Source organism: Thermanaeromonas sp., from assembly GCF_021890735.1.
GTDB lineage: Bacteria > Bacillota > DSM-521 > Neomoorellales > Neomoorellaceae > Thermanaeromonas.
Genome location: NZ_JAKKUR010000006.1, coordinates 1 through 56,585 on the forward strand (window position 1 = coordinate 1; position 56,585 = coordinate 56,585).

General features: G+C 54.5%; 61 protein-coding genes, 6 tRNA genes and 1 other RNA gene (1 of these 68 running past the window's edge). 3 read left to right on the forward strand and 65 right to left on the reverse strand.

Annotation, left to right across the window (positions count from 1 at the left end; genetic code table 11):
- The 8 genes from L5656_RS02195 to yabG all read right to left on the reverse strand — a co-directional run.
- A partial coding sequence (locus L5656_RS02195; protein ID WP_297198592.1) for a winged helix-turn-helix domain-containing protein occupies positions 1–185 on the reverse strand: 185 nt, incomplete at its 3' end.
- 26 nt (positions 186–211) lie between these two features.
- Positions 212–943, reverse strand: coding sequence for an N-acetylmuramoyl-L-alanine amidase (locus L5656_RS02200; RefSeq protein WP_297198386.1), 732 nt, complete (start codon positions 941–943; stop codon positions 212–214).
- Between the two features lie 192 nt (positions 944–1,135).
- Entirely contained in the window at positions 1,136–1,414 is a 279-nt protein-coding gene (locus L5656_RS02205; RefSeq protein WP_297198389.1) for a ferredoxin family protein, read from the reverse strand.
- 122 nt (positions 1,415–1,536) lie between these two features.
- Positions 1,537–2,832, reverse strand: coding sequence for an FAD-dependent oxidoreductase (locus L5656_RS02210; RefSeq protein ID WP_297198392.1), 1,296 nt, complete (start codon positions 2,830–2,832; stop codon positions 1,537–1,539).
- Positions 2,825–3,925: an electron transfer flavoprotein subunit alpha/FixB family protein gene (locus L5656_RS02215; RefSeq protein WP_297198395.1), complete on the reverse strand. Its 1,101-nt coding sequence runs from the start codon at positions 3,923–3,925 to the stop codon at positions 2,825–2,827. The genes L5656_RS02210 and L5656_RS02215 overlap by 8 nt, the downstream gene beginning before the upstream one ends.
- Positions 3,926–3,951: 26 nt before the next feature.
- Positions 3,952–4,770, reverse strand: coding sequence for an electron transfer flavoprotein subunit beta/FixA family protein (locus tag L5656_RS02220; RefSeq protein ID WP_297198397.1), 819 nt, complete (start codon positions 4,768–4,770; stop codon positions 3,952–3,954).
- A 203-nt stretch (positions 4,771–4,973) separates the two neighbouring features.
- Positions 4,974–5,255: a Veg family protein gene (locus L5656_RS02225; RefSeq protein ID WP_157110007.1), complete on the reverse strand. Its 282-nt coding sequence runs from the start codon at positions 5,253–5,255 to the stop codon at positions 4,974–4,976.
- 148 nt (positions 5,256–5,403) lie between these two features.
- Positions 5,404–6,381: a sporulation peptidase YabG gene (gene yabG / locus L5656_RS02230; RefSeq protein ID WP_297198408.1), complete on the reverse strand. Its 978-nt coding sequence runs from the start codon at positions 6,379–6,381 to the stop codon at positions 5,404–5,406.
- A gap of 197 nt (positions 6,382–6,578) precedes the next feature.
- Between yabG and L5656_RS02235 the strand changes: the two genes are divergently transcribed.
- Positions 6,579–7,361, forward strand: a complete 783-nt coding sequence (locus L5656_RS02235) for a cell wall hydrolase (protein ID WP_297198411.1) — start codon at positions 6,579–6,581, stop codon at positions 7,359–7,361.
- Positions 7,362–7,462: 101 nt separating this feature from the next.
- Here L5656_RS02235 and L5656_RS02240 read toward each other — a convergent pair whose 3' ends face one another.
- The 6 genes from L5656_RS02240 to metG all read right to left on the reverse strand — a co-directional run bounded on the left by L5656_RS02240 (position 7,463) and on the right by metG (position 14,048).
- Positions 7,463–7,939 (reverse strand): ribonuclease H-like YkuK family protein, encoded by a 477-nt coding sequence (locus tag L5656_RS02240; protein WP_297198414.1) that lies wholly within the window; start codon positions 7,937–7,939, stop codon positions 7,463–7,465.
- A 7-nt stretch (positions 7,940–7,946) separates the two neighbouring features.
- On the reverse strand, positions 7,947–8,837 hold the full coding sequence (rsmA, locus tag L5656_RS02245) for a 16S rRNA (adenine(1518)-N(6)/adenine(1519)-N(6))-dimethyltransferase RsmA (RefSeq protein WP_297198417.1): 891 nt from the start codon (positions 8,835–8,837) through the stop codon (positions 7,947–7,949).
- Between the two features lie 71 nt (positions 8,838–8,908).
- The gene (locus tag L5656_RS02250) at positions 8,909–9,916 is read right to left on the reverse strand and encodes a ubiquitin-like domain-containing protein (protein ID WP_297198420.1); all 1,008 of its coding nucleotides are present in this window, start codon (positions 9,914–9,916) and stop codon (positions 8,909–8,911) included.
- Positions 9,917–10,115: 199 nt separating this feature from the next.
- Complete coding sequence (locus tag L5656_RS02255) at positions 10,116–11,069, reverse strand: 3D domain-containing protein (RefSeq protein WP_297198422.1); 954 nt, start codon at positions 11,067–11,069, stop codon at positions 10,116–10,118.
- A gap of 273 nt (positions 11,070–11,342) precedes the next feature.
- The gene (locus L5656_RS02260; RefSeq protein ID WP_297198425.1) at positions 11,343–12,116 is read right to left on the reverse strand and encodes a TatD family hydrolase; all 774 of its coding nucleotides are present in this window, start codon (positions 12,114–12,116) and stop codon (positions 11,343–11,345) included.
- Positions 12,117–12,131: 15 nt separating this feature from the next.
- The gene (gene metG / locus L5656_RS02265) at positions 12,132–14,048 is read right to left on the reverse strand and encodes a methionine--tRNA ligase (protein WP_297198429.1); all 1,917 of its coding nucleotides are present in this window, start codon (positions 14,046–14,048) and stop codon (positions 12,132–12,134) included.
- A gap of 186 nt (positions 14,049–14,234) precedes the next feature.
- On the opposite strand from metG, the gene L5656_RS11300 reads away from it, so the two are divergent.
- The gene (locus L5656_RS11300) at positions 14,235–14,486 is read left to right on the forward strand and encodes an AbrB/MazE/SpoVT family DNA-binding domain-containing protein (protein WP_366017795.1); all 252 of its coding nucleotides are present in this window, start codon (positions 14,235–14,237) and stop codon (positions 14,484–14,486) included.
- On the opposite strand, the gene rsmI is transcribed toward L5656_RS11300, so the two are convergent.
- From rsmI to fmt, 15 genes are all read right to left on the reverse strand, one after another.
- Positions 14,483–15,313 (reverse strand): 16S rRNA (cytidine(1402)-2'-O)-methyltransferase, encoded by an 831-nt coding sequence (gene rsmI / locus L5656_RS02275; protein ID WP_297198432.1) that lies wholly within the window; start codon positions 15,311–15,313, stop codon positions 14,483–14,485. The genes L5656_RS11300 and rsmI overlap by 4 nt on opposite strands.
- A gap of 2 nt (positions 15,314–15,315) precedes the next feature.
- Complete coding sequence (locus L5656_RS02280) at positions 15,316–15,609, reverse strand: initiation control protein YabA (protein WP_297198435.1); 294 nt, start codon at positions 15,607–15,609, stop codon at positions 15,316–15,318.
- Positions 15,602–16,402: a PSP1 domain-containing protein gene (locus tag L5656_RS02285; RefSeq protein ID WP_297198438.1), complete on the reverse strand. Its 801-nt coding sequence runs from the start codon at positions 16,400–16,402 to the stop codon at positions 15,602–15,604. The genes L5656_RS02280 and L5656_RS02285 overlap by 8 nt, the downstream gene beginning before the upstream one ends.
- 106 nt (positions 16,403–16,508) lie before the next feature.
- Positions 16,509–17,453, reverse strand: coding sequence for a hypothetical protein (locus L5656_RS02290; RefSeq protein WP_297198441.1), 945 nt, complete (start codon positions 17,451–17,453; stop codon positions 16,509–16,511).
- Positions 17,454–17,489: 36 nt separating this feature from the next.
- Positions 17,490–18,116, reverse strand: coding sequence for a dTMP kinase (gene tmk / locus L5656_RS02295; RefSeq protein WP_297198443.1), 627 nt, complete (start codon positions 18,114–18,116; stop codon positions 17,490–17,492).
- Entirely contained in the window at positions 18,113–19,519 is a 1,407-nt protein-coding gene (locus tag L5656_RS02300) for an aminotransferase class I/II-fold pyridoxal phosphate-dependent enzyme (RefSeq protein WP_297198594.1), read from the reverse strand. Before L5656_RS02300 ends, tmk begins: the two co-directional genes overlap by 4 nt.
- 353 nt (positions 19,520–19,872) lie before the next feature.
- Positions 19,873–20,649 carry a polysaccharide deacetylase family protein gene (locus L5656_RS02305; RefSeq protein WP_297198446.1) on the reverse strand — a complete coding sequence of 259 codons (777 nt, stop codon included), beginning with the start codon at positions 20,647–20,649 and terminating at the stop codon, positions 19,873–19,875.
- An 87-nt stretch (positions 20,650–20,736) separates the two neighbouring features.
- Positions 20,737–22,005: a (Fe-S)-binding protein gene (locus L5656_RS02310; protein ID WP_297198449.1), complete on the reverse strand. Its 1,269-nt coding sequence runs from the start codon at positions 22,003–22,005 to the stop codon at positions 20,737–20,739.
- Between the two features lie 41 nt (positions 22,006–22,046).
- Positions 22,047–23,408 (reverse strand): FAD-binding oxidoreductase, encoded by a 1,362-nt coding sequence (locus tag L5656_RS02315; RefSeq protein WP_297198452.1) that lies wholly within the window; start codon positions 23,406–23,408, stop codon positions 22,047–22,049.
- A gap of 105 nt (positions 23,409–23,513) precedes the next feature.
- The gene (locus tag L5656_RS02320) at positions 23,514–24,896 is read right to left on the reverse strand and encodes an FAD-binding oxidoreductase (protein ID WP_297198455.1); all 1,383 of its coding nucleotides are present in this window, start codon (positions 24,894–24,896) and stop codon (positions 23,514–23,516) included.
- Between the two features lie 429 nt (positions 24,897–25,325).
- Positions 25,326–26,267: a thiamine pyrophosphate-dependent enzyme gene (locus L5656_RS02325; RefSeq protein ID WP_297198460.1), complete on the reverse strand. Its 942-nt coding sequence runs from the start codon at positions 26,265–26,267 to the stop codon at positions 25,326–25,328.
- On the reverse strand, positions 26,267–27,454 hold the full coding sequence (locus L5656_RS02330) for a transketolase C-terminal domain-containing protein (RefSeq protein ID WP_297198463.1): 1,188 nt from the start codon (positions 27,452–27,454) through the stop codon (positions 26,267–26,269). The genes L5656_RS02325 and L5656_RS02330 overlap by 1 nt, the downstream gene beginning before the upstream one ends.
- An 18-nt stretch (positions 27,455–27,472) precedes the next feature.
- Positions 27,473–27,799 (reverse strand): 4Fe-4S binding protein, encoded by a 327-nt coding sequence (locus L5656_RS02335; protein WP_297198466.1) that lies wholly within the window; start codon positions 27,797–27,799, stop codon positions 27,473–27,475.
- The gene (locus L5656_RS02340) at positions 27,796–28,371 is read right to left on the reverse strand and encodes a 2-oxoacid:acceptor oxidoreductase family protein (protein ID WP_297198469.1); all 576 of its coding nucleotides are present in this window, start codon (positions 28,369–28,371) and stop codon (positions 27,796–27,798) included. The genes L5656_RS02335 and L5656_RS02340 overlap by 4 nt, the downstream gene beginning before the upstream one ends.
- Positions 28,372–28,541: 170 nt before the next feature.
- Positions 28,542–29,471 carry a methionyl-tRNA formyltransferase gene (gene fmt / locus L5656_RS02345; protein ID WP_297198472.1) on the reverse strand — a complete coding sequence of 310 codons (930 nt, stop codon included), beginning with the start codon at positions 29,469–29,471 and terminating at the stop codon, positions 28,542–28,544.
- Positions 29,472–29,700: 229 nt separating this feature from the next.
- Here fmt and nifJ point away from each other — a divergent pair, with 229 nt between their 5' ends.
- Complete coding sequence (gene nifJ / locus L5656_RS02350; RefSeq protein ID WP_297198474.1) at positions 29,701–33,255, forward strand: pyruvate:ferredoxin (flavodoxin) oxidoreductase; 3,555 nt, start codon at positions 29,701–29,703, stop codon at positions 33,253–33,255.
- A gap of 201 nt (positions 33,256–33,456) precedes the next feature.
- Here nifJ and L5656_RS02355 read toward each other — a convergent pair whose 3' ends face one another.
- The 36 genes from L5656_RS02355 to infA form a co-directional block, all read right to left on the reverse strand.
- Entirely contained in the window at positions 33,457–34,905 is a 1,449-nt protein-coding gene (locus L5656_RS02355; RefSeq protein ID WP_297198477.1) for a sodium:proton antiporter, read from the reverse strand.
- 189 nt (positions 34,906–35,094) lie between these two features.
- A complete protein-coding gene (locus L5656_RS02360) occupies positions 35,095–36,414 on the reverse strand; it encodes an amidohydrolase (protein ID WP_297198480.1) in 1,320 nt (439 codons plus the stop codon).
- 115 nt (positions 36,415–36,529) lie between these two features.
- A complete protein-coding gene (locus tag L5656_RS02365; protein WP_297198482.1) occupies positions 36,530–36,799 on the reverse strand; it encodes a pro-sigmaK processing inhibitor BofA family protein in 270 nt (89 codons plus the stop codon).
- A 3-nt stretch (positions 36,800–36,802) separates the two neighbouring features.
- Positions 36,803–37,018, reverse strand: coding sequence for a YaaL family protein (locus L5656_RS02370; protein WP_297198484.1), 216 nt, complete (start codon positions 37,016–37,018; stop codon positions 36,803–36,805).
- Positions 37,019–37,083: 65 nt separating this feature from the next.
- Complete coding sequence (gene recR, locus L5656_RS02375) at positions 37,084–37,686, reverse strand: recombination mediator RecR (protein WP_297198487.1); 603 nt, start codon at positions 37,684–37,686, stop codon at positions 37,084–37,086.
- Positions 37,687–37,776: 90 nt separating this feature from the next.
- Positions 37,777–38,094 (reverse strand): YbaB/EbfC family nucleoid-associated protein, encoded by a 318-nt coding sequence (locus tag L5656_RS02380; protein WP_297198490.1) that lies wholly within the window; start codon positions 38,092–38,094, stop codon positions 37,777–37,779.
- Positions 38,095–38,105: 11 nt separating this feature from the next.
- Entirely contained in the window at positions 38,106–39,734 is a 1,629-nt protein-coding gene (dnaX, locus tag L5656_RS02385) for a DNA polymerase III subunit gamma/tau (protein ID WP_297198493.1), read from the reverse strand.
- An 80-nt stretch (positions 39,735–39,814) separates the two neighbouring features.
- Positions 39,815–40,079, reverse strand: an RNA gene (ffs, locus tag L5656_RS02390) — signal recognition particle sRNA large type.
- A gap of 25 nt (positions 40,080–40,104) precedes the next feature.
- Positions 40,105–40,200 (reverse strand) — tRNA-Ser (locus L5656_RS02395).
- Between the two features lie 126 nt (positions 40,201–40,326).
- Positions 40,327–40,420: transfer RNA gene (locus L5656_RS02400), tRNA-Ser, on the reverse strand.
- A complete protein-coding gene (gene tadA, locus L5656_RS02405) occupies positions 40,374–40,922 on the reverse strand; it encodes a tRNA adenosine(34) deaminase TadA (protein WP_297198599.1) in 549 nt (182 codons plus the stop codon). The genes L5656_RS02400 and tadA overlap by 47 nt, the downstream gene beginning before the upstream one ends.
- Positions 40,922–40,998: transfer RNA gene (locus L5656_RS02410), tRNA-Arg, on the reverse strand. Before L5656_RS02410 ends, tadA begins: the two co-directional genes overlap by 1 nt.
- 23 nt (positions 40,999–41,021) lie before the next feature.
- Positions 41,022–41,098, reverse strand: a tRNA-Arg gene (locus L5656_RS02415).
- 102 nt (positions 41,099–41,200) lie between these two features.
- Positions 41,201–41,297, reverse strand: a tRNA-Ser gene (locus tag L5656_RS02420).
- A gap of 10 nt (positions 41,298–41,307) precedes the next feature.
- Positions 41,308–41,399, reverse strand: a tRNA-Ser gene (locus tag L5656_RS02425).
- A 105-nt stretch (positions 41,400–41,504) separates the two neighbouring features.
- Positions 41,505–41,984 (reverse strand): 23S rRNA (pseudouridine(1915)-N(3))-methyltransferase RlmH, encoded by a 480-nt coding sequence (rlmH, locus tag L5656_RS02430; RefSeq protein WP_297198602.1) that lies wholly within the window; start codon positions 41,982–41,984, stop codon positions 41,505–41,507.
- 92 nt (positions 41,985–42,076) lie between these two features.
- Positions 42,077–43,219, reverse strand: coding sequence for a S1C family serine protease (locus L5656_RS02435; RefSeq protein ID WP_297198497.1), 1,143 nt, complete (start codon positions 43,217–43,219; stop codon positions 42,077–42,079).
- 113 nt (positions 43,220–43,332) lie between these two features.
- Positions 43,333–44,160 carry a peptidase MA family metallohydrolase gene (locus tag L5656_RS02440; protein ID WP_297198500.1) on the reverse strand — a complete coding sequence of 276 codons (828 nt, stop codon included), beginning with the start codon at positions 44,158–44,160 and terminating at the stop codon, positions 43,333–43,335.
- A gap of 137 nt (positions 44,161–44,297) precedes the next feature.
- Positions 44,298–44,540, reverse strand: a complete 243-nt coding sequence (locus tag L5656_RS02445; protein ID WP_297198503.1) for a heavy-metal-associated domain-containing protein — start codon at positions 44,538–44,540, stop codon at positions 44,298–44,300.
- A 267-nt stretch (positions 44,541–44,807) separates the two neighbouring features.
- Positions 44,808–45,728 (reverse strand): thioredoxin-disulfide reductase, encoded by a 921-nt coding sequence (gene trxB / locus L5656_RS02450; RefSeq protein ID WP_297198506.1) that lies wholly within the window; start codon positions 45,726–45,728, stop codon positions 44,808–44,810.
- A 221-nt stretch (positions 45,729–45,949) separates the two neighbouring features.
- Entirely contained in the window at positions 45,950–47,431 is a 1,482-nt protein-coding gene (locus L5656_RS02455; RefSeq protein ID WP_297198509.1) for a peptidoglycan DD-metalloendopeptidase family protein, read from the reverse strand.
- Positions 47,432–47,485: 54 nt separating this feature from the next.
- The gene (gene scfB, locus L5656_RS02460) at positions 47,486–48,916 is read right to left on the reverse strand and encodes a thioether cross-link-forming SCIFF peptide maturase (RefSeq protein ID WP_297198512.1); all 1,431 of its coding nucleotides are present in this window, start codon (positions 48,914–48,916) and stop codon (positions 47,486–47,488) included.
- A 52-nt stretch (positions 48,917–48,968) separates the two neighbouring features.
- The gene (gene scfA / locus L5656_RS02465; protein ID WP_297198516.1) at positions 48,969–49,112 is read right to left on the reverse strand and encodes a six-cysteine ranthipeptide SCIFF; all 144 of its coding nucleotides are present in this window, start codon (positions 49,110–49,112) and stop codon (positions 48,969–48,971) included.
- Between the two features lie 18 nt (positions 49,113–49,130).
- On the reverse strand, positions 49,131–49,523 hold the full coding sequence (gene rpsI / locus L5656_RS02470) for a 30S ribosomal protein S9 (protein ID WP_297198521.1): 393 nt from the start codon (positions 49,521–49,523) through the stop codon (positions 49,131–49,133).
- Positions 49,524–49,628: 105 nt separating this feature from the next.
- Positions 49,629–50,066 carry a 50S ribosomal protein L13 gene (gene rplM / locus L5656_RS02475; RefSeq protein WP_297198524.1) on the reverse strand — a complete coding sequence of 146 codons (438 nt, stop codon included), beginning with the start codon at positions 50,064–50,066 and terminating at the stop codon, positions 49,629–49,631.
- 83 nt (positions 50,067–50,149) lie between these two features.
- Positions 50,150–50,890, reverse strand: coding sequence for a tRNA pseudouridine(38-40) synthase TruA (gene truA, locus L5656_RS02480; protein ID WP_297198528.1), 741 nt, complete (start codon positions 50,888–50,890; stop codon positions 50,150–50,152).
- Between the two features lie 14 nt (positions 50,891–50,904).
- Positions 50,905–51,618: an energy-coupling factor transporter transmembrane component T family protein gene (locus L5656_RS02485; protein WP_366017796.1), complete on the reverse strand. Its 714-nt coding sequence runs from the start codon at positions 51,616–51,618 to the stop codon at positions 50,905–50,907.
- A 34-nt stretch (positions 51,619–51,652) separates the two neighbouring features.
- On the reverse strand, positions 51,653–52,576 hold the full coding sequence (locus L5656_RS02490; protein ID WP_297198531.1) for an energy-coupling factor transporter ATPase: 924 nt from the start codon (positions 52,574–52,576) through the stop codon (positions 51,653–51,655).
- 54 nt (positions 52,577–52,630) lie between these two features.
- On the reverse strand, positions 52,631–53,464 hold the full coding sequence (locus tag L5656_RS02495; protein ID WP_297198535.1) for an energy-coupling factor transporter ATPase: 834 nt from the start codon (positions 53,462–53,464) through the stop codon (positions 52,631–52,633).
- A gap of 4 nt (positions 53,465–53,468) precedes the next feature.
- Positions 53,469–53,807: a 50S ribosomal protein L17 gene (rplQ, locus tag L5656_RS02500; RefSeq protein ID WP_297198537.1), complete on the reverse strand. Its 339-nt coding sequence runs from the start codon at positions 53,805–53,807 to the stop codon at positions 53,469–53,471.
- 38 nt (positions 53,808–53,845) lie between these two features.
- A complete protein-coding gene (locus L5656_RS02505; RefSeq protein WP_297198540.1) occupies positions 53,846–54,787 on the reverse strand; it encodes a DNA-directed RNA polymerase subunit alpha in 942 nt (313 codons plus the stop codon).
- 44 nt (positions 54,788–54,831) lie between these two features.
- Positions 54,832–55,458 carry a 30S ribosomal protein S4 gene (rpsD, locus tag L5656_RS02510; protein ID WP_297198543.1) on the reverse strand — a complete coding sequence of 209 codons (627 nt, stop codon included), beginning with the start codon at positions 55,456–55,458 and terminating at the stop codon, positions 54,832–54,834.
- A gap of 19 nt (positions 55,459–55,477) precedes the next feature.
- The gene (gene rpsK, locus L5656_RS02515; protein ID WP_297198547.1) at positions 55,478–55,867 is read right to left on the reverse strand and encodes a 30S ribosomal protein S11; all 390 of its coding nucleotides are present in this window, start codon (positions 55,865–55,867) and stop codon (positions 55,478–55,480) included.
- Between the two features lie 20 nt (positions 55,868–55,887).
- Positions 55,888–56,262: a 30S ribosomal protein S13 gene (rpsM, locus tag L5656_RS02520; RefSeq protein ID WP_297198550.1), complete on the reverse strand. Its 375-nt coding sequence runs from the start codon at positions 56,260–56,262 to the stop codon at positions 55,888–55,890.
- A gap of 24 nt (positions 56,263–56,286) precedes the next feature.
- Positions 56,287–56,400, reverse strand: a complete 114-nt coding sequence (rpmJ, locus tag L5656_RS02525) for a 50S ribosomal protein L36 (protein WP_084662996.1) — start codon at positions 56,398–56,400, stop codon at positions 56,287–56,289.
- A 46-nt stretch (positions 56,401–56,446) separates the two neighbouring features.
- Positions 56,447–56,585: the 3' portion of a translation initiation factor IF-1 gene (gene infA / locus L5656_RS02530; protein WP_297198557.1), read on the reverse strand. 80 nt of this gene lie beyond the right edge of the window; 139 of the gene's 219 nt are visible here — the last part of the coding sequence; the start codon falls outside the window, past its right edge; its stop codon occupies positions 56,447–56,449.

The following is a 56,585-nucleotide window of genomic DNA, read 5'->3' on the forward strand; positions in this document are numbered from 1 at the left end:
AAAAGGAGCTTAAAACCCAGCCGCTTTTCGGCCTTTTTAATACGGCCCCACGCCTGGCGGTAGGACATGTTTAAATTTCTAGCCGCTCTGTTTATGGACCCTTCCTGCTCAATCTCCCGGAGAAGGGCGAACAACCCTTCGCCGAAGACGTGCTCCCCCTCCTCCAGCCATACTTTATACCGCACGCGCAAAGGGGCCCACTCCCCTTTTATTATACGGTTTGACCTTGAACTTTGTCCAGAAGATTCAAAAGAGCGGCTGCTAATTCCGCACGGGTGGCCGGTTGGTCCGGTCTGAAGGTGCCATCGGGATAACCCTTTAGGAGACCGAGTTCAAGGCAGCGGCGTATAACTCCTTCCGCCCAGTGCCCGACAATATCCTGGGGATAGGAGAAGACATCAGAGTCAAGGCCGAAGTATAAAGCTATCCCCCGGGCTAAAGCCAGGGCTAAAGTTTGGCGGGTTTTTTTATCGCGGAGGGCAGCTTCCTGGTCGGGATTGCTTAAGAAACCCATCTCTACCAGTACGGCCGGGGCTTTCGTCTCCCGCAAAATATAGAAGCCGGCCTGCCTTATTCCCCCATCGGGCCATTTTAAGGCTTCCAACAGCTCCTTCTGGATAAAGCGGGCCGCCTTTTCTGCCCGCCCCCCAGGAGCAAGAATATAGGTGGCAATGTAGGAGGCCTCTTTATTAAAGGAGCTGTTTACGTGCAGGCTTACCACCAGGTCTACTTCGGCCCGGTTAAAAAGGTCCGCCCGCTCAGCTAAGGACACATAAACATCCTCGCGCCGCGAAAAGATCACCTCGCACCCCGCCCGGGATAGCTTTTCTCCGAGCATGAGGGCTACATCTAAAGTTACTCCCTTTTCCATAAGGCCACCGGCCCCCACCGCACCGGGATCAGACCCACCATGGCCGGGATCCAGTCCTATACGGCAACCCATGTTCTCCTCCCCCTTAAAGCTCCTTGTTTTAAGGCTCTTTCCTAGTTCCTTAGGGAGCTTGAATAAGATTAAAAAACCGAGGCACCTAGCCTCTTGTTTTCTTTAAGTAAATATATATCAGGCATCTCAGATCAAGGATAAAAGGGGAAAGTCTTTTTGGGCTTTACAGGCTTAAAATATTTTTATGTTTTTCTACCCGTACTTGTGCATTATCCCAAAACCGCCCCGCGGGTACCGCCAGTCTATGTTGTCATGGGCACACCCGTATCGGCAGGTCCCGCACTCAAGGCATCCCTCGTAGGCAGTCTCTATCCTTTCTTCTTTTTCATTCCAAGTATATACCCGAGCCGGGCAAATATAAGTACAGGGGCGTCCATCGCAATGGCGGCAGACTTCCCTGTCCTTGATGCGCAGGTGGGGATGTTTATCAGGCTGGTAGCGATTGAGGTAAAGCTTGTCTTCAAGCCGCATTTCCCGTCTCCCTTTTTATCAGCATAAGTCCGATAAAGCCTGCAAGCCCCCTGGTAGCAGCCCTGGGCGCAGGGCCCTTATTCATGGGTACTACTTTGGGGGCAGCCTGTAGATACCCTGCTTCAACCCAAAACCCGCCACAGGCGGAAAAGATCCTGAGCTAACTTCCATCTGCTCCGGTGCGAGGTTATAATCTGCCATATCTTCCTTTGCTTCTCCCTCTTGGGTACACTGTCTACAGTTAAGAATTCCCGCGCTGCCAGGCTTAAAAGGCGGGGATACAGGGTAAAAAACTGGGGATTTTCGTTAAAGAAGAGGGATGTATTTTGATACTTCCTTAGGTCCTGGAGGACGAAGCTTTTTTCGAGCTTTTCCCGGTAGCGGGAAAGGTTTTTCTCATGATACCCACCCCGGGTACGCACTTCCAAAAGGGTTTCGGCCGCCAATTTCCCGGATATAAGGGCGAGGTTGGAGCCTTCGCGGTGTATTCCGTTGACCAGCATGGCCGCATCTCCTGCTACCAGAAGGCCGGGTCCGTATAATTTCGGGATGGACCGGAAACCGCCTTCGGGTATGAGGTGGGCCAGGTATTCTTTGGGTTGGGCCCCGGCTAAAAATTTGCGTACGGAAGGGTGGTTTTTCAGGTGTTCTAAAACATCGTTAGGGTTCAGCCGCCTGCGGACAAGGTGGGACAGCAGTACCCCCACTCCTACGGAAAGGGTATCCTTGTTGGTATAGATAAATCCTACACCCATCATGCCTAAAGTGGCCTCGCCCAAAAGCTCGATGGTGCATCCCTGGCCCTCCTCTAGGCCAAACCGGTCTTCTATCTTTTCTTTAGGTAAGGCCAGCACTTCTTTTACCGCCACGGCCAACTCGTGGGTCTGAAGGCCGCCTTTCTTAAGTCCTGCCTTTTGGGTAAGAAGAGAGTTAACGCCCTCGGCCAGGATAACTGCCTCTGCCCGCACGTCCCCCTGAGGGCGGCCCGTCCGTACCCCCACGACCCGGCCGTTCTCCCAGAGGAGATCCTCTACCACCGTCTCGGTTATGAGCAGGGCTCCGGCCTCTACCACCTTCTGGCCGAACCAGCGGTCAAAGCGGGAACGAAAAACGGTAAAAGCATTGTACGGTTCGCCGGCAAAGGCCCGGGAGCGGTATCCCAAAGTTAGGGCATCATCTTCCGTAAGAATCCACAAGCGCTGCTCGACCACCGGCCGCTCCAGGGGTGCCTCCCGGTAAAACCCGGGTAATACCTCTTCGGTGGGCTGGCGGTAGAGAACCCCGCCCATGAGGTTTTTGGCACCCGGGTGGTCTCCCCTTTCGAAAACGGCTACTTCTACGCCGGCTTTAGCCAGGGTATAGGCAGCGGCAAGACCGGCCGGGCCGGCCCCTACGATCACTACTTCGAATTTAAGCATTTGAGATACCCTCGCTTGTACTGCGGCTCAAGCGCCGCCTGAACTCGGACGTTAGGGCAGGTACGATTTCTAAGAGGTCCCCCACTATTCCGTAGGTGGCTATCCGGAAAATGGGCGCTTCGGGATCCTTGTTTATGGCCACAATTATATCCGAGTTCTGCATACCCACTAGGTGCTGGATGGCCCCGGATATACCGATGGCAAAATAAACCTTAGGCCTCACTATCGTGCCCGTCTGGCCTACCTGATATTCTGGTGGGACCCACCCCGCCTCCACCGCGGCCCGGGAAGCTCCCAGGGTTCCCCCTATGGTTTCGGCCAGCTCCTTCAGTAACTCAAAATTTTCTTTGGACCCCACGCCCCTTCCCCCGGCCACTATAACCTCAGCCTGATCCAAGTAAAGGGAACGGCCCTTCTCTTTTATAGTTTCCAAAATACGTACCCGCGCTTCTTCTTCCTTCAGTTCAAAGCTTTCTGCGATAAGGCGCCCTTTACGGCCGCTACGCCGGGGAGGCAGGGGAAATACCCGGGGCCGGACTGTGGCCATCTGGGGTCTGCGTTTAGGGCAGAGGATGGTGGCCATAACGTTTCCCCCAAAGGCGGGGCGCGTCTGCTCCAAAAGCCTTTTTTCCGTGTCTATCTTTAATTCAGTACAGTCGGCTGTAAGGCCCGTCTCCAAACTCGTAGCCACAACGCCGGCCAAGTCCCGGCCGAGGCTTGTAGCCCCCATAAGCAATACTTCAGGCCGGTATTTGCGGACCAGGTTTATTAAAACTTTGGCATAAAGCAGGGTGCGGTAATCCCGCAGGAGAGGGTGGTCCGCTAAATAAACGACATCTGCGCCGTAGGCGAAGGCTTCGTCGCTTAAGTTTTCTACGCCCGAACCTAAAATGACGCCGGCCAGTTCTACTTCTAAACTATCCGCCAGCTCCCGGCCGGCGCCCAAAAGTTCCCAGGACACCGGTGCGGCCCTTCCCTCCACCTGTTCGATGAAGACCCATACCCCGCGGTAGCCGTCGTCCCCCGAAGGGGAGCCCTTAAGTTTCTGGGCCGCCCGCCCCCCGCCCTGAAGGGTATAAGTCTCTTCGGACATCCTTGCCGTCCTCCTTCTTAAGGGAGCTACAGGTCGGCGATGAGTTTGGTCTTAAGGAGTTTGTCTACCAATAAAGAGGCCGCTCGGGCAGGATCCTCCGTCCCTCCCGGTATCATCTCTCCACCGGGACGCTGCGGTGGAGCAAAGATACGCCGGACGGAAGTAGGGGAACCTTTTAGCCCGGTACGTCCCGGATCCACCTCCAGGTCCGCGGCCGTCCAGCGCTCAGGCCTGGTACGGGCGGCCCGGACGAGGTCGGGTAAGGCGGCATAACGGAGCTCATTTATCTCTTTCACCACGGTAAGAAGGGCGGGCAGCTTCCCGCACACTACCTGGCGGGCATCCTCCAGCTTGCGCTGCACCTTTATTTCCCCCGCCTCTATATCTATTTCCTCTACAGCCAGTACATAGGTTAAGGGAGTAAATCCTAAACGGGTAGCAATTCCCGGTCCCACCTGGCCTGTATCGCCGTCTATGGCTTGCTTACCGCATAAAACTAAAGTTACGGGTTCCTCCCGGTCCAGCCGGCGTATGGCCTGGGCTAAAATATAGCTCGTGGCCAGAGTATCCGAACCCGCAAAAGTACGGTCAGTCAGGAGTATAGCCCGGTCAGCACCGATGGCCAAGGCCCGGCGCAGGACCTCCTCTGCCTGGGGTGGACCCATGCTTATAGCGGTAACTTTTCCCCCGTAGCGCTCCTTTAGCCGTACTGCCTCCTCTACGGCGTGGGCGTCATAGGGATTGATTATGGAGGGTACCCCTTCCCGTACCAGGGTTTTGGTGACCGGGTCCACCCGGACTTCAGTAGTATCCGGTACCTGTTTAACACAGACTACAAAATGCAAAAGGCCCCACCCCTTCTTAGTATGGGGTAGGGCCCCGCATAATTATGTGAGTATCTCCTGCCTCTACCACATCGGTAGGCCAGCCTTCTAGGCAAGGCGGTACGCGCTCCTCAGGCGGAAGGCTCCGGTCCACCGTACCACCTTCTTCCCAGGGGCCAAAACAAGGCGAACTATCAAAAAGGAGCCAGGGCTTTAAAAATCCCTTAGCTCCTCGCCTTAGCTCCTATGCGTATATCTCCTTCTTCTCCTTCTACCATGAGCTCTACGGTATCGGTCAGTACGTCGGCATAGCTAAAGGAGATGCGCCGCTCCGGGCTCCTCTGCTCTTCCAGGCGTATGACGAAGATGTTGGGATAGGTTTTCTCCAGAATCCCTACTTTTTCGATGATCTTTTTCCGGCCCCGGTTAGCCCTCAGTTTTATCTTCTGGCCTACACGGGCCTCTAAATCCTGTCTGATGAGAGCAAGCACTTCTTTACCAGCCAACTATACCACCCTCTTTCCCGGCATACATACTTTATTATAGTACGCCGGCCGGAGGATGTCAAGGCTGGCAAATTATTTTACTAAAACTGCACCCCTATGTCAAGGACCGCAGAGCCTATATTAAGCCAATATTATGGATTTGTTAGGATTATTTTAAGGGTTTTTCCCCGAAAGAAAAACTTTCTTGTGAGGTTTCTCCTGCAAAGGCCGGGAACGATCTCCAGCGGGGAGAGTCAGGGTACCCCAGGCGCAATTTCCCTTTCACCTCTACCCCGCCGATGCTTCCCTCTCCGGTAATGGTATCTTTAATTATTTCCCGGGGCACCACTGTCTCCCGGATGGGGGTGTAAGCCACCCTCTCCACCACCAGAAGGGGATCAAAGGCATGAATGAGTATCCGGGCCGGGGAGCTGGCAAAGGTAGCCCCCGCCTCGAGTAAGGCCTCATAATGGGATTGGCAGGCTCCAGCAAAAATCACCAGGTCGTCATGGCTGGGCCTTAACCTCCGGGCGGCCTTTATAGCGGCCACAAAATATTTAGAATGCCGGTAACTGTCCAAGCTGGACAGGTCTGCCTTACGCTTAGTCAGCCCGTCGTGACCCGTGAGCACTAGAATATCGGGAGTATACCGGGAAAGCAACTCAGGAATCTTATAGGCCTGCTCCTCCTCGGCCACAAAAAAGCCCGTAGCCGGCAGACGGAGCTGCTGGTAGGCCTGGAGACAGCGGTCCAAGTATTCAGCGTCCCCATCTACATGCAGCACCCTGCCGGGAAGCTCAAAAAAACCTTCCCCCTCCCCTAAAGCTCCCCGCCCGCCCTCTTCGGAACCCGCTGCCACGTCCATCCAGGCCCAAAGGGCCGCCCGCCTCGTTTCCTGCCGTTCCCGGACCCGGCGGAAGTAGGCTGTACAGCGGTGAATATCTTGGTGCCGGTAAAGTAAAATTTGTTCGGCGGGCTGAAGTTCTAGGTCTTCTACGGGAGCATCCGCGCTAAGCCGCACATCCAGTCCCTTAAGCAGGGCCGTTTTCTTACCCTGCTCAGTGATGGTCACGGCTTTGACCTTAAATAATATATCCTTTCCGTAAGACCGGCGCGCAACTATATCCCCCGGCTTTATCTCGGCCATTTTCTTTCCTTCCCTTCTGTCCTCCAAGGTAGCCTAAAATTTGGGGCTTCCCTGTTACCAGTTTATGCCGGAAAACAAGCGGGGGATATTAGTTAACATAAAATACCGGAGCTGCCAACTATTTTGTAATGACGCGGGGCCGCCTGTCCCTGTATAATGATGAATGGGCTGGCAGGCGGTAGCCAGAAAAGGAGTTGATGGCCATTAGGTACAGAGAAAGAAAAATTTTACTTTTTTTGGCTTGCGCCTTAGCCGTCTGTGTATTTTTATTTATCCGCCCCGCCACCGGATATGCTGCCACCTATACCGTGCAGCCTGGTGATACCCTCTACCTCATAGGCCTTCGCTACAATGTTACGCCGGAAGAAATACAGCAAGCCAACGGTCTATGGGATACCTGGATATATCCCGGCCAAGTGCTGTGGATCCCCACCAAGTCAGGTACTACTTATACAGTTCAACCGGGAGATACCTTGTTCCTCATCGGACTGCGCTTTGGAGTAAGCTACCAGGAAATAATGGCCGCTAACAACCTTAAAAGCGAGTACATCTACCCCGGACAAGTCCTTTGGATACCGGATAGGGGCAGCTCAAGCCTTGCTTCCCGGGGCGGAAGGATATCCTACACGCCGGAAGAATTCGAGCTTTTGGCCCGCCTCGTCTACGCCGAAGCCCGCGGGGAGCCTTACGCCGGACAAGTTGCCGTAGCTGCGGTGGTCTTAAACCGTGTCCGGGACGGTCGTTTTCCCAATACCATCGCCGGGGTGATTTATGAGCCCTATGCTTTCGAATCGGTCTATAACGGGCAGATATGGTTACAACCTAACGCTACCGCCTACCAGGCCGCCCGCGAAGCCCTGGCAGGAAAAGACCCCAGCGGTGGAGCCCTCTTCTTCTGGAACCCGGCTACGGCCACCAGCCCCTGGGTATGGACCCGCAAGATAATAACCGTCATCGGAAACCACGTCTTCGCCATTTAGCCCTTTAAAAAAGGAAGGCGGCGCTACCTACTTTGGTAGTGCCGCCTTCCTTTTGGGGTTACTCGTTACGCTCCTGGGAGCGGATTCCGCCCGGTTTTCTCTCAGCCGCTCTTAGTATACTTGTCGGCCACCTTGGTGGCGCCGCAGGAATAAGGCTTTATCTTGGCGGCAAAGCCGCTCCCCACCACCATCCCTACAACTTCCCGGATGAGTTCCTTGGTGTCTCCGTTAGGACCTATATCCAGGTGTATCTCCACATTGAGGTCCGCATGACCGTTTTCGGCGAGCTTTTGGGCCAGGAAGCTGGCCACCTCCAAACTTAAGGCTGCCTCAATGAAGATCCGCTGGCGCAAAGAGTTAAGCTTTCGCTGATATCTCTTGCGATAATAGTAGCGAGCACCCTTACCCACCTGGTGGATGATAACTGCCGTTACAAAGCAGGTCCTCACCCGGGCCTGGGAATCTGTCCCGATGATGACCTTGTACTGGGCATCAGGCGTCCCTTCTATAAACTCCATTATATCCCGGAACATTTCCTCGGCCGTAAGCCGACCCTTGGTAGGACTGATGAAGTACACTGCCGGTTCACCCTCTTCCTAACTCCTTCTTCAGGCACCGGCTTAGCCTGGCAAACTCTTCCAAACTCAAGGTCTCGCCGCGGCGTATGGGCATAATACCGGCCGTATCCAAAGCTTTAAATACTTTTTCCCGGTCTCCGACCAATTCCTTAAGAGCATTGGGTAAAATCTTGCGCCTTTTAGAAAAGCTTGCCCTTACCACCCGGAAGAAAAATTCTTCATCGTCTCCAACATCTACCGGAGGACGCGGCCGCTTATACAGCCGCACCACCGCCGAATCTACTTCTGGCCGCGGGAAGAAAACCGTGCGCGGTACCCGCATCACCCACTGGATGTCCGCAAAATACTGGGCAAACACGGTCAAAGCGCCGTAATCCTTGGTACCCGGCCCGGCTGTCAAGCGCTGGGCCACTTCCAGTTGCACCATAAGGACGAGGCGCTCTATGTTAAAGCCGCTGCCTAAAAGGTGAACTAAAAGCGGGGAAGTAATATAATAGGGAAGGTTAGCCACTACTTTGTAGGCTGGCAACCTCCCCCTGCCCTGCATCCCAAGGGTTTCACCCACAAGCTCGTCGAAATTTATCTTAAGGGCGTCTCCCTCTACCAAAACCACATTAGGCTGCCCTTCCAGGATCTCGCGGAGCACCTGGACGAGATTTCTGTCTATTTCTATACCTATGACCCTTCCGGCCCGCTGGGCCAGCTCCCGCGTCAAAGCCCCCAGGCCGGGGCCTATCTCTACTACTACGTCATCCGCGGCTAAAGCCGCCTCTTCGGCTATCTTCCTGGCAATATTGGCGTCTAGGAGAAAATTTTGCCCCCTGGCCTTGCTAGGCCTTAAACCCTTAGCTTTAAGCAGTGAAACTATCTGGCCGGGGCTGGTCACAGCAGGGTACAACTTTATTTCCCTCCGGTGCCTCTTTTATTATACTACAAAAACCCCGGCCTAACAAAGGAAATACGAGCCGCCTATTCTAGTATATAAACTTTTACGCGCCTTACACCCCACCGGCGTGTAGCTTCCAAGGACTCAAAAAACACATCTATACGTTCGCCCCTGATACTGCTTCCTACATCCTCCGCCCGTCCAAAGCCGTAACCCTCGATGTACAAACGGCTACCCAAAGGGATTACTTGTGGGTCCACAGCTACGGTACCGAGCCGCGGCACAGTACCCGTAGCCGTACGGTTACCAGTATGAGTATAGGCGGTGGCCGTAACCCACAGGGCCTGCCTAAATCTTAAGGTATAGCCGCCCCGGGAGACTTCCCTCAATGTGCCTACAACTATCACCTGGGGCACGGGCTCCCGGACGATTTCTTCTTTTACTACCTCCCGCTTTACCTCTGCTCCGTCCTCGTAGGTCACGCGGTACTCGATCCGCTTAAGCCCTTTCCTGCCCTGCTGGAGGACCCGGGTCGTCCCTATCTCCAATCCGGGATCCTGCCGCCTTATTACTTGATAGCCCACCTCTTCCTCTACCATCTCAGTCTTAACTTCCACCCTGATAACCTTTATGGTCTCCCCCGGTTCTACAAGCTTCTCTGTATCCGCTGGCTCCACCCGGTCCAGGGGACCCAAATGTACCCCGGCACGCTCCAGGGCCTGGCCCACCGTCCCGGGCACAAGCCTTATCTCCCGCTCCCCGCCGTCCACAAGGATCCGTACGGGAACAGCTCTTTTTACTTGTATGCGGAGGCCCCTCGTTACAGGGGTAAGAAGGGGGGGATTTACTTCATCCTCCGGGGCCAGGGTCACCCCCTCTTCCGCCAGCACTTGTTCCACAGTCTTGGCCCGGGTACGCAGCAGTTTTTCTTGCCCGTCCACCTCTAAAGCTACTTTTTTCCAGGGCAGGCTAAACATCCCCCAGCCTGCTCCTACAAAAAGTAATAACAAGGCCGCACAAAATAAAAAGAAGGAGCGGCGACGGGACCGCAACCTCTTTTCTTCGCGCCAGGCGGTTATCCAGCCGTCCACTAAGACTGCCTCCTAGGATCTTTTTGTGCCGACCTATATATTCTACGCCCGGCTAATGTTTCCCTGCTTTGGGGCCTGTAGTTTTACCTTGGAATTGGATCCATGCCACGTTCGGTGAAAAAGGGTTGCCTGGGTGCCGGATATGAACCCCTTAACAGTTATGTTCCGCAGAGCGAAAGCGGGCTTTTTCTGGGCGTCTTTATTCTAATATATAAACCTTAACCCGTCGCCGTCCCCAAAGGATGGCTTCCTTTTCCGTCTCCATGAAGAGGTCTATGCGCTGGCCCTTTATAAGCCCTCCCGTATCCTGGGCCCAGGCATACCCGTAGCCTTCTACATACAGCCTGGTACCCAGGGGTATAACCTTGGGGTCCACGGCCACAATACCCCGGTAAGGATAGATACCGGTGGCCGTAGGGTTCCCGGTATGGGTATAAGCCGTGGCTTCCATTTCTAAAACTTTGCCGGCCTTGGCCAGGGCAGCCACCGCCTCAGGGGTACGGGTGCCGTAGGCTATGATTTTGGACTGGGGTTGCACTTCTACCCAGGTATCTAGAAGCTCCCGCTTAACCTCTTTTCCATCCTCCTTGGTCACCCGGTACTTCAGATAACGCAGTCCCGGCTTGCCTTCCCGGACGACCTTCTCCACCCCTCTCTCCAAGCTAAAATCTGCTCGCCTTTCGATTTTAAAGGGTATGGCTTCCGATCGCACCTCTATCTCCTGGGTCACCCGGAAAATTTTAAGATAAAGTTTGTCGCCCGTCCCCAGGTTGGTCTCCACCCTGTCCATGGGGCCTAAAGTGAGCCCCGCCGCGGCAAGGACCTGAGCTACGGTAGGAACGGGAACCTTTACCACGGTCTTTTTGCCGTCGGCTTCAACGCTGACGGGTACGGCGCGGGTTACCGAAATGACCAGTCCCGGCGTTACGGGTGAATGCGGATCCGGTACCACCAGGTCTCCCGGCTCTAACTTGACTCCTGCCTCCTCCAAAGCCCCGGCTACCGTCCAGCTTCTGGTAACCAGCTCCACGGCCTGCCCGTCAGCTTCAACCCTTACCTGCCGTTCGGCCCATCCTATGCTTACCAGGGCCCAAAGGCTTAAGACCAGCCCCATAACAGCCCGTAAGGCCCGGTAACCCCAAATTTCCGCCAAATACTTTCACTCCTCGTTAAAGTGTGATTTTTCTCTTGTACCGGCGCCTACTATTATTGCCGTATAATTCGCAATTTAAACCTCCGGTGGAGAGGTAAAGGGCGGGGTCGTATGAAGCCGGGGATAATAACAAAAAATTTTAGCCCGGTGTTAAACCGGGCTTTACTGGACCGCCGCTGACCACTATAGCTGGGGACAGACGAAAGAGTCACAAGCTGAATAGGCTGCGGGTATTACCCTCGTTCCTGCCCAAAGCTTTTTGGTGGAACCCCATCACAGCCTGAACAGAGTGCGGGCGTTATGTGCGGTAGCCTCTATCACTTCCTCTACGGGTATGCCCCGGGCGCCAGCCACCGCCTCCGCTACAAAGCGCAGGTTGGCCGGTTCGTTGCGCTGGCCCCGGTAAGGTACGGGCGTAAGGTAAGGAGCATCGGTCTCGATGAGTAACTTTTCCAAAGGTATTTTGGCCGCCACCTCCCGCAGGTTTTCCGCGTTTTTAAAGGTTACGGGGCCGGCCAAGGAAATATAAAATCCTAAATCCAGAAACGGGCGGGCCATCTCCCAGGTGCCAGAAAAGCAATGCATCACCCCTCCGGGGAGCCCGTCCGCTTCCTGGCGCAAGATCCTTAAAACATCTTTATGGGCCTCCCGGTCGTGGACGATAACTGGAAGGTTTAGCTGCCGGGCTAAATTGAGGTGCCAGCGAAAAACTTCCTCCTGCTTGCGCCGGGGAGAAAGATTCCGGTAATAATCGAGACCCGTCTCCCCTACGGCCACCACCACCCGGTCTAAAGCCAGGGCCCTTATAACCCGGGCGCCCTCCTCATCAAAGGAGGCAGCTTCATGGGGGTGGACAGCCACCGCCGCTTTCAGGAAAGGCCAGTTGTGGGCCTGGACCACGGCCTCCCTGGAAGATCTCAAATCATATCCCACGTTTATTACCGTTTGCACCCCTGCTTCTTTAAGCCGGCTGAGAACCTCCGGGAGGTCGGGGCTGAAGGCAGGATCGTTTAAATGGGCGTGGGAATCTATAAGTTCCCGGGTCATAACCGAAAGCCCCCTTTACCGGACCTGGGCACCGGGGCTCACGTCCCCTTCCGGTACGATAAGAGTAAGTTTATCCCCCTCTACGGCCGCAAGGACCATACCTTGGGATACGATGCCCCGCAATTTGGCCGGTTTCAGGTTGGCCACCATTACCACTTTTTTGCCCACAAGATCTTCGGGACGGTAATGTTGGGCCACGCCGGCCACTACGGTCCGCCTTTCTGTGCCTAAGTTTACCTCCAGCTTCAAAAGCTTATCAGTCTGGGGCACCCTTTCTGCCGCTATCACTTCGGCTACTTTAAGCTCCAGGCGGGAAAATTCTTCGATGGTGATCTCCTCTTTTCTCTGTCCAGCATCTACTTGTACGGTTTCTGCCACGTTATCTTCCTCCTTGCCTGCTTCTATCCGCGGGAAAAGGGGGGCTCCTCTTTTTACCCGCCTGCCCGGTGGGATCCCTCCCCAGGTTTTAAGGCTATCCCAGGTATGGATGTGGGCGTCATCCTGAATGCCCAACTGCTCCCACACCCGGGGCGGTACGCCGGGCATGAAGGGTGAGCATAAAACGGTGGCTTGGCGTATGGATTCGGCCAGGTTGTAAAGGACCGTATTAAGCCGCGGCCTCTTCTCCGGCTCTCTGGCTAACGCCCAAGGTGCCGTCTCCTCAATATATTTGTTGGCCCTACCGATAAGCTGCCAGATGGAGCTTAAGGCCCGCGCAAACTCAAAATTCTCCAGGGCCTGCTCTACTTCCTCCGGTACCCTCTCCGCAACCCCTTTAAGCTCCCTGTCCAGCTCATTTTCTTCCGAAGGCTCAGGTATAACCCCGTCGCAGAATTTTTCTATCATGGCTACCGTGCGGTTTAACAGATTTCCGTAGTCGTTGGCCAAGTCGCTATTGTAGCGCTGGATCAGGGCTTCCTCGGAATAGTAGCCGTCAGCACCGTAAGGCATCTCCCTTAAAAGGAAATACCGGATGGCATCCGACCCGTAGCGGTCTATGAGAAGCATGGGATCCACTACGTTACCCTTGGATTTGGACATCTTTCCCCCTTCTACCAGGAGCCATCCGTGGCCAAAGACCTTTTTGGGCAGCTCTATACCGGCCGACATGAGTATAGTGGGCCAAATAACAGTGTGAAAGCGGACGATATCCTTACCCACCAAGTGCACGGCCGCAGGCCAGAATTTCTTAAAAAGGCTTTCATCGTCCGTACCGTAACCTAAGGCCGAAATATAATTGGTTAGAGCGTCAAACCACACGTAGATCACGTGTTTAGGATCTATGGGAACCGGGATACCCCAATCAAAGGTGGTCCTGGATATGCAAAGATCCTCCAGCCCTCCCTTTATAAAGTTTATCATCTCGTTGCGCCGGGAGGGGGGCTGGATGAATTCCGGGTGTTCTTCGATGTACTTAAGGAGCCGGTCCGCATATTTGCTCATGCGGAAGAAATAGCTCTCCTCTTTTACCAGCTCTACCGGCCGGCCGCAGTCCGGGCAGTTGCCGTCTTTTAGTTGTCGCTCCGTAAAGAAGGTCTCGCAAGGCGTGCAGTACCAGCCCTCGTACTGGGATTTATAAATATCCCCTTTTTCATATATCCGGCGGAAAAGCTCCTGTACCACCTTCTTGTGCCGTTCCTCAGTAGTGCGTATGAAATCGTCATAGGAGATATCCAGCCTGCGCCAGAGTTCTTTGAAGGTGGCTACAATACGGTCTACGTAAGCTTGGGGCTCCAGGCCCGCTTCCCGGGCCTTGCGCTGTATTTTCTGACCGTGTTCATCGGAGCCTGTAAGGAAAAATACATCGTACCCGCGCATCCTTTTGTACCTGGCCAGGGTATCGGCCATGGTAGTGGTGAGCGCGTGGCCTATGTGCAGGCGGTCGCTGGGATAATAGATCGGGGTGGTGACGTAAAAAACTTTCTGCCCCATATAAGGCGTCCCCTTTCTGCGAATTCACGAGTTATTATAAATTTGAGGCCGCAATCTGTCAAGTTTTGGCTATAAAGGCTTAAAATAGCCGTTTTTCCCCTTTTCTTCGAGTTTACTAGAAATGGAAAAGGTGGTACTCTGTAGATAGAATGTCGAAACATGTAGAAAGAAAGGGGGAGGAGAGCCATGTTAAAATCCACCGGGGTTGTGCGTAAAGTGGACGAGCTAGGCCGGATCGTCATCCCTATAGAGCTGCGGCGTACCCTGGGTATTGAGGAAAAGGACGCCCTGGAAATTTATGTGGACCAGGAAAAGATAATCCTTAAGAAATACGAGCCGGCCTGCGTGTTCTGCGGAAATGCGGAGAATGTAACTAACTTCCGGGGTAAAAACGTGTGCCGGGATTGTGCCCGGGCCATGAGCTCTATAGCTGTTTAGGTCTTCCGGGAAAGACAAGCTTTGTATATTTCCCGCCGGGGGCGGCCGTAAAACTTGGCTACCATAGTCAAGGCTTCTTTGTGCGGCCGTCCTGCCTTTTCTAGGGCCTCTACCAGCAAAGCCGCCTCCTCCGGGACGAAGGCGGGAACTTCTCTTGAGGCACCCGCTACCACCAAAGTACATTCTCCCCGTGGGGGGGTCTCTTCAAAATACTTTAAGGCCTCCTGCAAAGTCCCCCGGAAGACGGTTTCAAACTTTTTGGTGAGCTCCCTTCCCACCGCCACGGGCCGGTCCCCCCAGGCCTCTAAAAGCTCCTTAAGAGTCCGCGTCAGGCGGTGGGGGGCCTCAAACAGTATCAGGGTCCTCTCCTCATAAGCCAGGTCCGCGAGCCTCTCCTTGCGTTCCTTACCCGCACGGGGGAGGAAGCCCTCAAAGGCGAATCTTCCGGCGGGCAGCCCGGACACCACTAAAGCGGTAATGACCGCGCTGGGGCCGGGTACGGCAATCACTTCTATACCGGCGCCCAAGGCCTCCCGCACCAGGTCCTCCCCGGGATCGGAAATGCCCGGCATGCCTGCATCGGTAACTAAGGCGATGTCCTGCCCTTCTTGAAGTCGCCGGATGAGGACCGGGCCCTTTTCTTTGCGGTTGTGATGGTGAAAGCTGGTAAGGGGTTTGTGGATGTTATAGTAAGAAAGAAGCGCCCGGGTCCTGCGGGTGTCCTCGGCAGCAATAAGGTCTACTTCTTTTAATACCCTTAGGGCTCTCAGGGTAATATCTTCCAAATTCCCCAAGGGAGTGCCTACTAAGAAGAGGCGACCTGCCAACTCTATCCCCTCTTCTCCAGGAAACTATGGCAAAAAAGGCACCCTTCGGTACTCCTCACCCGTCCGAACTGGGCAGGACAGATATGGTAGCCCTGCTCGTAGAGAAGACGGAGCTTATCCTCTCCTTTGATTTCAGAGGCGGCTTCTGTCAGCCAGGCCCTAAGCCTAGTATTCTCCTCCTCCAGGTTCCGGGCCAGCGCTTTAAGCCTCCTTAGTTCTCGCTGTATTTCGGCCACCTTCACCTCTAGGCCGGCCAGCACAGCTATTAGGGTGTCTTCCGGGTTAAATTCACTCAATTTCCTCGACTTCCTCCCTGCGGAATTCCACTACACCTCGTTCGGGAAGTTCTACTACCACCGTACCCTTAAGGATGTTAAGGGCGGTCACCTCCCCCTCACCGTAAGGGGTTCTGACCTTGTCCCCCACCTCGGGATAAAAGGGTTTGGCTTCCTGGTAAATATCATCCTCAAACCGCAAACAGCACATAAGGCGTCCGCACAGCCCGGATATCTTGCTGGGATTTAGCGAAAGGCATTGATCTTTGGCCATGCGGATGGAAACGGGTTGGAACTCACCTAGGAAAGTCGCGCAGCAGATCTCCCGGCCGCAGCAACCTAAACCTCCTATGATTTTTGCTTCATCCCTTACACCGATCTGGCGTAGCTCTATGCGCGTGCGGAAGACGGCAGCCAAATCCCGTACCAGCTCCCGGAAGTCTACCCGACCCTCGGCAGTAAAATAAAAAATTATCTTGCTCCCGTCAAAGGTGAACTCCACGTCAACCAGTTTCATGGGAAGCCCGTGTTTCTCTATTTTCTCCTGGCAGATGGCCCAGGCTTCCCGTTCCCGTTCCCTGTTCCTTTTTACTTGTTCTTCGTCGGCAGGGGTTGCCTTCCGGAGTACGGGCTTAAGAGGCGGCACTATCTCCTCTTCCGGAACCTCCCGGGGGCCTACCACTACTTCGCCGTACTCCAGCCCCCGTGCCGTCTCCACGATTACCTTATCTCCCACTTTTAATTCCAGGCTCCCAGGGCTAAAATAGTATATTTTACCTGCCTTTTTGAACCTCACCCCTACTACAACAGCCAATACTTTCCCCTTCTTTCCTTCTAGCCACCTATCTCCTTTCGTTTAATCCCGTTTCTCCCCATCCCGCCCCAAATTTCTCTCCCTAGCGCTTTTTTATTCTTAAAGCTTATATTGATCCCGATTTAAGCTCCCGATACAAGTTAAGGAGGCTAACTTCTAAAAGTAGGCGGCGGTTGGCGTTCTGCTCAAGATAAATCCGGGCCTTGTTTAAGTGCTTGTAGCACCTCCACAGGACTTCCGGGGGTATCCACCTGCTATCTAATCGGGTCACATCCTCCCCACTTGAAACCGGGCGGTCACCGGCAATATTGTCGGGACCCGGCGGACACTCCGAGCCGCTCAAGCCGTCCCCGCCCTGCCCAAAACCGTGGGAAAAAAGTAGCCCCTCTTCGCCCGTAAGTTCCCATACCAGGTGCTCCCGGCAGGCCAGAATCAAGCCCTCTATTACGGCTCGAAGATCTTCCTCCCTTTCTAAGCGGGGCAGAAGTTCTACCATAAGCCGCCGGAGATCGGAGCTTAAAATTTCCTGCCAATAAAGCCACCCTACGGAGGGAAGCCCCCGGGAAGGAAGATAAACGACCTGACAGCGGGACCGGATGGTAGGCAATACAGCATCGGGCTGGGCTGCAAGAAGAAAAAAGTATACACCGGGAGGGGGCTCTTCCAGTATTTTTAGGAGGCAGTTAGCGGCTTCTAAAGTCAAATCTTCCACCCTGCTTAAGACCGCCACCTTTGCCCGTCCCTGGAAGGCCTTAAGCCTTAGCTCCAGCTCCAGCTTTCGCACTTGGTCTATTTTAAGGCTGGCCCCGCGCGGTTCAAGGTAGTGAAAATCCGGGTGGTTTCCGCCGAGCATCTGACGGCAGGAAGGGCAAAGTCCACACGCCTGTCCGCCTTTCCCGGCCAGGCAATTGAGGGCGGCCGCCACCCGGCGGGCCACCTCTAGCCTTTCTTCAAGGCTGCCGCCCACCAAAAGGTAAGCGTGGCTTAGACGGTCCGCGGCCAGGGCTTGTTCCAACTGTTCGGCTGGAGAAAACTTTAACCTTTCAGCCAAGGTTAGCCCCCCGGAAAGGCTGTTTTAGGTCTTATTTTAAAGCCAGGGTGCAATATAAGCCAGCACCTCAGCGAAAACTTTCTCCACGGGCTGGCGGGCATCTATAACCCGTATGCGTTCGGGTTCCTGCCGGGCAAGTTCCAAAAACCCTTCCCTCACTCTACGGTGGAAATCCAGGTCTTGCAGTTCCAGCCTGTCCCGTGCCGTACCCTCTTTACCCTTTTTGCCACGGCATAGGCCCTCTTCAGGAGGTAGGTCGAGGAGTAAAGTAAGTGCGGGCTTTAAGCCTCCCGTGGCCAGGTAGTTGAGTTTCCGGAGAAAATCAAGTTCGATCCCCCGGCCGTACCCCTGGTAGGCCAGCGTAGAATCGGTAAAGCGGTCGCAGAGCACGATCTTCCCTTCGGCCAGGGCAGGTAAAATCTTTTCCCTTACATGCTGGACACGGCTGGCCGCATAAAGAAAGACCTCCGTAAGCCCGTGTATTTCTTCTACCCACGGAGAAAGAAGTAATCCCCGGATTTCTTCGGCCAGCGGGGTTCCCCCGGGCTCCCGGGTGCTCAATACCCTGTGTCCTGCCTTCCGGAGGTAGTCGGCCAAGAGGTTAAGCTGGGTGGTTTTACCGGCTCCGTCGGGCCCCTCGAAAGTAATAAAAATTCCTTTCATACGTCCACTACCCGTATAAGGGAATCTTTACCCCGGATTAAAGTGAGCCTGTCTACAATCTCCGGTGTTAAAACCTCACCCGGAGCCACCACTACATATCCCGGAGGGCAGGGGGCCACCAGTTCGGCTGCGATTTTCCCCTGGGCTTCCCGGACAGGTACTGACCGGTGCCGGGCAAAAAAAGCCTCCCTCGGAGTCATGGCCAAGGGAGGTAGGCTTTCCCCTGCGGGTAGCTCCTCTAACGGCTTGCTCCCCCGCCCTGCTCCTTCCTTTCTGAGCGTTCTCAGGGCCCGGAGGAATGACCCGGTACTCCTCTCGTCGTCCCCGGGAGTAAGGATAGCCACCACATAGCGGGTCCTCGCCAGCTCCATCTCGTGCCCGAGCCTCCTTAGGGCTGCCGCTGCTTCCTCGCCTGAAAGGCCCAGGGGTCCCGTAGGGATAACGAGCCTGGTCACATCAAGGCCCGCCGCAGCCTCCCCTACTACATCTCCCTCCTCCAGGCACGGAAGCCCGAGCTCCCGCAGCCTCTGCCTAAGCTTAAGGGCCCTATCTACCGCCTTGGCCCACAATTTATATCCTTTAAGCTCCGCTACGTATCTGGCCATATCCAAAGAAGCCAGAAGAAGATAAGAGGGGCTGGAGGTTTGTAGCAGCCGGAGGGCCTCGGCCACGCCATCCCCGTCCAGACCGGCCCGTAGGTGGAGCATGGCAGCTTGGGTAAAGGCCCCCAGTGTCTTATGGGTGCCGTGTACCACGTAATCGGCCCCTAGCTTTAAGGGCGAGGGGGGAAGCCGGTCGTCCAGACCGAAATGGGAACCGTGGGCCGCATCTACCAATACCTGCACTTTGTACCGGTGGGCCAGTTTTACAAGACGTCCGGTCGGGGGAACGAGCCCCTCATAAGTGGGGTGCACCAAAACCAGCAGTTTAACTCCCTTATGAAGGGCTAAAGCCTCCTCTACCTCCCCTGGCGTAACGCCCAAGGGCAATCCCAGGGTGCTAAGCCAGCATCCCTTGAGGTAAACCGGGCGGCTCCCGCTCAAGATTAAGCCGGACCATACGGAGCGGTGGGCGTACCGGGGGACTAGCACCTTATCCCCGGGCCGGCAGGTGGCCAGGATAACGGAAGCTATACCACTGGTAGCTCCGTTGACCAGAAAAAAGGTGCGGCCTGCCCCGAAAAAAGCGGCAGCCCTCTCTTGAGCCTCCCTAATGGGTCCCTCAGGATAATACAAGTTGTCCAGTTCCGGTAGCTCCGTTAAGTCCGCCTGAAATACGCCCCGGCCCAACCGGGTACGGAACTCCGCTGCGGCCCCCGCTCCCCCTTTATGCCCCGGGGTATGCCAGGAGAAGATCTTACGCTTAGTATATGCTTTAACCGCCTCCCATAAAGGCGCCTTAATATCCTCCTTCTCCCCTCTTACCTTGCTTTTCGGGTTTCGGTTTACCCTATCATACTATATCTTTCCGCGGCCGGATTTGGCTCTTTGGAAGCCATACCTGTTCTTCTAGTTTCGGTTTACCCTATTATAACATCTTCCGCGGCCTCTTTCCAGCATACTGGGTATCTGAATATCCCCAGTTTTGCTCCCGGGTTTGCTTGACTTTACGCCCGCTCCGGGAACCCGCGCGCTAAACTAGCCCTCGAGTTTAGTTGCTTACTTTCATGCCAAGGTAGCCCTCCCCACAAAAGCTGGGGATGCTAAGCCAAGCGTCAGTTGCGCCCGCGGCGTTTTCGGACCAGATGCCTAAGCCTTCAGCGTGCAGGGCGCTGCACGCCGTTATGGTCTACATAGTAATCACCTTTTATAAGAAGCTCCGATACCGGTACTATCTGGTATCCCTCGGCTTTAAGCTTTTCCAGCAAGGGTCCCAGAACTGTAGCCGTATGTTTCCCGTTATTGTGGAACAAAACTATGGACCCGGGTTTTATCCCTTTGAGAACCCGCTGATAGATTTCCTCGGCAGAAAGGTGCTCCTGCCAGTCCAAGGAATCTACATCCCACTGGATGGCCTTATAGCCTAGCCGCTGCACTACCCTGATAACCGTATCGTTATAATCTCCGAAAGGAGGCCGGAATAGTTCGGGTTTATATCCGGTGACCTCCTCTACTAGGCGGTGGTTTTCCCGCAGTTCCTGTTCCATCTGCTCTTCACTCAAGGAGGTAAAATGAGGGTGGGTGGCCGAATGGAGGCCTATTTCGTGCCCTTCTGCCGCAATTTTTTTCGCCATGTCGGGATATTTTTCAAGCCAGATATTTGTAAGAAAAAAAGTAGTCCTTACGTTATGCTGGCGCAGGACCTCCAAAAGCTTAGGTGTGTGTTCCGCCCCCCAGGTGGCATCAAAGGAGAAAGCCACCTTTTTCTCGGAGGTTGCTACACTATAGATGGGCAGTAGTTTCTTGGTTCTTCCAACCAAAATAGCCAGAGGTGTTTTATCGGCCAGGTAAGCGCCGGCCAGCATTCCCAAAAAAAATATTAAAACCCACCTTAACCCTCTGACAATATCCTTGCGCCGCGCCAAAATAAACATCCCCCGCACCTCCAGGATGATTCCTATTCGGCCGGGGGATGGGATATGTCTACTTTTCCGGGAAGCTCGACCCCAGTTGCGATATGTCTACTTTTTCTGGTAGGCTTGATCCAAAAGTTGCATAATATGCACTGCCTTTCCGGGTAAACCGTGTACGTTGAGCCCGTGGGCGAGCTGCAGGAGGCAGGCCGGGCAAGAGGTAACAAGATACTGGGCGCCCGTGAGCTGGAAATTCTTCATCTTGCGCTCCAAAATACGCATGGACAGCTCGTAATGCGTTACATTATAGGAGCCCGCACCGCCGCAGCACCAGTCGGCCTCGTTCATCTCCACAAAATTTACGCCTGGGATGGCCTTCAAAATCTCCCGGGGTTCCTTCTTTACTTTAAGTCCCCGGACGGCATGGCAGGGATCGTGGTAGGTGGCGGTTATGTTAAGGGAGCCCATATCCTTCTTTATACCCAGCGAGGCTAAAAAGGCTACCGCATCCTGGACTTTACCCGCCACCTCCCGGGCCAGATCCTTATAGTGCGGGTCGTCTTCTAGAAGTTGTGCGTAATTATGGAGCCCGTGGGCACAGGAAGCACAGTCGGTTATAATAGCATCCACTTTGTGTTGCTTAAAGGCCTCCAGATTTTGTTTGGCTAGATCAAGGAGTATTTCTACGTCTCCGTAGGCCTCATGGGGGATACCGCAACAATTGGTAGAAGGGACGACCACTTCGCAATCGTTATGTTGCAGAACCCGTAGGGTGGCTTCTCCGATGGCCGGGAAGAAATTGTTTATGACACACCCGGCAAAATAAGCCACCCGGTAGCGGGGCCGGACCGGAGGTTTGAGGATGTGAGGCAGGCGGTCACGCAAAGTATAGCCCGGGATGTCGGGCAAAAGCCCTTCCGCCTTGCCCAGGGCTCCCAGCAATTTTAAGAATCCCGTATGCCGCGCCAGCCAGCGCGCACCGCTACGCTGGTAAAAGCGCAGGGCCTTGGCTCCTAAAGTAAGCCTCCGCTGTTTTGCCAGCACCCCGCGCAAGGCTAGCCTGATGGGGAAGGGCTGCCCCTTGGCCCGGGTGATCTCGGCCCGTGCCGCTTTAACTAAGGTATCCGTAATTACCGAGGAGGGGCAGGCATTGACACAGGCGCCGCACAGGAGGCAGGAGTAAATATGGTGGTTTATCTCAGGGTTGTGGATCAGGTCGAAAGTTCCCTCCAGGGAAAGGCGGATGAGGCGGTTGCGGCCCCGGGCCAGAGAAAATTCCTCGCCAGTAGCCTTATAAGTAGGGCATACTTCCTGGCAAAACCCGCATTTATTGCAACGCACCACGTCCTCCAACATATCCTTTAACGCCTTGACCATTGTAGCCTTCTCCTTTCCGCCCAGGCACTTTTTATTTCCTTTTAGCCTTGGGGAGACAAAGCGTAGGCTATGGCTTTGCTGTTGGGAGCCAGGATCCCCTTGGGATCTAAAGCCTCTTTTATGCGCTTGAGGAGGGGCAGAAGGGCAGGACCCCGGTTTTCTACCTTCTCCCGTATGGCCTTAAGATCCCAGACGTTATCTAGCAGGAAAAGGCCCCCTTCCTTTACGGCTAGCTCCTCTATGCCGGTCAGGAAATCCCGCAGCTCCGAATAAGCCAGAGGCGGATGTTTTATAAAAATGTGCACGTGGCCGTTGCCAAAATGGGCCACGATACCCGCCTTGGCTTCTTTTGAAGATATAAATTCATCCACTGCGGTGATGAATTTACCCGTACTGGTAAAAGGAAGGGAAACCTGCCCCAAGAGGCCTCCTTTGTCGCCCGAGAAGGCCGCAAAGGCTTTACGTCTGGCTTCCCAGATAGCTTGAGCCTCGGAATTCGCATAGACATTGATCCGGGCTTTGCGGCCGAAGCGCGCCGCTACCTGTTCTACCTGCCAGTCTACCGCCTCGGTAAAACCGGCAAAGGCTACCACCAATCTCTCCTTACCTTCTCCCGCAACGGGGCTCCCTATGTTTTTCAAAGCTTCCAAGGTACGGCTATCCAAGAGTTCTAGGGCCACCGGCCCCCATTCTTTGCGCAGGGTATAAGCCGCTTCACAGGCCTCACCTAGTGTAGAAAAACCTAAGACCACGGTAACCTCTTTTTCCGGTAAAGGCTTAAGCTTCAGCATGGCCTTGGTTATGATGCCTAGAGCACCCCACGAGCCTGCTAGAAAGCGTGTGTTATCATAATCCTGAACGTTTTTAACTGTCTTTCCTCCGGTGCGTACAATTTCGCCGGTAGGTAAAACAACCTCTAATCCCAATAGGTAATCCTTAATGGTACCGTAGCCCAGTTTTCGCGGGCCAGAAGCATGGCTGGCTATGCACCCACCTAAAGTACAGTCTTCACCCTCTACCGGGTCCAAAGGAAGAAAGAGCCGGCCGCCACCGAAGATCTCTTTAAGCTGGGCAAGGGATAACCCTGTTTCCACGTAGGCCGTCTGGTTATCTTGGTCAAACTCAAGAACCCTTTGTAGGCCCGTCAAATTTATGACTATTCCCCCCCGCAAGGGCAAAAGGCCTCTAAAGGCATGCCTTCCGGCCCCCCAGGGGATAACGGGAATACCTTCTTTAGCTGCCAACAAGACAACCCTGGCCACCTGTTCGCCATCTTGGGGAAAAACTACTGCATCGGGTAGGGAATTCGGGTCCACAGTTGCCGCCCGGCGGGCTTCTTCGTCATCCCGAACCTGGCCGGATCCAAGGACATCCTGCAGCTCCTTCACGAAGGTTGACTTCATCTCTAAACCTCCCCTTGAGAATGTTAACCCTGCGGCCTTAAGTCTGTTGACAGGAGGTGTGGAGGCGAGTGCTCTCTAGCGAGAACGTATCTCTAAGTAAGCAGCCTAGGACTCCGGTATAAACTTTCCGGGGTTTAATATCCCCCGGGGGTCGAAGGCGCGGCGTTCCCGGCGCATGAAGTCAAGTTCCGCAGGGGTAAAGGCTAAAGGCATAAAGTCGAGCTTGCCTAAGCCTATACCGTGCTCGCCCGAGAGGGTCCCTTCTAGTTCTAAGGCAGCCCGGAAGATCTCCTCTCGCGTTTTGTGTACCCGCTCCATCTCTTCCCGGTCCCGTTCGTCGAATAAAACCAAGGGATGAAGATTCCCGTCGCCGGCATGGGCTAGCATCCCTATGGGGACGCTATATTTTTGGGCTATGGCCTCCACCCGCCGGAGCATCTCAGGAAGCCGTGAGCGCGGGACGGTAGCGTCCTCTAGGTCGTAAGAAGGTCTTAATCTGGCCATGGCGCCGATGGCTGCGCGGCGGGCAAGCCACAAATTGTCCCTTTCTGCAGCATCCCTGGCCAATTGAACCTGGATGGCTCCATTAGCCCGGCATATCTCTATTATCTTCTCTGCCTGCCGCTCAAGCTCCGGTCCCCAGCCATCAACTTCGATAAGAAGCACAGCACCGGCCTCCAGGGGAAGCCCTATGTGCAGCCACTCCTCCACCGCCTGGATGACTTTGTTATCCATGAGTTCTAAGGTAGTAGGAATTATGCCGTGGGCAACAATTTGGGAGACGGAATTACCGGCCTCTTCCAGGGTGTTGTAGATAGCCAGCAGCGTCTTGACTGCCCGTGGCAAGGGGAGTAGGCGGACCGTGATCTTGGTAGCTATCCCTAGGGTCCCCTCCGACCCTATAAGTAGTGACAGCAGGTTCAGCTCCGGTAAGATGGGTTCCCATTTACCTCCTATGTTCACTATGTCCCCGGTAGGTAGAACGAGCTCTACGCCCAGAATATGGTCCTTGGTAACCCCGTACTTTATCCCCCGCATACCACCGGCGTTTTCCCCGAAGTTGCCCCCCATGGTGGACACCTTCTGGCTTGCCGGGTCGGGAGCATACATCAGCCCGTAGGCCGCTGCCGCCTTCTGCAACTCCATGTTGGTGACCCCGGGTTCCACTACAGCCACCCGGTTTTCCGCATCTATCTCTAAAATGCGGTTCATCCGGGTCATTACGATCACAATACCGCCCCGGTTAGGTACGGTGCCGCCACTTAAGCCCATACCCGCTCCCCGGGGAGTAACCGGTATACCCTTAGAGTTGGCCAGCTTCAGTATAGAGGCTATTTGTTTAGCATTTTCCACAAAGACGACCACATCGGGTTTACCGTAAAGCAAAGTGGCGTCGTACATGTAAGTAGCCAAGGAAACTTCCGAGGTCAGTACGTTTTCCCGGCCGACTATTTGGATGAGTTCCTTTAAAGTATCCCTATCCACCATAGTGTTTTGCCCCCCGCCCTTGACAAAAAATTACTAAGCTTGCTGAAACTTTACTTCCACTACGCCCCCGCCGGGGAAGGTTTTTTAAATATCTCCTGCCCGTTGTCACTTATACCACCCGTGGTCCCTTCTATCGTCCACCCACTCCTTAAGAGACTATTTCCGCTCTACTTTTCCTTGTTGCCATTTTATCAATCTTTAGGCAAAATAGTCAAAGCCATCATCCTTTTATATTGCTTTCTCTGCAGGCGTCAGCGCCCTTAATTCCAGTCCTTGCTTCCTTTTTCGTCCTATCTGGCCCTCTTATGGTCTAACCAGTAGGCCAAGATAAGTCGAGATAACCTCCTATAAAGCGTTTTTCCCCTGCTCCCCGAGGGGTCTCCCTTATACTTCCTCGGGGAGCAGGGGAAAGGGATTTTTCTTGTACCCTTACAGGTCCTCGCTCATTTTAGCCAGCCGCTGGAGGTGTTCCCAGCGCCGGTCCACTTCGGCTTGGAACTCCTCAATGAGGTATTCGTTGCCTTTCTGGAAGAAGTGGGCGAAGCGTCCCTGGGGCTTAAGATATTCCGTTACGGGTATCTTGTTCCTGGGCACATAGTTTATAACCCACTTCCGCCCCCTATCTTCTACTTCGTACAGGGGGTAGAAGCAGCACTCGGTACCGAGCCGCGCGATCTCCACGGTCTTATCCTCCGGGAAGCGCCAGCCGCGAGGGCAGGGAGCCTGTACGTTAATGAAGGAGGGCCCGTCGTAGTTTAAGGCCTTCTCCACTTTACGCATGAGGTCCCGCCAGTTATGCAGGGAAGCGTTGGCCACATAGGCTCCGTGGGCTGCGGCAATCCAGGCCAGGTCTTTCCTGTGCTGCTGCTTACCCTTCTGGGCATCGCCCACATGGCTCGTAGTAGTCCAAGCCCCATAGGGTGTTGCTCCTGAACGCTGGATACCCGTATTCATGTAGGCTCCGTTATCATAACAGACGTATAGGACCCGGTGGCCGCGCTCGAGCATGCCCGATAGGGCCTGGAACCCGATATCGTAGGTTCCTCCGTCACCGCCGATAGCTATAACGCTAAACTTCTTGTTCTCATCCAGCTTCCCCCGGCGGCGGAGCGCGGTAATGGCCGCATCGATACCGGACGCTACGGCAGCAGCATTTTCAAAGGCGTTATGGTAGTACGGTACCTTCCAGGCGGTGTAGGGGAAAACCGCCGAGGAAATCTCCAAGCAGCAAGTAGGGTTCACTACTATCGGAGCGTGGGGAGCGGCCAGCAGTACCTGTTTGACTACAATGGGTGCGGGGCAACCCGCGCACAAGCGGTGACCTCCGGTGAAGAGGATTTCCCTCTGGCTAAGCTCCTTAAGGCTTGCCATTATTGCCACCCCCTTAGATCGAGGTAGTTGAGGATGCGGTCCACCTTGCCGGATGCGGCAATCTTTTGCAGATGTTCGTATACTCTGCGGATGCTCTTCGCCGGTACGTCGCGCCCGCCGAGGCCAGCCACATAGCTTATAAGGTTTACATGCACGCCTTTATGGTACAGGGCGCCTAATACATCGCTAAACACGGCGGGTCCGGGAGCACCAGGCGAAAGGGCCTTCTCCATCACGGCAGCCGCCTTGACTCCTTTCAGAGCTTCGGCTACTTCGTCAATGGGGAAGGGACGGTAGCAGCGGATCTTTAAAACCCCGGCTTTTATACCCTGCTGCCGGAGGTCGTCGGCCACTACCCGGGCAGTGCCTACCATGGAGCCAAGAGTCACAATGGCGATCTCGGCATCGTCCATACGGTAGGCTTCGATGATGCCGTAGCTGCGGCCGAACTTTTCCCCGAACTCCTTATCCACCTTCGCGATGACCGGCTTGGATTGTTCTAAGGCATAAGCCTGGGCATACTTGTGCTCGAAGAAGTACTCCGGCAGGGTAAGGTTGCCCATAGAAATGGGGTTTTCCGTATCGAGAAGGTTGATCACCGGCCGGAATTCACCCACGAAGTCCTTGACTTCCTGGTCATCCAGCACGTTAATGGGCTCCACATTGTGGCTCACTACAAAGCCGTCCAGGCACACCATCACGGGCAGCATGACCGAACGGTCCTCGGCGATGCGGACGGCCTGGATAACGGTATCGTAAACCTCCTGGGCGCCTTCGCAATACAACTGGATCCATCCGGCATCCCGGGAGCCCAGGCTGTCGCTCTGGTCATTATGGATGTTGATGGGAGCAGACAGGGTACGGTTTACGTTTATGAGCACGATGGGGAGCCGGTTTCCGGCCGCGATGTAAAGCATCTCGTGCATCAGGGCTAAACCCTGGGAAGAGGTACAGGTAATGGTGCGCGCTCCTGCAGCGGACGAACCGCAGCAAGCGCTCATGGCACTGTGCTCGCTTTCTACCGTAACTAATTCCGTATGCACAGAACCCTCAGCCACAAACTCGGCAAAGCGTTCTACGATCTCTGTCTGCGGTGTAATGGGATAGGCCGCCACCACATCAGGATCGATCTGGCGCATGGCCTCGGCCGCCGCGCCATCACCGGTCAACCCGATGGTTTTCCTCATACTCCTTCCCCCTCCCTTTTAATACTCGCCGCCCGGGGCCATGGTCATGGCCTTCTCCCGCGGGCATTCGTTGGCACATATACCGCAACCTTTACACAGGTTGGTGTCAATCCCTACAACTTTTCCGTTCTCCACCTTAATGGCGGTCTCGGGACAGTACATCCAGCATATCATGCAATGAGAGCATTCTTCAGCGTTCCATATAGGCCGCTTGGTCCGCCAGCTACCGGTGTGGTAATCCGTAGAACCTTCCGCAACCAAGGTTCCTCCCAAGGGAATCTCGTACCAGGCAGGGAAGGATTTTTTGTCTAATTTGCGGATGGCATCGTTTATCTGGACGGTCATACTCCTTGCACCTCCTCATAGGCCCTCCGCACAGCCTTAAGGTTCTTCTCGACTATTTCCGGCTTAAACCGGTGGCTAAATTGCTCCTCAAACTCGGCCAGGACGTTATCCAAGGAGATAATCCCTAAAACTCTGGCCAGGGCCCCTACCATCGGGGTATTGGGAATGGGCCGCCCTATCTCCTCGGTGGAAATCTTATATGCGTCCAGAGTATAGACCTTAAACTTCCCGTCAATATTCAGCTCTTTGGCCAGTTCTTCCGGCGTACCGGGGTAGTTGGCAATTATGCTTCCGCCTTCCTTCAGGTTGGCGGTGACGTTCACCGACTTAAGAAGGGTGGGATCCAGCACTACCACCACATCCGGCTCTTCGATCGCGCAGCGCAGGTTTATAGGGGCATCGCTTATACGGGTGTAGGCTACAATGGGCGCCCCCATCCTCTCAGTTCCGAACTGGGGAAAGGCTTGGAAATAAAGGTTCTGCCGGATGGCTGAGGCAGCCAGGTAACGGGAGGCTATAACCGCCCCCTGCCCGCCGCGGGCATGCCAGCGTATTTCTACCATCTTAGGCATAGGAATTTTATCCCCCTCTCTATCTTTGTGTAGTAAATGCACATTATTTCACAAGTCTTCAGAACTGCCAAACGCTGCCCCACCACCTCCTATTTATGCTGTTTAAGTTAAATTTTATTGCAAGTTAATTAAAGTGAATTAAACTAGGCTATACGATTACCAGGCAGCGGCTACTCCGCCCGCCCGCTCTCCAAGACATCGCCCACCTTCAGGCCCTGCTCCTTGGCCCAGTCGGCCGCAGGTACTTTGCCCCCGCCGGTATACTGCACGCGCTTGGCAAGTATAGCCCCGTCACCTGTAGCCACCGTAAAGCCGTCATCGCTTAAAGCGAGAACTTCACCGGGAGTCCCCTTCCCGGAAGTGGGCCTCGCTTCCCAGATTTTCAATTTCTCCCCGCGAAATACGCACCACGCACCCGGTGTGGGATCAGAGCCCCTAATGAGGTTATAAATAACCTGGGTAGGTTTAGTCCAGTCTATCCCTACGTCCTTTTCTTTTATCACGGGCTGGAAGGTGGCCTGGCTTTCGTCCTGAGGCACGGGTTTCGCTTTCCCCTCACGAATCAGCCGTACCGCCTCGGCTACCATTTTAACGCCCAGGGGATAAATCTTGCCGAAGTAGAGGGTTTTTACGCTGTCGTCGGGATCGATGGGAACCTTCTCCTGAAGGATTATAGGGCCAGAATCTACGCCTTCGTCGATCTGGTGGATGGTAATGCCGGTCTCTGTCTCACCGTTGATGATGGCCCAGTTCATAGCGCTTCCGCCGCGGTATTTGGGAAGCAAGGAAGGATGGAAGTTTATACCGCCGTAGGTGGCCAAGTCTATCATGGCCTTGGGAACGAACTGTGTAACATAGGCTAGGACGAGGAGGTCAGGTTTTAGCGAGGCTACCCAATCGATAACGGCCTGGTCCTTAAGCTTGGGAGGCTGGAGCAGCGGCAAGCCCAGCTCCAAAGCCAGCTCCTTTACCGGGTTAGGAGCCTTTTGTCCGGGTTGCTCAGGGATTGTTAATACTCCGACAATTTTTTCACCTTGGTCAACCAATGCTTTTAGGCAGTCACGCCCGAACGGGGCCTGCCCTAGGAAGACGATGCGCACTTCGTCCCCTCCCCCGATTTCAAGCTCAACTCGTATATGAGTATACCATCAGGCCAGAAGTCTGTCAACAATTTTTAGGTGTGCTCATCAGAAGGTCAGACCATCGAGCAATCTGACTTTTGTATAATGTATACAAATAATTGACGAATAGCGTGTATAGTGATAAAGTATTTAGGGATTTAGGTTGAGATTCGAAGATTAAATTCAAAGATTAAGGGGAGGATGGCTCATGCTAAAAAGAACCCTTGATGGCAACACAGCTGCTGCTCACGTAGCTTACGGTATGTCCGAAGTAGCAGCTATCTACCCTATTACACCTTCATCACCCATGGCTGAAGTATGCGATGAGTGGGCGGCCCAAGGCCGCAAAAACATTTTCGGCCGCCCCTTAAAGGTGATAGAGATGCAGTCGGAAGCCGGTGCCGCCGGCGCCGTCCACGGTTCGCTGGCCGGGGGCGCCCTGACTACTACCTTTACTGCTTCTCAGGGCCTGCTCCTGATGATTCCTAACATGTACAAAATTGCCGGAGAACTGTGGCCCTGCGTATTTCACGTAGCGGCCCGGGCCGTGGCCACCCACGCCCTCTCCATCTTTGGAGATCATTCAGATGTCATGGCCACCCGGCAGACCGGCTTTGCTCTGCTGGCTTCGGCCTCGGTGCAGGAAGTGATGGACCTGGCCTTGGTGGCTCACCTGGCTACCCTAAAAGCTAGCGTGCCTTTCTTGCACTTTTTCGACGGGTTCCGCACCTCCCATGAGGTGCAAAAGATAGAGGTCATACCTTATGAGGATATGGCCAAGCTTGTGGACTGGGAGGCTATAGAACGCTTCCGCAAGCGAGCCCTTAACCCGGAGCATCCCCACCAAGCCGGTACCTCCCAGAGCCCCGATATTTTCTTCCAGGGACGGGAGGCGGCTAACCCCTATTACCTGGCCGTCCCGGGTATAGTGGAAGAGGTTATGGAGCAGGTGGCCGGGCTTACCGGAAGGAGGTACCACCTGTTCGATTACGCCGGTGCGCCGGATGCGGAGCGCGTGATTGTTTGTATGGGTTCCTCTTGTGACGTGGTGGAGGAGACCGTGGATTATCTGGTAGAGCGGGGCGAAAAGGTCGGTCTCATAAAGGTGCGGCTGTACCGCCCGTTCTCTGCCGAGCATTTCTTGAAGGTCCTGCCTCCCACTGTCCAGCGCATAGCAGTGCTGGACCGCACTAAGGAGCCCGGCGCTCTGGGCGAACCTCTGTACCAGGATGTTGCTACGGTGCTGGCCGAAAATGGTAAAAGCCACATCTTGGTGGTGGGGGGCCGTTACGGCCTTGGGTCCAAGGAATTTTCGCCTTCTATGGTGAAGGCTGTCTTCGACAACCTGGCCGAGGAGAAGCCCAAGAACCACTTTACGGTAGGTATTACAGACGATGTGACCTTCACTTCCCTGGAGGTTAAGGAATATATTGATACCACACCTAAAGGGGTTTACAGATGCAAGTTCTTCGGATTCGGCTCCGACGGGACGGTAGGGGCAAATAAGAATTCCATCAAGATAATCGGGGATCACACCGATCTTTACGCCCAGGGCTACTTTGAGTACGATGCCAAGAAATCGGGTGGGGTAACTATATCCCATCTCCGGTTCGGCCCTGCGCCTATAAAGTCAGCCTACCTCATAGACCGGGCTGACCTCATCGCTTGCCACCACCCGGCCTACGTGGGCCGCTACGACGTGCTTAAAGGTATAAAAGAAGGCGGGATTTTCCTCCTCAATTCGCCGTGGACCTTAGAAGAGATGGAAAGGAAGCTCCCCGCTGCGGTAAAGCGAACCATAGCCCAGAAGAAGCTAAAGTTCTACAACATCGATGCAGTGAAGATTGCCCATGAAGTAGGTCTGGGTGGGCGCATCAATGTTATCATGCAGGCTGCGTTCTTTAAGATAGCGAATATCATACCGGCTGAGGAGGCCCTAAAGTATATTAAGGAGTCCATCCAAAAAACCTACGGAAGAAAGGGCGAAGACATCGTAAAGAAGAACTGGGCGGCGGTGGACCGCGCGGTGGAAGCCCTGGAAGAGATCCCCTACCCGGCATCCTGGGCCGAAGCCGGGGATGAAATGGAAGAGGCACCAAGAACGCCGGTCGAAAAAGCTAACGCGCGCGGAGATAAGGGCGAGCCGGAATTCGTAAGTAAGGTTATGCGGCCCATGCTGGCCCTTAAAGGGGACGAGCTTCCGGTAAGTGCCTTCACCCCCGGCGGTTTCTTCCCCGTAGGGACTACCAGGTATGAAAAGCGCGGTATAGCTATAGAAATACCCCGCTGGATACCGGAAAACTGTATCCAGTGTAACCAGTGCTCCCTGGTCTGTCCCCACGCGGCCATCAGGCCGTACCTGGCCAAGCCTGAGGATTTGAAGGACGCGCCGGCGACCTTTACCACCATAAAGGCTTCCGGCAAGGAGCTTTCCGGGCTCCGCTTCCGCATCCAGGTATCCCCCTTGGACTGTACGGGCTGCGGCAATTGCGTAGACGTGTGCCCGGCTAAAGCCAAGGCTTTAACCATGGTGCCGCTGGAGGAGGACGTAGAGGTAGAAAAGGCAAACTATGCCTTTGCTGAAAGCTTGCCGGAAGTGAAGGTGAATGTCAACCCGGCCACAGTTAGGGGTAGCCAGTTCCGCAAGCCCTTGCTGGAGTTTTCCGGCGCTTGCGCCGGGTGTGGAGAAACACCTTATGTGAAGCTTCTCACCCAGCTCTTCGGCGACCGGATGATCATCGCCAACGCTACTGGCTGTTCCTCCATCTGGGGCGGAAGCGCACCCAGTTGCCCGTACACCGTAAACAATGAGGGTTTCGGCCCGGCTTGGCACAACTCCCTCTTTGAGGACAATGCCGAATTCGGCTACGGCATAGCCCTGGCCGTACAGGAGCGGCGGGAAGATTTGGCCACCTTGATAAAAAAGGCTCTAAACTTTGAACTTACACCTGAGTTTAAGGCCGCTTGCCAGGAGTGGCTCGCCAACATGGATGATGCTTCCCTTTCCCGGCAGGCCGGCGACCGTATCAAGGCGCTCCTCGAGCAGGAGACTGCCGCGGCGTCCGGTGAACTACAGAGTATCCTTAAGGCCATCTATGACCTCCGGGATTACCTCACCAAGAAATCCATCTGGATCATAGGTGGCGACGGCTGGGCTTACGACATCGGCTACGGAGGATTAGACCACGTCTTGGCCAGCGGTGCTGATGTAAATATCCTTGTGCTGGACACCGAGGTCTACTCCAATACCGGCGGCCAGTCATCCAAGGCTACTCCTACCGGAGCTACAGCCCGTTTTGCCGCCGCAGGTAAAAAGACCCGGAAGAAGGACCTGGGCCTTATGGCCATGTCCTATGGCTATGTCTACGTGGCCTCGGTATGCATGGGGGCAAACCCCAACCAGCTTATAAAGGCTCTGATAGAGGCGGAAAGCTATAAGGGCCCCTCCCTTATCATCGCCTACGCTCCCTGCATAAACCACGGCATCGATATGAGCAAGAGCCAGCGGGAAGCCAAGCGGGCGGTAGAGGCCGGCTACTGGCCCCTGTACCGGTACAACCCGGAGCTAGCCAGCCAAGGTCAGAATCCGTTTATCCTGGATTCCAAGGCGCCTACGCTGGACTTCCAGGACTTCCTCCGGGGTGAAATAAGGTTTGCGGCCCTAAAGAACATGTTCCCGGACCGGGCCGAGGAGCTTTTCAGGAAGGCCGAAGAAGAAGCTAAGGCAAGGCTTGCCTTGTACCAGAGGCTTGCTTCAGCTTAAAGCTATAATAGCAAGAATTAACAGTGAGGCGGCGGAAATTTCCGCCGCCTCCTTTTTATTTTAACTGACCCGATCGAGGGTCCTCCACAGCCGCCCACTCTCTCCCCGTTTCTACTCCGCTTTTTGGACGATTAAAAGCCAGAAACCTGCTATTTCTAAGCCCTCACTACAAACCTATAGCGGCCTTAAAGTTATATGCTGTTACCGGAAAAAGATAAGGGTATTTAAGATGAACAGCGGTATCAGGATGGCCAGGGACCATCCCATGTAACCGAAAAAGCTCGGCATGCGGATATTATTTTCTTCGGCAATGGAGCGGACCATGAAGTTGGGAGCATTACCGATGTAGGTGTTGGCCCCCATAAAAACGGCCCCACAGGATATGGCCAAAAGCATCTTGGGATCCACTACCCCTAGGCTTGTCGGGACACCGGTGGTAGCACCCAGGCTTGCAGCCGTAGTTAGGAACACCAAATATGTGGGTGCGTTATCCAGGAAGCTGGACAAAAGCCCCGTAGCCCAGAAGAAGTGGGCGGGTTTGGTGAGCCCCAGCTCTGCCCCCCGGGCATGCAGGATGGCCAAAGCGGGTATCATGGTCATAAATATCCCTGCAAAAAGGGTGGCCACTTCCTTTATGGGCCCCCAGCTAAAGCGGTTATCCCGGCGGATAACTTGAGGCGTGGTCTTAAGGGAAAGATAAGCCGCCAAAAGAATAGCGAGGTCCCTGATAAGATTGACGTAAGGGAGCACTACGGTTTCCTCTCCTATTTTAAGCAAAGCCAGGCCGTAAAGCTCTCCTGTCTTTTGATCGGCAAAAGCCGGGTGCTTGGCCAGAAGGCCGCTTAGAATGACAGACCCCACAATGATACCCAAATAGATGAAATTTTGTAGGCCCTCCAGCCGGAGGGATGTATTCTTATCTGGGGTTCCTGCTGGGATATTTTCTTTACGGTAGTAATAGGTATCGAGAAGGTAGTACAGGGTTAGAAGGATAACGACGTTAAGGCCCATGGGTAAAATAAGCCTCATGGTCCAAAAGAAAGGGACACCCCTCAAAAAGCCCAAGAACAACGGCGGATCACCCACGGGGGTAAGGCTTCCGCCGATATTGGAAACGAGGAAAATAAAGAAAATAATAATATGGGCCTTATACCGGCGCCACTCGTTGGCGCGGATGACCGGCCTTATAAGGAGCATGGAAGCCCCGGTTGTCCCGACCCAGCTAGCTAAAAGGGTCCCTATAAGTAGGAGCACCGTATTAACCTTGGGTGTACCCCTTAAGGTGCCCCGTAAAATAAGACCACCGGATACCACAAACAGCCCGAAAAGAAGGATGATAAAGGGCAAGTAGTCGAGGAGATACACCTCTAAAGCATTAAGAAAAGCAGTCTCCGGCCCGAAGGCGACTAAGAAGGGTATGAAAAACACCAGCGCCCAAAAAGCGCTCACCTTCCCCATATTATGTTCCCACCAGTGGGCGTTAACCAAAGGACAAATGGCTATGGAAAGAAGCATTCCCACGAAGGGAAGCACGCTCCAGAGGGGAAGAGAATGACCTAACTCCGCTGCCCCTGAGGCCCATGCTGTTTTCTCTCCCCCAAAAAAGGCTAAAATGAATGCTCCTATAAGTACAGCTACCCGGCGATGCACGTAAATTTTCCCCTCCTTAAAGCTTCTTGAAAACCCTTCTTCCTCGGGCTACGGACTGCCGACATATACCTTAGGAAACGGTGCCCTCCTCTTCTCTAAACTCTGTTCCTAGTTGCACATTTAAATTAACTTCTTTATAATCCCGAAAAATCCTTCCTTACTGCCTAAAGTTTTAACTATTTTCTAGGCTTACACATCCTTTACTAGGGCATCGTATAAGGCGGCAAAAAACTCGGCTCCGTTCTGGACCACCTTTTCGTCCAGGTCAAAGGTAGAACTATGGTGCCCCCCGTAAACCGGGGTGCCGAAAAGCACGTATAAGGCCTTGCCACCTCTTTCCTGGACGCGCTTCATCATGACTGTAAAGTCTTCGGAGGCGTTAAAAGGGCTCTCCTCAACGATCTCCTCGACCGACGGCAAAGTCCGGGCCACCTCGGTAGCCAGCCTCACCATATCAGGAGAATTTCTGGCGCATACAGCTGTGCCGGCAGGTTTGACTTCCAGGGCAAGATCATGCATTCTAGCCGCACCCTCCAATATTTGACGGACCCTTTGGACCATATACTCATTTATCTCATCACTTACACCCCGGGTTTCTACGCGGAGGTAGGCCCTGGCGGGAATTACGTTCCAGGCGATGCCGGACTGCAGGATACCGACGTTGATCCGTGAGGCCCCCAGCCCGTGCCTGGCGATGGCATAAAGGTTGGTAACAGCGGTACAGGCCCCCAGCATAGCGTTCCTGCCCTCATCAGGGCGTAGAGCAGCATGGGCCGGCCGCCCCGTGTATATCACTTCAAAACGGGAGAGGGCCATAAAGCTGTGCACATTCAACGCTATCTGCCCTATCTTCTTTAAGTTAATCCCGACGTGGCACCCTAGAAGGTAGTCCACATCATCCACCACACCCCTCTCCACCATGGCGACCGCCCCACCTAGGGTCTCCTCGGCGGGCTGAAAAAGAAACTTTACGGTACCCCTGATTTTATCCCTGTTTTCGGCAAAATACAGGGCCAGCAGGAGGCCTATAGCCGTATGCGCATCATGCCCGCACATATGGGCATAACCCGGATTTCGAGAGGCAAATCCTTCCCGGGCTGGCCGGTGAAAATCTTCACTTGCCTCCGTAACCTCATTGGCATCAATATCAAAGCGAAAACCGACAACAGGTCCCGGCTGGGCGCCCCGCAGTATTCCCACTACCCCGGTCAACCCGCCTTTAGCCGGTGCCAAAAACTTTTCTTTAACCCCGGCCTTAAGGGCCCGCTCATATTCCGCTGCGAGTTTTTCAGGAGGCGGCAGCAGCAACCTCTCCCCCGGGGTGATAATGTCCCGACCCAGGAGAACCTCGTAGCCCCACTCCGACAATTTCTCTGCCACCAGCCCGGTAGCATAAAACTCCAGCCAAGAGGGTTGCGGAAAGCGATGCAGGGCGCGCCGCCACTCCACAGCCTCGGGATAATGATAAGCGATTGCCTCTTCCGGTCTATGAACTGTGCAAGGCTTCATGGTAATCTCCCTTCCGCCGAAGGCGAATTGTGCATAAGTGCTTGTCCGCTAGTCAACTTATGTGACACCACGGGTCGGCTTGGGGCGGAGAAGCCTGCGGAAAACCTTATGCATTTTAAAGTACAAGGCGGAAAAAGATGAGAAGCAAAAGCCCCGGAATGCCTAAGAAGCCGGCTATAAGAACCGTCAACCAGTTTAAAGGGATGGTAAAGCTAAAATAGCTCCCCATGAAATTAAAAACCCATAACAGAAGGAGCCCTAAAAAGGAATTTACCGCAATTTTAAAGGCCAGCCTTAAAGGCTTAAGAAGAAGCCCCCCCACAAGGTAAAGAAGAAAGCCCAGAAACAGCAGGGCCAGAATAAGCTGAAGTGTGTCGGCGGCCATCCCTTAGCCACTCCTTGCCCATTTCTGTTGCAGTTTCTTCCATAGATACATATACTTGCGCTCCGCCGCCTGAAGGCGATAGATGACTTGGTCTACCAGGTCCGGATCGCTAACTTCAGCAAAAAGGCTCTGGGCAGCTTCCCATTCTTCCTGAGCCTCCTTCAGAGCGGCGACCAGGGCTTCTACTTCTGGCTGCCGGGCCTTAAGGGGCGCAGGCATAAAAGCCACCTCCCTGGTATGTCTCTGGAAATAGCTTATGCAGGAGGTGGCCGATTCTTGCCTTTTTAATCCATTTCGCGCCGGCCGCTTAAAGCCCTGGCCAGGGTGACCTCATCGGCATACTCCAGGTCTCCTCCTACAGGAAGGCCGTAAGCCAGCCTGGTTACTTTAATTCCCAGAGGCTTAAGAATCTTAGCCAAATATAAAGCGGTAGCCTCTCCCTCTACATCGGCGTTGGTGGCCAAGATCACTTCCCGCACACTCCTGTCTTCCAGGCGCCTGAGAAGTTCTTTGATGCGCAATTTTTCGGGTCCGATACCTTCAGTAGGCGAAAGGGCTCCGTGGAGTACATGGTAACGCCCGCGAAATTGCCTAGTCCTCTCTAGGGCTACCAGGTCCCTCTCCTCTTCCACTACGCAGATTACGGAAGGGTCCCTGTTCGTATCCTGGCAGAGCTCGCAGGGGTCTTCCTGTGTGAGATGGCCGCAGATAGAGCAGTACCGGACCTTTTCCCTCGCCTCTAAAATGGCCGTGGCCAGCGCTCTTACTTCCTCTAAAGGGCTGTGCAAAATATGAAAAGCAAGGCGCTGGGCGGTTTTGGGGCCTACACCCGGTAGCTTGTTTAATTCCTGAATGAGTCTAGCTACAGGCTCCGTATAATAAAGCACAAGGTTATCACTCCCTGGAAGGATAAACCTCCTTTATAACACTCGGCTACCTAAAGGGGGGTTAACAAAATAGCCCAGAAGTACGGGGAATTAAAATAACCCCGGAAGCTTAAATTGTCCGGTTATTTTCGCCATTTCATTGGCAGCCATCTCCTGGGACCGACGCAATGCCTCGTTAACCGCGGCCACTATTAAGTCCTGCAGCATCTCTATATCGTCGGGATCTACGGCCTCCGGACTTATATAAAGGCTTACTACCTCCTGCTTACCGTTTACCACTGCCCGGACAACTCCACCTCCCGAGGAGGCCTCCACCGTACGTTGGGCCAGTTCCTCCTGGATCTTGGCCAGCTGGCTCTGCATTTTTTGTACCTGCTTCATAACCTTTCCCATGTTACCTATGCCCATCTTCCCCACTCCTAATCTTTAATTTCAACCTTGTCTCGCCCAAAGTAATCGATAAGTTTCTTCAGGGTGGCCTCCGGAACTTTAACCTCTTGGGGTTCTTCCTGGCCCGTTCCGTCCACCAGGACTACCTCCAGAGGATACCCAAAGACCTGTTCCAGAATCTCCTGTAGCGCCTGACGGTGGCCCGGCTGCTCCAGCATGCTCCGGTGAAACGCGGCACTGAAAGAAAGGATAAGCCGGGAGCCTTCTAGTGCCTGAGGTCTACCCCCCTTCAAATAAGCTTGTAATTGGACGCTCCTCTGACGGGCCGCTTGCAAAACTTGAGGCCAAAGACGTTTGACCTCTTCTATAGAAAGAGAAGGCTTATCCTTTGCCGTTTCAGAGGTTACCGCGATCTCCGTCTCGCTCCTTGAAGGCTTTGCCCCAGATGTCTTAAGTTGGGGTTTCAGAGGAGCCGCCTGTACCCCGGACTCGTAGCCCTTCTCCAACCGTTCCAGGCGTGCCTCCAATTTCTCAATTCTTTTTTCAAGATCCTCAAGACCCTCAGGGGACCTGTCCATTATCACCCCCAGGAGGGCCATCTCTAAAGATATCCGCGGCTGAAAACTGTACCTCAATTCTCCCGCTGCCGCTTGAAGCTTTTCTATAACCCGGAAAAGCCGCCTGCTATCTAGGGCAGGGCCTAGTTCTTTGACTAACTCCCCTGCCTCGCCGGGTAAATTAGTCAATTCTTTCAAGGCAGGGTCCAGGGCTAATAAAAGGAGGTTGCGGCACCAATCTAGCAGTTCCTCTAAAAGACTTCGCGGCTCTATCCCCTCCCGCAAGACTCGGTCAACCACCTGTAAGATGCCGCCGGCATCCTCCTCAAGCAGGGCCTTTACCAGCTCCTTTAAGGCATCCTCCCGAGGCACTCCCAGGAGGCCGGCTACCTGTTCGGCGGTGATCCTCCCCTGGGTCGAAGATAGGATCTGGTCCAGGAGGCTTAAGGCATCACGCAATCCGCCTCCTGCCTTGCGGGCCAGAAGTTCTAAGGCCCGTGGCTCTACCTCCACCCCGCTCGCCTCAACTACTTCCTCTAACCTTTTAAGTATAGTATCTACCTTTAAGGGTTGGAAATCGAAGCGCTGACAGCGTGAAATAATAGTGGGTAGGACTTTACGCGGCTCGGTAGTAGCCAGAATAAAAATGACATGAGGGGGCGGTTCTTCTAAGGTTTTTAAGAGGGCATTAAACGCCTCGGTAGTAAGCATGTGAACCTCGTCTATTATGTAGACCTTATATCTTCCTTCCACAGGGCCCAATTGGACCCCTTCTTTTAGCTGCCTGATCTCGTCTATGCCGCGGTTGGATGCGGCATCAATCTCGAGGACATCTAAAGATAACCCCTCGGTTATACGCCGGCAGTTGGGACAAAGATTGCAGGGTTCACCGTCCTGGGGTTGCAGGCAGTTCGCGGCTTTGGCCAAAATTTTTGCCGTACTCGTTTTTCCGGTTCCCCGCGGGCCGCAAAACAGGTAGGCATGTACCAAGCGGCCGGTACGCACGGCATTGCGGAGAGTGGAGGTAATGTGTTCTTGACCCGCTACCTCCCCGAACTTCTGGGGTCGCCACTTGCGGTATAAAGCCACATACTGGGGCATCCCCTTATCCACCGCCTTACATACAGAAAAAGGGCCCCACACCTTCCGGAAGCCCTTATTTGCTACATCAATAAGATAGACCGTGCACCCACTGTTGAACCTGGCCTCCGGGCGTTACCGGTGCCGGTAACTCCGGCCAGGCTCTCCTGCGGCACCCGAGATGGCTCACTTACCGCTGCTTCCTTCCGGACCTGACGGGGTTCATGAGTTCTCGCCGCGCAGGACCCGGCCTTCCTCATCCCTAACACCGGGCAGGCCCCACAGGCGAGGCCCGCCAGTGGGAATTCGACCCCGCTATAGCGGATTGCGGGTTACAGGGCACCGCTACCTCCCCGTCTAGCACGGTCCATCTGGCGAAAATATATAAAAATGGCGGAGAGAGCGGGATTCGAACCCGCGAGACAGGCTTTCAACCCGTCTACTCGCTTTCCAGGCGAGTGCCTTCAGCCAGCTCAGCCATCTCTCCGCGCTGGTAACTGCCCTTACGCAGAGTTACAAACCGTATAGAAATACAAATCTGTTGTCTACTGTTTACCACAATCACAATGACAACATCATGCCCGCTACGCTGAAACAGACTAAGGAAAATAGTTGGCGGAGAGAGTGGGATTCGAACCCACGAGGCGGCCTTTAAACCGCCTACTCGATTTCGAGTCGAGCGCCTTTATCCACTCGGCCATCTCTCCGTGAAACAGCCTCTCTCCGCAATCCCCGGAAAAACTCTTGGAGGAGCAACCGGCACTCCTCTTCCCGTACCCCGGATATCACCTCTACCCGGTGGTCCAGGCTGGGATGCTCCACCAGATGAAAAACCGAATCAACAGCTCCTGCCCGTACATCTGCCGCCCCGTACACCAGGCGCTTCACCCTTGCCTGCGCCAGCGCCCCCGCACACATGGGACAGGGTTCCAAGGTAACATACAGAATGGATTTATCCAGGCGCCACGTGTTTAGCTTTTTTGCCGCCTGCCGCAACGCTAAAATTTCAGCATGAGCTGTGGGATCCTTCTCTGTCTCCCGCCGGTTATGGGCGCTGGCCAGTACTTCGCCGTCCTCTTGTACAACCACGGCACCTACCGGTACTTCTCCACGATCCAGCGCCTTTCTCGCCTCGGCTAGGGCCAATCCCATGTAGTAGTTATGATCCACCGGGCCCGGACTTACTCCTCCCTGCCCGTGTATAGCCATGGTGCGCCCGGGGGGACTCGAACCCCCGGCTCGCGGTTTAGGAAACCGCTGCTCTATCCTTCTGAGCTACGGACGCACTCGCGTAATCATGGGGTGGAGTGGCGCGCCCGGGAGGACTCGAACCTCCAACCTCCTGGTTCGTAGCCAGTTACTCTATCCTATTGAGCTACGGGCGCACGTGTTTTCTGGCTGGCAGGTATAATTGTAACAAATAAACCTATCATCGTCAAGGACAGAAGAGCTGAAAGCATCCCCTCTTTCGGGATGCTTTCAGCTTATGGCGGAGAGAGCGGGATTCGAACCCGCGGTACAGGCCTTGAAGCCTGTACAATCGCTTAGCAGGCGACCGCCTTCGACCTACTCGGCCATCTCTCCACGTATCCCCTGGCGGAGGGAGTGGGATTTGAACCCACGGTGCCCTGCTCGGGCATCACCGGATTTCAAGTCCGGCTCCTTAAGCCGCTCGGACACCCCTCCGCGTAAGCTGCAATATCAATATACCACAGTATGCCCTGTAAGTCAAATCTATGTAGGTGAAAAATGACGCCTGTTTAACCCTTTGAGGCCTCTAAAACTATTTTCCTACCAGTGATAAGGTTCGCCTCGCTGGATTTTGCAGGCCCTGTAGAGCTGTTCCAGAAGGAGTACCCGCATGAGCTGGTGGGGGAAGGTGAGGCGAGAAAAGGACAGCCTAAAGTGCGAGCGGGCCAGGACTTCGGGACTTAAACCCAGCGTACCACCGATTATAAAGGCGATCTGGCTGTGTCCCCGGAAGGCCAAATCTTCCAGCCACTTGGCCAGCTCCTCCGAGGAAAGCATCTCGCCCTCTTTGTCCATGGCTACCACGTACGAGGATGGGGGCAAAAGTTCAAGGATGGAGCGCCCTTCTTTAGCCAAAATCCGTTCTACCTGGCCGGGCGAAGGATGATGGGGTATCTTTTCCTCTAAAGCTTCCCTTATTTTGAGCTTCAAATATGGCTTTAGACGCCGGCTGTACTCCTCGATACCGGCCGCTATGAATTTTTCCCGCACTTTACCTACGGCTATAAGGTATACCTCCATCACACGCACCCGTCCTTGCTAAAGCCCGCGTTATCCAGGGTGCTCCACCGTTCCCGCCCCTCCGCTTCCTCTCTCCTCTTATCTCTTAAAAACTACTCCCTAGACAATTCTCCTAAAATCGCGGTTACTGTCAACTCCCCTTTAGCTCTCCTGTATAACGTGAGGGCCACTTGTTCTCCGGGTTTTTTGTGCACTAGGGCTCGATCCAGGTCGCCATAGGTTAGAACCTGCTGGCCATCTATTTTAGTGATGATGTCCTCTACCTTTATGCCGGCCCTGGACGCCGGGCTATCAGGAAGAACCCCTCCTACAAACAGTCCTGCAGGTATATTATACCACTCCGCCATCTCAGGTGTAATTTCCTTTAGGTTATATACGCCCAAAAAGGGCCGGCTTACGTATCCCTGCCGGATAAGCTGTTCTAGGATGGGACGCGCGTCATTGATGGGGATGGCAAACCCCATACCCTCCACCCCGGTGGTAGCTATCTTCACACTGTTTATACCTATAACCTCTCCCCGCATGTTCACCAAAGCTCCTCCGCTGTTACCAGGGTTGATGGGGGCATCTGTCTGCAAAACCCTTAAAGTGATCTGCCTTCCGTCTTGGCCTCCCACTGTTATCTCCCGGTTTAAGGCGCTTATGACCCCTACGGTAACAGAGCGGGCGAACTCCCGGCCCAGCGGGTTACCGATGGCCACCACGGTCTCCCCGACCTGTAAACTCGAGGAATCCCCCAGGCGGGCGGTAGGAAGGTTACCGGCTCTGACCCGGAGCACGGCCAGGTCGCTCCGCACATCCCTACCGACCACCTCCGCCGGCAACACCTGGTCCCGGTCCAGGCTTACGGTTATGCGGCTGGCACCGGCGATGACGTGGTTGTTGGTGACGATATACCCGTTAGCGCCGTCGAAAATTATGCCTGAGCCCTGGCGGACGGATTCCCTGTTCAGCAAATTACTTCCGGTCAAGGCAGTAACGCCGACCACCGCTGGCCCTACTTGTTTGGCTACAGCCACTACAGGCGAGGGCTCCCCGGCCATGTGCGGGGGGTGAGCCAGGGGTAAGGGGGGCGGCGCTGTACCGGGTGGTAAGGGTTTGGCATAAAAGCGAGGAACCATCAACGCTCCCAGCAGGCCCCCACCGAGAGCACTAAGGAACAAAAGTAAAAGTAGAGTTGCCCACCGGCCTAACTCCGCCCTCCCATTTGAGCCTTGTTTAAAAACAGCCGTCATATGGTACCCTCCTCTCTTCCTAAAGGATTGCCGTAAGGGCTCCTGTTTATCCTCTTATATTCGAAAAGTTACACCCCCGGCAGGGGTTTAAAAAGAGGAGGGCACCCTGCCACTTAACGCAAGGCCGGCGGTAACAATTCCTCGGGCCGCGTTCCGGCCGCTGAAAATAACGCTTTTTCAAAGGACCATCCGGACCCTAAAAGCTCAAGGAGGCGCCTTATCCCCTCCCAACCAGCTCTTTCCAGTAACCGGCCCACCATAATCGAAGATTGACGGTAGGCCAAGGACTGGTCGGGAAGACCATCGAAACCCTTGTCCATCTCCTCCAGGGAATACCACGCTGAAACTTCCCCGGCTTCCGGTCCGGGCAGCTCATACCCTGTAACCTGCTTTTCCACCTGCTGGGCGATACCCTCCGTCAGCCACCGCGGGTAATTGCCCTTGGCCAGCCTGTCCACCAAAAGATGGGCAAATTCGTGAACCACCGGACCCTGGGTCTTGAAGATCTCTTCGAACGCCTCCTTTGATTGTACCCAGTCTCGGGGTGAGACGATCCGGATTACCCCTGCCCAGTATACTCCCATAGCTTCTTCGTCATTTGCCCACCCGAAGGGTTTGGCCAGGCTGTAGCGGTCGGGATAGATTAATATCAGAGTTTTCCTAGAATCCCGAACCCCCAATAAAGCCGTGGCCGGACGGTATTGCTCTTCAGCGGTACTTAGCACCAGATCTGCTATACCGGCGTCCGGAACAAGATATTTTACCCGGAAATGCTCACTTTCCTTGACCAGCCAATCCCGCGTTTGCCATTCGGTATAATACCGGGCTAGGGCGTTTAAAGGTGTGTAAATTTGCGGGAGTCCCCGAATGCTAAATATAAATATGCTTAAGAATATGCTTAAGCATATAGCGTATAAGGCCACCCGCTCAAAAAGCGTCAATGTTCCTCCCCCCAGCTCTCCTCCTGTTTCTCCCTGATTATACTATAGCCGGGCCAGGCCTTTCACTGTAAATAGAAGGCAAAAGCCCGGGCCATTTTGACGCCCGGGCTCTAACTCTTTCTGCCCCCGGCAAAATATCACTGTACAACGCTTGAAACCTCATAGCCGGCTTCCACCACTGCTTTCTTTAATTCCTCTACAGTTAGCCGGGCCGGGTAGTAGTCGACTACTGCTTCGCCGCCTCCTACATCTACTGCAACCTTTTCGACCCCGTCCAACCCCTTAAGGGCTGCCTCTACACTTCTTTTGCAATGTTCGCAGCTCATTCCCTGTATCTTTAAGATCACCCGCCGGCTGGCCGGCCCGCAGCAGCAACCCATATACCTTCTCCTCCTTATTTTACCTAAATCGTTATACCCCACAGGGGTATATCCCTCGCAAATATTATATCCGCTCTTGGGCTGAGATTCAAGTACTACGTGCTACGTGGCCTGGGTTATCCCCAGTTATGCTCCCAGGCCTGCTTGACTTTACCCTCGCTCGAGAAACCCTCGGGCGCTAAGCTAGCCCTCGCGTTCCATCGCTTACTTTAAAGCCAGGGGAGCCTCCCCACAAAAGACTGGGAATGCGCGGACGAACGTTGGATCTTATTGAACGGCCTCGGCCAGGTACTTTTGGGCGGCCATAGCGGCAGCCGCTCCGTCGCCCACGGCTGTGGTCACTTGACGGAAGGCTTTAGACCGTACATCCCCGGCCGCAAACACCCCCGGAGAAGAAGTAGATAGGTCCTCTCGTGTAATGATGTACCCGTTTTCATCCAGGGCTATCGTGTTCCCCAAAAACTCTGTGTTCGGCTTTAGACCTATGAAGATAAAAACGCCGTCAAAGGGCTCCTCCCATGTATCACCTGAGGCCACATTTTTAAGCCTTAAGGCTTCCACTTTACTTTCACCTAGTATAGCCTCCACCACCGTGTTCCAGTAAAAGTTTATTTTAGGGTTTTCTTGGGCCCTCTGCTGTAAGACCTTTATAGCCCGGAGCTTATCGCGCCGGTGGATTATACTCACCTGGTCGGCAAAGCGGGTAAGGAATAAGGCTTCCTCCACGGCGGAGTCGCCCCCTCCTACCACTGCCACTTTTTTGCCCCGGAAGAAGGCCCCATCGCAAGTTGCGCAATAAGATACCCCCTTCCCGCGCAAAGCCTCCTCCCCGGGCACGTCTAGAGGCCGGGGACTGGCCCCTGTAGCTATGATAACAGCACGGCCCGTATATTCACCTTCTCCCGTCCAAACCCGCTTTATTTCTCCCGAGAAGTCCACTTTTTCCACCGTGCCCATCTCTAACCTGGCTCCATATTTCTGGGCTTGCTCGGTAAATTTAAAGGCCAGATCCAGGCCGCTTATCCCTTCCGGAAAACCGGGGTAGTTTTCTATCCTGTCCGTCTGGCCGGCCTGGCCTCCCGGCGCTCCCCTCTCTATGATAAGGGTGTGAAGCCCGCCCCTTGCGCCGTAAAGGCCGGCAGTAAGGCCGGCGGGACCTCCTCCGATGATTATAAGATCGTAAGTCATGGCAGGTTTCCTCCTTCTTAACTCAGCGTTTTCCTATTTGCCAATGCCCTTTACTTTTAGGTTTTGACGGTACGTATTTATTATGTTTTATGCTATCTATTAGTTTGACTGGTTTAATTATACGCTATAACTTGGGCGAGCACAAGAAGGCGCAAAAGTATACGGGATGAAACAAAAAAACCCGGTCCAGCCGGACCGGGTTTGCGGTCTCGCTTTTTACACTAGCGCAGATAATTAAGCGGGTTCCGCGGTTCACCGCTTACCAGTACTTCAAAGTGGAGGTGAGGACCCGTAGCCCTCCCTGTGGCTCCAACGTAACCTATAACCTCTCTGCGGGACACCTGCTGCCCCACTTTCACGTTATAGCCCGAAAGGTGGGAGTAGCGGGTAGCCAAACCTCCCCCGTGGTCTACAATCACCGTGCGGCCGTAGCCACCGTCATAGCCTACATAAGTTACTCTGCCCGCTTCTGCCGCTCCTACCGGAGAGCCGTGGGGAGCCGCTATGTCTATCCCGGTATGAAATTCTCTGCCGCGGTACCCGAAGTTTGAAGTGATCTGCCCGTAAATGGGCCAGGCCAGCCGACCCGAACCTCCTCCACGGGAGGCCAGGGCGACCTGCACCCGTGTTCCCCTTTCTACGATGCGGGCTACCGGCTCTTTTATCACTTCACTCTGTAAGGCTTCCTTGTGTACAACCTGGCCGTTTTCCGCTACCAGCCGGTAAATAACCTTCTTTTGCCCTTCTTCCCCTTCCTGTTTTACCCTCTCCTCTCCCCGCCATAGCGACGGATTGGACCGGGTTTCCGTAGTATAGGGGATGCTTTCTACTACCTCTTGACGGTAGGTCACCACTACACAGACTAGGGGTCTTGCGGTACGAACCTTGAGTATCTGGCCTATGTCCAGGCGTTCACCCTGGAGCTGGGGGTTATCAGCCCTCAATTGTTCAACCGTCAAGCCGTACTTTTGGGCGATACTCCACAGAGAATCCCCCGCTTCTACCGTGTAATCTTCCGTTCCTGTGCCCCCTAAGAGCTCGGATAAGGCCTGTTCGAAGGCCAGTACCTCCTCGGGCGTAGCCAACCTCTTGGCCAGGTCGATATGCTCTTTAAATTTTACCTCTTCTATCTCCACGCCTTCAGGGATATAGGCCTTTTTAACCTCTTCAAGTACCCTTTGAGCTGTTTCCTCATCCCTAACCAGGGTTACGGGCTTATCGTCCACCCTTATTTCGGTGGCCAAAACCCGGAAGGCCACCTTCTGGGCTAAAATACGTTCCAGCTCTTCCCCGGTATTTATCTCATCCCGTTCCACCCTTACCGGGACATACTCTACCTGGCCTTCGATCTCTACCCCCTGGTAGCCAGAAGCCTCCAGAGCGCTCCTAACCCTCTCCAGGGCTTTCTCGGCTTCCTCCCGGGTAGCGACAATACCTACCCGTTCACCCGCCAGCATAACCGCCCAAGCATTGGGGGCCGTAAAGTGCCGCCAAAATCCTAAGGCCACAAGTATGCTAGCGATAACTAGCACAGCCTTAGGGTCTATACGCCAGCCGGGCCGCTGTCTCCGGACGACCTTCCCTTTCAGTCGGCTAAAAGCACACTGAAGGATACGCCCTGTTTCCGAGAAAACCCCTGAACATGGAGCCAGTAAGCTTCTCCATAGAAAAGGCCTGTCCTTCTCTGGGTCGTGCGGTGGCATGCCACACCTCCTTTGAACTTTTTAAAGGTAGCTCCCATCTTTCCCGAACTTAGATTATTCGACTTGGCAGGCTTTAGATCCTGCTTCCGGGAGAAAATTTATCCGGGATCTGGCCAGGACGTAAAGTGCTGCTTCCAAGCGGGCTTTTTGTACGGCACAGGCCACCGGATCGGGCTCCCTTAGGGTTCCCGTAGAAGCCAAGGCCGCGGCATGGCAGCCACCACTACAGTAAAAGCGGGCCCAACAACGAAGACACCGGGGCTTATTGTAGACGTGGGCCTGGCGGAATTCTTCTTGAAGTTCCTTTCTGGTGACACCCGTTTCTACATGGCCCAGGCGAAAGTCTTCCTGACCTACCAACTGGTGGCAGGGATAAAGCTCACCTTCCGGGCTCACCGCCAGGTAGGAGACTCCTGCACCGCAACCGTGCAGCCTCTTAGCCAGGCAAGGTCCTCCGTTAAGCTCCAGATTAAAGTGGAAAAACTCAAAAGCCCTGCCTTTAGACCGGGCCTCGAGGTAAAAGGAGGCCAGCCTGCGGTATTCTTCCCTTATGGTGTTTATATCTTCCATGCGCAAGGCATAGGGGTATACGGGCGGTGCCACCACGGGCTCTAGGGAAATAAAACGGAAGCCTAGTTCTACGAGGTGCCTCACATCGTCGGTAAAGTCCAGGTTATCCCGGGTGTAGGTACCCCGCACCCAGTAGTCCTGGTAGCCCCGCCTTTCGAGAAAATACTTTATCCGGGGAAGCACCCTGTGATAACTTCCTTGCCCCCGGTTGGTCCGCCGGTAGCGGTCGTTTGTCTCCGGCCGGCCGTCAAGGCTTAAAATTACGCTTATGCCCTCGCTGTTTAAAAAGTCGCCTATCTCTTTATTTAAGGCCAGACCATTGGTGGTGAGGGTGAAGCGTATCTCTTTCCCTAAATCCCTAGCTTTAGAGCGGCCGTAAAAAACAAGCTCCCTTACCACCGGAAAATTCAAAAGGGGTTCGCCCCCAAAAAAGTCTACTTCCACGCGCCTCCGCGGTCCCGAAGCGGTCAAGAGGAAATCTATAGCTGCCTTGCCGACAGAGAGGGGCATTAGATTTTTTTGGCCCCCGAAGGAACCACCTCCGGCAAAGCAATACAGACAGCGCATATTACAATCGTGGGATACGTGTAAGCACAATCCCTGGAGGAGGGCTTCCGGCGGGCGGTACCACCCTGCCGCTAAATCCCGGGTAAAAAGGCTGCCTTCTTCCTGGCAGCGGGCCAGTTCTTCTAGTACCTCGGCAACCCGCTCCTCTCCCCATCTTCCAGTTGCCTTAAGCGCTTCGGCGGAGGGGCTTAAATCTCGAGCGCCTTCCATTAGCTCGTTTAAAACCTCTTTAGCCACATCATCTAAAACGTGCAGGGCTCCACTGTTTACATCCAGAAGAAGGTGGAGCCCGTTACAGGTAAATAAATGAAGGTCCGCCTGCCAGTCGATACCTTTAAGGTCTGGCAATTTGCGAGCCATATAAATTTAAGGGGGTTTAGCGAATTATTATCTTAAGGACTTACCTGTTCTCCTTTTCACAGGGCTGGTTGCTCACGGTTATAGATGTCTTGCAGGCTGACTGGCAGGAGACGTGACAGTTACCACAACCACCCCGGGACCAGGTCTCTTGAAGCCGCGGCTTTGCCACCGTAAGGATGTGCATCTTCCCCACCTCTTTTCTTTAGCGTTTCGAGAACTGGGGTGCCTTGCGGGCTTTCTTAAGACCGTACTTGCGCCGCTCCTTCATGCGGGGATCCCGCGTAAGGAAGCCGGCCTGCCTCAAGATGGGCCTAAAGGATTCGTCGGCCTGGAGCAGGGCCCGCGCTATGCCTAAGCGGACCGCACCCGCCTGACCGGTTATTCCCCCTCCTTCTACCTTAGCTAGGACGTCAAAGCGGTCCACGGTATTAGTGACTTCCAGGGGTTTACGTATCATGTCAGCCAGTATCTGCTGGCCGAAGTATTCGGCAGGCGGTTTATTGTTTATTAGGATACGGCCCTGGCCGGGTATGAGGCGCACCCGGGCCACCGCGGTTTTGCGCCGTCCGGTGCCGTAAAACTGGACCTGAGCCAACCCTTCCCCTCCTTTCCCTTCTTAGATATATGTTTATGGCCGGCCTTTTTAGGACCCTAAGGGCCTGCCTTTTATCTTAAAGGCCCGCCTTTGTCCTGCCCGCGTTTACTCTTCTAAGGGCCATATTTCCGGCTTCTGGGCCTCGTGGGGATGGACGCTTCCTCTGTAGACCCGCAGCTTTTTAAAGATTTTCCTTCCCAGACGGTTATGGGGGAGCATTCCCCACACGGCTTTCTCGATGGCCCGCTCAGGATGGGTTTGGAGCAGGGTGGCATAATTTATACGCTTAAGCCCGCCGGGATAACCGGAATGGGTGATGTATTCCTTTTTAAGAAGCTTTTTCCCCGTAAGCCTCACTTTTTCCGCGTTGATCACTATCACATGATCGCCTGTATCCACATGGGGAGTGAAGATGGGCTTGTGCTTGCCCCGGAGGATAGAAGCAGCGGTAGCAGCAACCCTACCTAGGGTCTTACCTGCCGCATCTATGATGTACCATTTTCTCTTGATCTCGTGGGGTTTGGCCATATAGGTGGTGGTCACCCTGTGTCCCTCCTTCCTTACCCCAGGCTCGAAATGTTCTGCAGCTTAATTTTACGTAAAGGCGGGGGGCTAGTCAACTTAATTTAATAATCCACCCTCATCAGGCAGAGCCCATGAGCCGGCGCGGTCGGGCCCGCCAGGGAGCGCTCGCGACCGGCTAAAATCGTTTTCATATCATCGGGCCGGCGACGCCCCAGCCCTACCTCGACCAAAGTACCAACGATAATACGGACCATGTTGTATAGGAACCCGTCTGCAGTAATATCAAAATGAAGGAAGGGGCCTTCCCTTGACCAGCTTACGTCCATAATTTCCCTTTCAAAACTTTTAACAGGCCGGCCGGAGGCCGCAAAGGAACGAAAGTCGTGCTTACCTACCAAATAAAGGGCTGCCTCTTCCATGGCCTTAAGGTCTAGAGGGTGGCGGATGTGCCAGGCGAACCTGCGCCGGAAAACATCGGGGAAGGGCCCGTTATCTATGGTATAACGATAAGTTTTGCTTTTGGCAGAATACCGGGCATGAAAATCCGGACCTACTTCCAGAGCCTCAACAGCCACAATGTCCTCCGGCAGCACGCTATTCAAGGCCCAAGGCCAGCGTTCCACGGGTATGCGGCTGCGGGTTGAAAAGCTTATAACCTGTCCCCGAGCGTGGACGCCGGCATCTGTCCGGCCCGCGGCCACCACCCGGATCCTTTCGCCCGTTAAACACGCCAGGGCCTCTTCGACCTTCCCCTGGACGGTAGGGCCATGGGTGCCCGGCTGGACTTGCCATCCCGCGTAGGCTGTACCCTCATAGGCCAAGGTAATCTTAAGATGGCGCACTGCCCCTCCCCTCGCTAGCGCCAGATAAAAGCCGTGGTGGCTAAAAGCAGGGTGGATAACAGGAATATATAATCTGGCCACCGCATCTCTAGCGTTTTTAAGCTAGTGCGGACTGAGCCCGGCCGGTATCCCCGGGCCTCAAGGGCTTGGGCCAGATCTTCCGCCCTCCTTAAGGTGCTTACGAAAAGAGGTACCACCAGAGGAAGCAGGCTCATCCCTTTTTTAAGTAGGTTCCTTCCCTCCAGGGTAAACCCCCTCGCTGCCTGGGCCTTGCTTATGCGCTCGGCTTCTTCCAGCAGGGTGGGTACAAATCTCAAGGCCAGGGTCAGCATTAAGGAGAACTCCTCCACCGGAAGCTTTAGTTTGCGCCCCGGCTTAAGCAGCGATTCTAGCCCCCGGGCCAGGTCCAGGGGAGAGGTGGTAGCTGTGAGAAGAAAAGCGGCTACCAGAAGAAACAGCACCCTGCCCGCTGCCGTAAGGCCCTGGTACAGCCCTTCGCGACTTACCACCAGAGGACCCAATGTGACTAACTCGGCTCCCGGAATGAGAAGGGCCTCCAGGATGAGAATTATTACTAGGAAAAGGATGAGAGGTCTAAGCTGGCGCCATAGAAAGCGCGCAGGTAGACCGCTTACAGCCACGGCCACAAGGCTAGGGATTCCTAAAAGGTAGGTGCCCCCCGGACCAGGTGCGCCTAGAATCCCTATGCCGTAAAAGAGGATGCCCAAGATTTTTGTCCTGGGATCTAACCGGTGAAGAAAGCTATCTCCAGGCAGGTAATGGCCCAGCTCTAAAACTGTTCTCTCCCCCTCCGCAAGCTAGATGAGGACACCTTTTTCGGCCGGAAAGCCAGGACCATAGTTCCTCTTCTACTTCCTTTAGGGTAAAGGCGGCGAGGTTTAGGTCCGCTCCCTTCCGGTTGAGTTCCAACAACACCCGGGTAAGAGGCGGTGGAAGCAATCCCCACTCTTCTAGCTGACCGCCCCGGACAAAAACATCTGCCGGTGTCCCGCTTAGGACTATGCGCCCCCTGTGCAGGACGATGATCCTCTGGGCCAGCACAGAGACTTCCGCCATGTTGTGGGAAATAAGGATAACCGTCTTACCCCGTCGCCCGTGAAATTCCCGTATTATATGAATAACCTGGCGCCGTCCTCCCGGATCCAGTCCCGCCGTAGGCTCATCCAGTATGAGGATATCGGGGTCCAGGGCCAAAATGCCCGCCAAGGCTACCCGCCTTTTCTGTCCCCCGCTTAAAATAAAGGGAGAGCACCCGCAGATTTCCTCACTCAACCCTACTTTCTTGAGTGCCTCTTTAACCCTCTTTTCTACTTCCTCCGGGGGCAATCCTAAATTCCGAGGGCCGAAGGCTACGTCCTCCCCGACAGTTTCTGCAAAGAGCTGGTCTTCAGGCTGCTGAAGGGCTAATCCCACCTTACCCTGCCAGGTGATGAGGCGCTTGCCCTTGGGGCTCCATAGGGGCTGTCCGTCCCAGTAGACCTGTCCACCGGTAGGCTTTAAGAGCCCAGCTATGACCTGGGCCAGGGTGGACTTGCCCGAACCTCCTTCCCCGGTAATGGCAAGCAACTCCCCCGGGTGAATGACCAAGTCTATGTCCTTTAAGGCAGCCAGTTCTTGGCCTCCAAGCTGGTAATTAAAGTTTACCCCTTTTAAAAGGACCTCCATAATTTTATGCTCCTTAAGGGGCCCTTTAGGGGCCGAAACTCCAGTAGCCCCGCCTTAAGGCCCGCTCCGAGCTAGGGCCCACAGAGCTTGAGCCAGCTCTTCCGGTCTTAAGGCTCTGTGGGGCAGGTTTAGTCCCCTCCGGGCCAATCTCTGGGCTAGAAGGACCGTCTGGGGAGCTTCGAGTCCCCTCCTAAGAAGCTCCTCCGGTCGACTAAAGACTTCCTCAGGTGCCCCCTCTTTCCAAATAGTGCCTTCATAGAGGATAACTAGCCTGTCGGCCATCAAGGCTTCCTCCGGCAGGTGGGTGACCAGGAGGATCCCGATTTTCTGCTGCCGGCATAAAAAATTAAGAAGCCCTAACACTTCCTCACGGGACCGGGGATCCAGCATGGCCGTAGCTTCATCAAGGAGAATATACTGCGGCTTCATAGCCAGGATCCCTGCCAGGGCCACCTTTTGTTTCTGGCCGCCGGATAACCGGTGGGGAGGGCGTTTACGGAGGGCGGTGATACCCAAGGTGGCTAGGGCTTCCTCAACCCGCTGCTTTATTTCATCTGGTGGCAGGCCCAGGTTTTCTGGCCCGAAGGCTATATCCTCTTCCACGGTGCCCGCTACCATTTGGTTGTCAGGATCCTGGAAAACCAAGCCCACCTTCTGGCGTACCCGGGGGAGGCCTAGCGGATCCCTCGTATTTAGCCCGTCCACCACGACCTCGCCTTCTGAGGGCTGCAGAAGCCCGTTACCCAGCCGCGTCAGGGTGGACTTTCCCGAGCCGTTAGGTCCCATGACCACCACAAACTCACCGGGGGTCAACGCAAGGCTGACCTTTCTTAGAGCCGGCCGCGAGGCACCTGGGTAAGAAAAACTTACTTCCTTAAAACAGAGCATAGGTTTAGACTAGTTCCACCATGACCAGAGGGGCTCCGTCTCCCCGGCGGTAGCCGACCTTAACCAGCCTGGTGTATCCCCCTTGCCGGTCGGCGTAGCGCGGCCCGATCTCTTTAAACAGTTTGGTAACTACGTCTTCATCCAGCAGGTAGGCCAAGGCCTGGCGCCGGGCGTGCAAGTCCCCCCTCTTGGCCAGGGTGATCATTTCGTCGGCGATCCTCCTCAGTTCTTTGGCGCGGGGCTCGGTAGTAGTTAGCCGTCCTTCCCGCAAGAAGGAAGTGACGATGTTGCGCAAAAGCATCTTCCGGTGGTCGCACCTTCTCCCCAGCTTCCTATAGCCCATGGATGTTTATCCCTCCTTTTTAATCCCCTTCCCCGGATTTATTCGTCCGGGCTCCGCAGCTTGAGGCCTAGCTCGGCCAGCTTCTGCACTACTTCCTCCAGGGACTTCTTACCCAGGTTGCGCACCTTCATCATATCTTCCTCTGTCCTTTGTATAAGCTCTCCAACCGTGTTTATACCCGCCCTCTTGAGGCAGTTATAGGAGCGCACCGAAAGATCCAGTTCTTCAATGGTCATATCCAGCAAACGGTCCTTTTTGTCTTCTTCTTTAGGAGCAACATTGACCTCCGGAGCCACCCGGTCAGCAAGCTCTACGAATAGCTTAAAGTAATCTATCAGGATCTGGGCCGCCGTGCTTACCGCCTCATCAGGCGCAAGGCTCCCGTTGGTCCACACTTCTAAGGTGAGTCTGTCGTAGTCGGTGACCTGACCCACGCGCGTATTTTCCACGATATAGTTTACTTTGTGGACCGGGGAGTAAAGGGAATCCACCGGGATCACGCCTATGACGTGGTCATCCCTCTTGTTCTTTTCTGCCGGAACATAGCCCCGGCCCTTCTGGGCCGTTATCTCCATAAAAAGGCGGCCGTCCTTCTCCAGGGTGGCTATGTGGAGCTCGGGGTTAAGGATCTCCACGTCAGCGTCGGCTATTATATCCCCTGCCTTTACTTCCCCTTCGCCCTCAGCTTCGATCCGCAATATCTTGGGTTCATCGCTGTGGATTTTTAGAGCCAGGTTTTTTAGGTTCAAGATGATATCCGTGGTATCTTCCACCACCCCGGGAATGGTAGAAAACTCATGGAGGACCCCTTCAATTTTAACTGAGGTTACAGCCGCTCCAGGCAAAGAAGAAAGGAGCACCCGGCGCAAGGAATTACCCAGGGTAATCCCGTAACCCCTCTCTAAGGGCTCGATCACAAAGCGCCCGAATTTGGAGGTCTTCTCTACACATTCCAGCCTAGGCCGTTCCATTCCCAGCATAAGCCATCCTCCTTTTCGCGGGCTCTATCCTTTCCCCGAAGGGATTACTTGGAATAGAGCTCCACGATAAGGTGCTCTTGGATGGGTACATCTATCTGGTCGCGGGTGGGCAAGGACAAAACCTTCCCCTTCATGTTCGCAGCGTCTACTTCCAGCCAGGCCGGAGGGGTGCGGTGGGCTGCCTGGGCAGCTAGCTCCTGAAACTTGGGAGATTCCTTGCTTTTCTCCCGGACCGCTATTTCATCCCCGGGCTCGACCAGATAGGAAGGTATATCTACTTTACGGCCATTGACGGTAAAGTGCCCGTGCCTCACCAGCTGCCGGGCCTCAGCGCGGGAACTGGCAAAGCCCAAACGGTAGACTACGTTGTCCAGCCTGCGCTCAAGTAAGCGCAGAAGATTTTCGCCGGTAACCCCCTTCTCCTTGGCAGCCCTTTCAAAGTAACGGCGGAACTGGCGTTCCATAACTCCGTAAATTCGGCGCGCCTTCTGCTTTTCCCTAAGTCTTAGCCCGTATTCGGAAAGTTTCCTTCTCTCCCGGCCGTGCTGGCCTGGTGCATAGGGACGGCGTGCTATGGCACATTTGTCCGTGTAGCAGCGCTCGCCCTTAAGATAGAGCTTGATGCCCTCTCTGCGGCACAAGCGGCAAACCGGTCCTGTATATCTAGCCAAAGGCACTAGCACCTCCTAATTATACTCTCCGGCGTTTGGGGGGGCGGCATCCGTTGTGGGGTATGGGCGTTACGTCTTTGATCACGCTGACCTCCAGCCCGGCAGCCTGTAAGGATCTGATGGCCGCCTCTCGCCCCGCCCCTGGGCCTTTCACGTAACACTCTACAACCTTCACACCGTATTCCATAGCTTGCTTGGCCGCCGATTCAGCTGCCAGCTGGGCCGCGTAGGGCGTACTCTTACGGGTTCCTTTAAATCCCACTGTGCCGCCGCTGGCCCAAGCTATGGTATTACCCGCTTTATCGGTAATGGTAACTATGGTGTTGTTAAAGGTCGATTTAATATGGGCGATGCCGCTTTCGATATGCTTGCGCTCCCGCCGCTTACTACGGCTTCCCTTCCGCGGCATTTAGGGTCCCTCCCCTTCCTTTACTTCTTCTTACGCTTCACGCCGACCGTCTTTCTAGGTCCCTTTCTGGTACGGGCATTGGTTCTGGTCCTTTGACCCCTCACCGGTAAGCCCCGGCGGTGCCTGAGACCCCGGTAGCAGCCTATCTCTATAAGCCTCTTGATATTTAGAGCTACCTCGCGGCGCAGGTCCCCCTCTACGGTATAATTTTTATCGATAAAGTCGCGAATTTTGGCCACTTCTTCTTCCGTCAGGTCCCGCACCCTTGTATCGGGATTAATGCCTGTGTGGGCCAAAATCTCCTTGGCCCTGGACCTGCCTATGCCGTAAATATAAGTCAAAGCTATTTCTACCCTTTTATCCCGCGGCAGGTCTACTCCCGCAATACGTGCCATCGGACTTTATACCTCCTGCCTGTCTTAGCCTTGTCTCTGTTTATGCTTGGGATTTTCACAAATCACCCTAACCTTGCCTTTGCGCTTTATGATCTTGCACTTTTCGCAAATGGCCTTAACAGAGGGCTTTACTTTCAAAGTAGTACACTCCTTCCCAGTATAACTACTGGACGTTCTTGACAAACTACTTGTAACGGTAAACTATACGGCCCCGGGTCAGGTCGTAGGGTGATAGCTCCACCAAAACCCGGTCTCCCGGCAGGATACGGATAAAGTTCATCCGTATCTTACCCGAGACATGGGCTAGGACCTTATGGCCGTTG

Coding starts and splice junctions, on each gene's coding strand:
- L5656_RS02200 (WP_297198386.1), bottom strand. CDS start 943: ATGGGTTGCCGTATAGGACTGGATCCCGGCCATGGTGGGTCTGATCCC.
- L5656_RS02205 (WP_297198389.1), bottom strand. CDS start 1,414: ATGCGGCTTGAAGACAAGCTTTACCTCAATCGCTACCAGCCTGATAAA.
- L5656_RS02210 (WP_297198392.1), bottom strand. CDS start 2,832: ATGCTTAAATTCGAAGTAGTGATCGTAGGGGCCGGCCCGGCCGGTCTT.
- L5656_RS02215 (WP_297198395.1), bottom strand. CDS start 3,925: ATGTCCGAAGAGACTTATACCCTTCAGGGCGGGGGGCGGGCGGCCCAG.
- yabG (WP_297198408.1), bottom strand. CDS start 6,381: ATGGCCGAGATAAAGCCGGGGGATATAGTTGCGCGCCGGTCTTACGGA.
- L5656_RS02235 (WP_297198411.1), top strand. CDS start 6,579: ATGGCCATTAGGTACAGAGAAAGAAAAATTTTACTTTTTTTGGCTTGC.
- L5656_RS02260 (WP_297198425.1), bottom strand. CDS start 12,116: ATGACCCGGGAACTTATAGATTCCCACGCCCATTTAAACGATCCTGCC.
- metG (WP_297198429.1), bottom strand. CDS start 14,048: ATGGGGCAGAAAGTTTTTTACGTCACCACCCCGATCTATTATCCCAGC.
- L5656_RS11300 (WP_366017795.1), top strand. CDS start 14,235: ATGTTAAAATCCACCGGGGTTGTGCGTAAAGTGGACGAGCTAGGCCGG.
- tmk (WP_297198443.1), bottom strand. CDS start 18,116: ATGAAAGGAATTTTTATTACTTTCGAGGGGCCCGACGGAGCCGGTAAA.
- L5656_RS02305 (WP_297198446.1), bottom strand. CDS start 20,649: ATGTTTATTTTGGCGCGGCGCAAGGATATTGTCAGAGGGTTAAGGTGG.
- L5656_RS02310 (WP_297198449.1), bottom strand. CDS start 22,005: ATGGTCAAGGCGTTAAAGGATATGTTGGAGGACGTGGTGCGTTGCAAT.
- L5656_RS02315 (WP_297198452.1), bottom strand. CDS start 23,408: ATGAAGTCAACCTTCGTGAAGGAGCTGCAGGATGTCCTTGGATCCGGC.
- L5656_RS02320 (WP_297198455.1), bottom strand. CDS start 24,896: ATGGTGGATAGGGATACTTTAAAGGAACTCATCCAAATAGTCGGCCGG.
- L5656_RS02325 (WP_297198460.1), bottom strand. CDS start 26,267: ATGGCAAGCCTTAAGGAGCTTAGCCAGAGGGAAATCCTCTTCACCGGA.
- L5656_RS02330 (WP_297198463.1), bottom strand. CDS start 27,454: ATGAGGAAAACCATCGGGTTGACCGGTGATGGCGCGGCGGCCGAGGCC.
- L5656_RS02335 (WP_297198466.1), bottom strand. CDS start 27,799: ATGACCGTCCAGATAAACGATGCCATCCGCAAATTAGACAAAAAATCC.
- L5656_RS02340 (WP_297198469.1), bottom strand. CDS start 28,371: ATGCCTAAGATGGTAGAAATACGCTGGCATGCCCGCGGCGGGCAGGGG.
- nifJ (WP_297198474.1), top strand. CDS start 29,701: ATGCTAAAAAGAACCCTTGATGGCAACACAGCTGCTGCTCACGTAGCT.
- L5656_RS02360 (WP_297198480.1), bottom strand. CDS start 36,414: ATGAAGCCTTGCACAGTTCATAGACCGGAAGAGGCAATCGCTTATCAT.
- L5656_RS02365 (WP_297198482.1), bottom strand. CDS start 36,799: ATGGCCGCCGACACACTTCAGCTTATTCTGGCCCTGCTGTTTCTGGGC.
- L5656_RS02370 (WP_297198484.1), bottom strand. CDS start 37,018: ATGCCTGCGCCCCTTAAGGCCCGGCAGCCAGAAGTAGAAGCCCTGGTC.
- L5656_RS02380 (WP_297198490.1), bottom strand. CDS start 38,094: ATGGGCATAGGTAACATGGGAAAGGTTATGAAGCAGGTACAAAAAATG.
- dnaX (WP_297198493.1), bottom strand. CDS start 39,734: ATGCCCCAGTATGTGGCTTTATACCGCAAGTGGCGACCCCAGAAGTTC.
- tadA (WP_297198599.1), bottom strand. CDS start 40,922: ATGGCTATACACGGGCAGGGAGGAGTAAGTCCGGGCCCGGTGGATCAT.
- rlmH (WP_297198602.1), bottom strand. CDS start 41,984: ATGGAGGTATACCTTATAGCCGTAGGTAAAGTGCGGGAAAAATTCATA.
- L5656_RS02435 (WP_297198497.1), bottom strand. CDS start 43,219: ATGACGGCTGTTTTTAAACAAGGCTCAAATGGGAGGGCGGAGTTAGGC.
- L5656_RS02445 (WP_297198503.1), bottom strand. CDS start 44,540: ATGGGTTGCTGCTGCGGGCCGGCCAGCCGGCGGGTGATCTTAAAGATA.
- trxB (WP_297198506.1), bottom strand. CDS start 45,728: ATGACTTACGATCTTATAATCATCGGAGGAGGTCCCGCCGGCCTTACT.
- L5656_RS02455 (WP_297198509.1), bottom strand. CDS start 47,431: ATGCCACCGCACGACCCAGAGAAGGACAGGCCTTTTCTATGGAGAAGC.
- scfA (WP_297198516.1), bottom strand. CDS start 49,112: ATGCACATCCTTACGGTGGCAAAGCCGCGGCTTCAAGAGACCTGGTCC.
- L5656_RS02490 (WP_297198531.1), bottom strand. CDS start 52,576: ATGGAGGTCCTTTTAAAAGGGGTAAACTTTAATTACCAGCTTGGAGGC.
- L5656_RS02495 (WP_297198535.1), bottom strand. CDS start 53,464: ATGCTCTGTTTTAAGGAAGTAAGTTTTTCTTACCCAGGTGCCTCGCGG.
- rplQ (WP_297198537.1), bottom strand. CDS start 53,807: ATGGGCTATAGGAAGCTGGGGAGAAGGTGCGACCACCGGAAGATGCTT.
- L5656_RS02505 (WP_297198540.1), bottom strand. CDS start 54,787: ATGCTGGGAATGGAACGGCCTAGGCTGGAATGTGTAGAGAAGACCTCC.
- rpsK (WP_297198547.1), bottom strand. CDS start 55,867: ATGCCGCGGAAGGGAAGCCGTAGTAAGCGGCGGGAGCGCAAGCATATC.
- rpsM (WP_297198550.1), bottom strand. CDS start 56,262: ATGGCACGTATTGCGGGAGTAGACCTGCCGCGGGATAAAAGGGTAGAA.